This is a genomic window from Mycobacterium kyogaense (assembly GCF_036946525.1).
GTDB classification, from domain to species: domain Bacteria; phylum Actinomycetota; class Actinomycetes; order Mycobacteriales; family Mycobacteriaceae; genus Mycobacterium; species Mycobacterium kyogaense_A.
In genome coordinates this window covers 1-57671 of the sequence record NZ_JAQIIY010000012.1, presented here as the reverse complement: position 1 = coordinate 57671, position 57671 = coordinate 1, and the positions used below count along the sequence as shown (strand labels likewise).

Below are 57671 nucleotides of genomic sequence, written 5' to 3'. Positions count from 1 at the left end.
GCCGACGAGGAGGGAAGCGTGGACGGCCGGTCGACGATCGTGGAACGGGCGCCTCCCACACGGTAGGAGGCACCGCGGTGCTCGGCGGGCAGTCGATCACCGGCCCCGTTGAGTTTGTGGCGCAACGTTCCCGGCGTGTAGGCCGTCTGGTAGGCGCCCCGCGCGGTCAGCTCGGGCACGACGTGGTCGATGAACTGAGAGAACGATCCCGGCGTGACGGCGTAGGCCAGGTTGAACCCGTCGACGTCGGTCTCTTCCACCCACTCCTGCAGCGAGTCCGCCACGTGTGCGCCCGATCCCACGAACCGGGGGCCGATGCCGCCGATCTTTCCCCACTCGGCGATGTCGCGGACAGCCCACTCGCGACCGTCGGGATCGGCGGACTGAAACGCCTTGACCGCGGACAGGATCGCGTTCGAATCGACGTTGCCCACCGGCTCGTCGAGCCCGTAGCGGGCCAGATCCACACCCATCCACCCCGACATGAACACCAGTGCGCCTTCGGGATCGCCGTAGAAGAGGTACTCGGCGTGGCGGGCGTGCGCCTCCTCGTCCGTGTCGGCGGTGACGATCGTCGACAAATTGAAGATCTTCACCGCATACGGGTCACGACCGGCGATCTCGAGTTCGCGGCGGATGGTCGACACCGTCTCACGCAGAATCGCCTTGGTGGGTGCTGCGGTGAAGATCGCTTCGGCGTTCTCGGCGGCGAACCGCACTCCGCGCGGAGACGACCCGGCCTGATAGATGACCGGTGTGCGCTGCGGTGACGGTTCGCTCAGATGGATGCCGGGCACCCGGAAATGCGTTCCGTCATGGCCGATGTGGTGCACCTTCTCCGGATCGGTGAACACTCCGCGCGCGGCGTCGCGCACCACGGCGTCGTCCTCCCACGAGCCCTCCCACAGCTTGTAGAGCACTTCGAGGTATTCGTCGGCGTGGTCGTAGCGGGCGTCGTGTGCGGGTTGATCGGTCTGGCCCATGTTTCGGGCGGCTGCGGGCAGATAACCCGTCACCACGTTCCAGCCGACGCGGCCACCGGTGAGGTGGTCGAGGGTGGAGAGGCGGCGGGCGAACGGATACGGGTGCTCGAAGCCGGTGCCCGTGGTGACGCCGAATCCGAGGTGCTCGGTGACATAGGCCATTGCGGACACCAGCAGCAGCGGGTCGTTCACCGGAACCTGAGCGGCCTGGCGGATCGCGGCCTCGTCACTGGCGCCGTACACGTCGTAGGTGCCCAGCACGTCGGCGATGAACAGCCCGTCGAAGCGGCCACGCTCGAGCAGGCGGGCGAGCTCGGTCCAGTAGGTGAGGTCCTTGTACCGCCACGACTGGTCGTCCGGGTGTTTCCACAGGCCAGGGGACTGATGGGCGACACAGTTCATGTCGAAGGCGTTGAAGCGGATCACACGGGTCACCGCGAAAGGGTGCCGGGTTCGCGCGCGGGGAGCACCAGTTTGTCTCACCGCGATTCTGAGGGGGTTCGCCGCGGGGGTTCGGCGTGGGCTCAGATCATGTCGCGGCGGGTGAGCCAGCGCATGATCGGCCAGCCGATGAACACCGGCAGCCAGCACGTCAGGATGCGATAGAGCAGCACCGAGGGCACCGCGACCGCGGCCGGCACGCCGAAGGCGGCGAGGCCACCGATCAGGGCCGCCTCGACCGCGCCGACGCCACCGGGGGTGGGCGCCGCCGACGCCAGCGTGCCGCCGACCATCGTGACGATCGTGACGGTGACGAAGCTGGCGTCACCGCCGAACGCCTCGATACTCGCCCACAGCGCCAGCGCGGCCCCCAAAGTCGTTGCAGCACAACCCACGATGATGAGTGCGAGCCGTTTGGGTTCGCGTGCCAACTCGAGGAGATCGTCGACGACCTCCTTGAGCCGCGGCCGGACCGCGGTGGCCAGCCAGTGCCGGAGCTTCGGCACGAACAGGAACACGCCCACCACGCCGAGCGCCGCCCCCGCGATGAGATAGAGCACCGTGGCGCCCGGCACGAACCGGGACAGATTCGCCGACGCTCCCGCCGCCGCGCTGAACACGATCAGCAGAGACACATGGGTCAGCACCTGCACCGACTGCTGCAGCGCCACCGCCGTCGTCGCCCGCAGCGCGCCCAGACCGCCCTTCTGCAGGAACCGGGTGCTCAGCGCCAGCCCACCCACGCCGGCCGGAGTCGTCGTCGCCGCGAACGTGTTCGCGACTTGCATGACGGCGAGATTGCGGAAGCTGACCAGACCGTCTGCGCACGCCCACAGCGCCGCACCCGCCCCGAGGTACTTCAGTGCCGAGACCGCCAGCCCGACCACCGCCCACCACCAGTTGGCCGAACTGAGTTCGGCGAAGAACGCAGGCACCGAGCTGATGAACGGGTAGGCGACGTAGACCAGGGCGACCAGCAGCACGGTCTGGATCAGTTGGCTACGGGTGAACCGGGTGATCGTCGCCGTCGTGATCTGATCCGCTCCGGTCTGACGCTTCACCTCGTCGCGCGCAGTCGCCATCGCCTGCCCTGGATCGCGCACCGACTGCCGAACACGTTGATGCATGGCGGCTTTGGTGAGCCGGCGGGAAGCAGCCAGGACGGCGTCGTTGCCGAAGACGGTGATCGCCGCGGCCACCGCTTTGTCGGCGCCGTAGAGATCGGTGGTGGTGACCAGGAGTTGAGCGATGTCGTTGTGCAGGTGGGCTTCTGACGCGCCGTACTCGGCGAGGCTGAACCCGCCGAACAGGGGCGCGCCGTCGGCGACGGTGATCTCCTTGCTACGGAGGTCGCCATGCGAGATCTGCTGACTGTGCAGCACCGCCAACGCATCCCACAACCGGGCGACCGGCGTCCGGTCGGCGCAGTCGTCGAGCGGCGTGCCCTGCGCCGGCCGATGCGCATACAGCGTCCAACCCCGCTCGAGCGCCGACACCGCGATAGGCGCGGTGTTGGCGAGCCCCACATCGCCGACCGCGATGGCCATCAACGCCCGATGCTCGATGGCGCGGCGCATCGACGTTTGCAACGGCGCGGTCTCGCTGTCGCGCAGCCGCAGCTTGCGCCAGAACTGCCGCAGGAAGCCGCCGCCGCGCTGATGCGGTCCGTAGAGCTCGACGATCGCCATGCCTTCGACAGGGTCGGCGTGGTCGGTGCCACGGTCCTGCGTCGCATGCAGCAGCATCGGCCCGCGGCCGGCGGGCCGCACCACGCGCAGCGCGGAGACCCGGAAACCGCGCCGCGCCATCGCCCGTGCCGCTCCGTCGAGCGGAACCTCGAGCGCCGGTGTGCCGACCACCAGAACGACCAGAGCACCGACGAACCAGCCGACCGACAGACCGAGGAGCGACCGGGCCGGCACGACGGCACTGACCACGAGGTGGATCGGGACGAACGCCAGCAGCAGCGTCCACCACCAGCGTCGCCACCGGGCCGGCAACCACGGACCCGACACCGTCAGCACGGCGGCCAGCATCGCGATCCACCGTGGGTCGTCGAGGAACTGCGACGCCACGGTGTCGAGACGCTCAGTAAGGTCGAAATGCCAACGCGGCGCGGCGATGCCGTTGCCGGTGATCGACAGCGACAGGATCGCGATGATGCCGGCCGCGGCGTATGCGCCGAGCATCTTCCACTGACGCGCCAGGACGAGACCGATCAGGATCATGAACGGCAGTGCCACGATCGCGATGCCGTAGACCAGGTAGACGGTGTTGGACTGGGTGGGACTCAGGACGCCCACGATCTCGGAGATCGAGCGTTCCAGCGCTTCCCATTCGTAACGGGTGATCAGCGAACTGGTCACCACGATCACGAGGAAGAGACCGGCCGAGAGGAGCCGCAGAATGTCGTTGGTACGCCGGGTCAGTGGTTGGAGCAGATCTCCCGAGACGACGATGTCCCGCCCGTCAACGCGCATGGCCCACCGATCATAGCGGCTGGCCTCTCACCTGACGGTGACGTAGACGGTCTGGTTGGCGATCGAGCGGACGTTGTCGCCCTGCGACGTCGCGAACGGAACGCTGTGGCGGACGACGGGACCGTGGGTGATCGACACGATCGACGCTTCGTCGAGGGGCGCGTCCGACAGGCGGGTGACCACCACCCGGTTGCCCTGGTCCTCGAGTGCCGTGATCGCCGTGTCGGCGTGGCCTGCTCCGGTCGGTGCGGCGGTGGCAGGGGCGGCGAGGCTCACTGCTGCCGCGAGGGCGGCGGTGCCGGTGGCGAGAAGGAAACGTCGGTTCATACCCCGTACACGAGAAAGGGGCGCCTCCGGTTCGAGAGGCGCCCCTTCTTCGTCCGAACTACTTGACCGTGACGTAGACGGTCTGGCTGCGGACCGTGCGGTTGTTGTCGCCCTGCGACGTGGCGAACGGCACGCTCTGCGGGGTGGAGGGACCACGGGTGACGGACACGACCGACGCCTTGTCCAGCGGTGTGCTGGATTGGCGGGTCACGACGACGCGGAGTCCCTGAGCCTCCAACGAGCTGATGGTGTCGGCGGCGCTGCCACCGGTCGGAGCGGCCTGCGCGGGTGCGGCCAGTCCGACGATCCCGGCAGTGAGCGCGGCTGCGGCGGCTGTGGTGACGGTGAACTTCTTCATTTCCGGCCTTCTTCGTTGTGGTGATCTTGGTGATCTGCCCTGTCAAACTGCTGTGAGCCGGGGTTCATTTCACCTGGCAGAAATTGACCGGTCCGTGGCAGAAAGCGCGCTTTCGAGGGCCGCGAGCGTGCGCGGATGCACGGGTGTGGCGGCGCGTCGGCGTGCAGACACTCCCCCGCAAGCGGGAGGTGCCCCCAGCGCTCGCCGAACGTCAGGCGAGGCGGCGGGCCAGGCCCGAGGCGCGCGCAGCGCGTCGGCCGACCGCGGCACGCACCGACGCCTCGGTTCCCACCACCCGCACCCGCTTCTTGGCCCGCGTCACGGCGGTGTAGAACAGCTCGCGGGTCAGCAGCCGCGACTCCTGCGGCGGTAGCAGCACCGTGACCTCGTCGGCCTGACTGCCCTGGCTCTTGTGGATGGTCATCGCATGCATGGTGTCGACCTCGGCCAGCCGGCCGGCGGCGAACTCCTGCTCACCGATCACCACCCGCAGGCCCTCGCCGCGCATGATCGCGACACCGGTGTCGCCGTTGTAGAGCTTGCGGCCGTAGTCGTTGGCCGTCACCAACACCGGCCGCCCGGCATACCAATCCGCCCAGATCGGCTCACCGGTCGCGTCGGTCAGCCACCGCTCGACCTGACGGTTCCAGTGCGCGATGCCGAACGGTCCGCGACGGTGAGCGCACAGCAGGCGATGCTCGTCGAGCGTGTCGAGCGCAGCCCGCGCGTCACCCAGGATCGCCGCCTCGCGCAGCCGCAACGCCGGCGGGAGCAGGACCTCCCGCAGCCGCTCGCCGGGCGCCTCGTCGTCGATCCACTCCACGTGCTCACCGCCGGCGCGCAGCACCACAAGCACGCCGTCGGCGTCGCCGTCGCGGATCGCCGCCGCCAGTTCTCCGATGCGCGCACCGAAGCGGTGCGAGGTGTGCAGCGCCGCGATCCGTACGTCGGTGCGTGCACCGAGGCCGTCGACCAGGTCGGCGAGCACCGCGCCCGCCTCCACCGAGGCCAGCTGATCCGGGTCGCCCGCGAGTATCAGGCGGCTATCGGGACGCACCGCCTCCACCAGGCGCGCCATCAGCGTCAACGACACCATCGACGTCTCGTCGACGACGGTCACGTCGTGGGGCAGCCGGTTCTCCCGGTGATGCCGAAACCGTGAGGCGCTGTCAGGGCGCGGCCGCAGCAGTCGGTGCAGCGTCGAGGCCGTCAGCGCCGGCAGCCGGTCACGGTCGGATGCATCCAGTGCCGCGAGCTCCGAACGCACCGCCTCGAGCAGACGCGCCGCCGCCTTGCCCGTCGGCGCCGCGAGGGCGATACGCAGCTGCGGGCGCCCCTCGACTGCGGCCTGCTCGGCCAACAGTGCCAGCAACCGGGCCACCGTCGTCGTCTTGCCGGTTCCCGGCCCACCGGTCAGCACCGTGAGCGATTGCGCGAGAGCCACTTCCGCGGCCCGCCGCTGCTCCTCCCAGCCGGACGGAAACAGCCGCTCGAGTCCCGGTGCGGCGGCCGACTGCGGTGCGGCCAGCAGTGTAAGCACGTCATCGCGGACCTGTTGCTCCTCGCGCCAGTACCGATCGAGGTAGAGCAGGTCGGCTCGGGAATCGGACAGCACGCGCACCACCTGCTTGTCCACCAGCGGACTCGCCTGCACGGCCCGTAGCCATTCCGACGTCGTGGGCCAGGGGAGTTCGGGTCGGCCCGTCTGCTCTGCGACCGATCTCAGATCGACACACACCGACCCCGCCCGGACGGCCCGCACGGTGAACGCCACGGCCAGGCCGACCGCCGGATCCGACTCGCCGGTCAGCGCGGAGAGCCGTTGCGCCACATGGACATCGGCAGGTTCGAGCAGTTCGGCGAACGCGTCGAACGTGGGCGCGGTCACGGTGACTCCCCGCGCAGCCGGACCCGACGGGCCGTCGAACTCTCGTCGAGCTCCACCAGATCGTCGTGCGAGCGCAGGAACTCGCTGAACGACTTGTAGCCGAGCGACTTCTCGGAGAACGATGGGTCCATCCGCTTCATCTGGGCCTTGACCGCCGAGTTGTACAACCAGTCCACGTCGTCCTTCTCCAGCCCGATGCGCAACGCCCGGGTGAGCAACGCCGTCGCCGAGTCCAATGGATCGGGCTCGTCCTCGGTGTCGTCCGGGTCGGCATCCTGGGCGGTGTCCTGCGCCTTGGTGCGGCGGCCGCGCTTCTTCGGTGTCGCGCCGGCCTGCGACTCGTCGCGGGACTCGTCGGGTGTGAACACCGGAACTCCGGGCAATGCGTCGTAGGTGACGAACTCGTCGCACGCTGCGGCCAGCGAGCGGCTGGACGAGCCGGCGACCCCGATGCCGACGACGTAGCGGCCGAGCCGCTTGCAGCGTTGGGCCAGTGCGATGTAGTCGGAGTCGCCGCCGACGATCACGACGTGGGTCAGATCGGGCAGCCGGAACATGTCCTCGACCGCGTCGACGGCGAGCCGGATGTCGGCGCCGTTCTTGCCGTACGCCGCCGCGGGAAACAGCTGCACCAGATCGACGGCGCGACCAACCAATTGGCCGCGGTAGTTCGCGTTGACGTCGGCCGACCAGTCGGCGTAGGCGCGGGTGAGCACGAGCGTGCCGAACGACGACGCGAAGTCGACGATGGCGCCGACGTCCACGGTGGCGCGCGTCAGCTTCTCGGCGAACTCACCGGTGTCCCGCGCACGATCGCGCTGATACGAATTGCGGCCGTTGACCTGGTCGTAGCGGCTGATCACGATGTTGTCGAAGTCGAAATAGACCGCGACGCGGGAATCCTGGGAGTCCGTCATCGCACCAGTGTCCCCGCTCCGGCCAGCAGATCCGACACCGCCACGATCAGATCCGCGGGCGGCTGCCAGCTGAACACCCCGGCCGGATGTCCGTCCACCACTGGCGTGTCCGGTCCACACATTCCGCGCACGAACAGGTACAGCACCCCGCCGAGGTGGCGCTCCGGTGTGTAATCCGGCAGCCTCCATCGCAGGAACCTGTGCAGCACAACGCAGTACAGCAACGCCTGCAGTGGGTAGTCGGAATGCAGCATCGCCTCGACCAGCCGAGGTCGGCCGTAGTCGGCGGCGCTCAGCTCGCCTCCCGGTTCACCCAGCCAGTTCGTCTTGTAGTCCACCACCAGGTAGCGATCGCCGAGCCGCAGCACCGCATCCACCGACCCGGTGAGGTAGCCCTTGAGTGACTGGGCGCCCAGCGCACCGTCGGAGAGCCGACGGGCATACCCGGCCAGCGGATCGTCAGGCGCCAGGTGCGTGCGCAGCAGCGCGCCGACGTCGGCAAGTGTCAGGGCCGGCGCGGTCGCGCGGACATCGCCCCCGGCGAGGGGGAATTCGAAATCCATCTCGCGCAATCGATCCCGCAGACCAATCGTCCGCAGGGTGGCGCCACGGGCCAACGGCCCCAGCGGGGTGTCATGCATCGGGATCAGCGCCGCGGCGAGATCGGCAGGTGCCACGTCGACCGGCCACCACAGGGCGTGGCGGCGGATCTGGGTCTCGAGCTCGGCCGCCAAGTCGGCCGCGAACGGATCCGCCGACTCCAGCACCGCGTGCACCAGCGTGCCGAACGTGGCGCCGGTCGGCAGATCCGCCATCGGCGAGCGCATGTCCGCACGCGCGGTGAGGGGCTCGGACACCGGAATATCGGCCACCTCGTCGTCGAGCTCGATCACCTCCGGCTCGCTGGAGACCCCGGGCGCCTCCTCGGCTGCGCGGATCAGCCCCGAGTAGGACGTCCGGCGCCACGACGTGTCGATGCGTCGGTGAAAGTGCCGGACATCCAAACCGACCGGTGCAGGGAGGGTTTCGACGGGAACCGGTGCGGCGACGACGGAGTCCTCGAGAACCGGTCCGCCGGCGTCGGCCCAGGCGCGCAGCGCGGCCATGGCGTCGGGGTCGTCGATCCGGGGCGGGTCGCAGCGGTCGGGCACCACGGCATCGCCGGGCCTGCGCCCACGCAGCAGGCGCGACAGCCCGCCATTGGGTTCATCGGCCGACGGCGCCCACCACGCGACGACCTGGCACTGCGCGCGCGTCATCGCGACGTAGGTGAGCCGGACGTCGTCACCCGCCGCCTCCCGGCGGCCCTGACGTTGCACCGCGTCGTGGTCGGGACTGAGCTCGCCACCGATGTGCAGGCAGCGCGTGTCACCCTCGTGATAGAGCACCACGTCGCGGGTCTGGATGTTGCGATTGAACGCGAACGGCAGATACACGACGGGGAACTGCAGACCCTTGCTCACCCACACGGTCATGATCTGCACGGCGGCGGCGTCACTGTCCAGACGGCGGCTGCGTTCGACGGCGCCGCCGCGCTCGTCACGCTGTGCGCGCAGCCAATCCCGCAGCGCCGGAAGACTGTAGTGCTCCCTGTGTGCGGTCTCCTGCAGCAGCTGCGTCAGGTGGGCCAGATCCGTCATGTGCCGTTCACCGTCGACCCACGACAGCACCCGCGTGCCCATGCCGGCGCGCTGAGCCGCCTCGAACACCGCTGCCACGCCCCGCTCCCGCGCGTGATCGGCCCAGCCGCGCAGCGTCTCGGTGATCCTGTCGGTCAGTCGGTCACCCTCGGCGACAAGGCTTTCGGCGGTCTCCCCGAAGAACATCGTGGTGGCGGCTGCCCGCACCAGACCCGAGCGGTGGGGCTGATCGAACGCTTCCAGCAGACACAGCCAGTCGTCGGCCGCGGGTGAGGCGAACACGTCGGAGTCACCGGTGTAGACCGCGGGAATGTTCGCGGCGCCCAGCGCCTCGAAGCAGGCGCGGCCGTCGCGGTGGCTCTCGACGATCACCGCGATGTGCCCGGGTTGCAGGGGGTCTCCGGCATAGGTCGCGCCCGCGGCGAGCAGCGCTGCGATGTCGGCGGCCATGTCCTTGGGGATGTGCTCGCGCAGCCGGTCTATCGGGATCGTCTTGTCGGGCCGCACCCGCAGCTGATCGCGGGTGACGACCCGCAGCCGGAACGGCGCATCGTGGGGTGCTCCGGCGAGGCGACGCTCGGGGTACGCGGCGTCCACCGGCCGCACCACGATGCGTGGATCCCCGAGTTGGGCGTCGCGCATCACGGCCTGCAGGCTCGCCACCAGGGGGCCGTCGCTGCGAAAGTTGGTGTCCAGCGTGCGTTGTCGGCCCGCGCTGGACGCGGCGTGCAGATACGTGACGATGTCGCCACCGCGGAAGGCGTAGATCGCCTGCTTCGGATCGCCGATCAGGATCACCGTGGAGTGCCCGCTGAACGCCCGGTCGATGACCTGCCACTGCACGGGATCGGTGTCCTGGAACTCGTCGACCATGACGATCGACCAGCGCCGCCGCATCCGGGCGCGCGCGGGGGAGCCGTCGTCCTCCAGCGCGTCGGCGAGCCGCGACAGGAGGTCGTCGTAGTGCAGGATGCCCAGCCGGCGTTTGCGCGTCTCCAACTCCGCGCAGACCGCGGTCGCGAAGTCGACCCGCACCGCCGCGTCCGTGCCGGGCACCGGATCGACAGGGCGCAATTCGGTGTGCGCGCCCGCGACGACCTCGCGAGCCAGGCGTAGCGCAGCGTCGTAGGACAGCAGCGGTTCGTCGCGTTCCTGCCCGAAGTGCGCGAGGTACAGATCGTCGACGATGTCACCCACCACGTCCTCGAGGCTCTCCACCAGCTCAACCCCGGAATCGGTGTCGCCTGCCACCCCCAGGCTCTTCAACACCAGCTGGCAGAACTGGTGAGTGGTCGCGATCGTGGCGGCGTCGAAGCCCGCCAACGCATCCCGCAGGCGCTGCCGGCGCAGGTCGAGTTCTTCGGTCGGGCCCGACACCAGATGGGTCAGCAGCGCGTTGTCCGCGGCGCGGGCCGGGTCGCTCAACGCGAGCAGGGCGTCGAGGATCTGGGCTCGCACCCGCTCCCTCAGCTCCTGGCTGGCCGCGCGCCCGAACGTGATCAGCAGCATCTGATCAAGCGTCGCGACACCCTCGGCAACGTAACGGGTCACCAAACCGGCAAGAGTGAACGTCTTTCCGGTACCCGCGCTGGCTTCCAGCACCGTCGTGGTGCTCGGCTCGGGCAGCGGACCGAGCAGATCGAAAGACTCCATCTAGTCCGGCATCCTCTCCGCACGCAGCATCGGGGACCACAGCCGAGTCGCATACTGCGGGAGGCCGGCGGCCACGAGATCGACCAGCGGACGGCCCGCACCCCAGACCATCACGTGCGCAGGCTCGGCGTCCTCGCCGGGATACTTGCTCGACTTCCATTTCCACCCGGCCTCCCGCGACGGCGAGCCGCGATGGTGCTCGGTCTCGGCCCACGCGTAGGACGTCTTCGGCGGCAACGGAATCGGTCGACGCCGGCCGTCGTCGTACATCTCCACGAGGTCGGCCAACACGCCCACGGCGTCCTCTGGCGGCCCGAGCAGCCGTTGCCGTGGGGTGTCGCCGCGTTTGGCGCGGCCGATGCACACCGCAGACCACTCCCGGCCGGGGTGGCGAGCGGCCAACGCCACCAGCCGAATCCACGATTCCAGCAGGTGTCTGCCGTCGAGCTTGGAGTAGGTGACCCACACCAGACGCTCGCCGTAGACGCGCGGCACGGTGCCGGTGACACGGCGGCCGGCGCTGACCGCTGTGTCGATGGCGACGTCGACGTCGAACGCCCGCGGGGCCGACGTGCGGTGCTGCTGGGCGGCGGCGGCCAGTGCCGCGGCGCGCTGCGCGAGTTCCTGGGCTTGCCGCCAGCCGAGCCGGCCGGGCGGTAGGGAGCCACGGCGCCATTCGGCCTGCTGCGCCTGCGCCGGTGTCATCCCGCGCTGCATGTCCTCGAGCATGCGAGCCCCGATCTTCCACTCCGCGAGCGCATCGATCTCGACGGGCATCCCGTCCTCGACAGTGTCGACATCCCACGGCAGCGTGAAGTCCAGAGCCCGGAAGAAGCCCTTCACCGGATCCTTGAAGAAAGCGACCAGATCATCGAGCCCGACATCGTCGAGCGGTGGTGCGGGTAGCGGCGCGCCGACCAGCGGCGGCCTGACTGTCCGCTGTCCTGTCGTGGCCCGTGCCGCGGTCAGCGCCGAGGTGTCGAACGTGAACGGCTCTCCGGGCCGCGTACCCAGCGCGCCGGGAGTGACGTTGTCGATGTCGAACGGCTGCAAGGGATGTCGGATGTGGACCCGCTCGCGAACGGGATGGGGTGTGGTGACGTCGAGCGCGTCGAGGAGCTCGACGAGAGGAACCGCCGGCGGCTTGCGCTGGCCCGAGTACTCGTTGGCGCCGGTGTAGGTGATCACCAACCGCTCCGTGGCCGCGCCGATCGCGTCGAGCAGCAGCTGGCGATCCTCGGAGCGGCTGTCCCGTTCCCCGGTCGCCGGGTCGCGCGCCAGCACGTCGTCGCCGTCGGTCACGCCCTGTCGGGGGAAGACGCCGTCGTCGAGGCCGACCAGGCACACCACCCGGTGCGGCACCGAGCGCATCGGCACCATCGTGCACACGGTCAGCGTGCCGGTGCGGAAGTTGGCGCGGGTCGGCCGACCGGCGAGGTGACGGTCCAGCAGCGCACTGACATCAGCGAGGCGCAACAGTGTTCCGGCGTGCGTCCCGGCGTCGGCGAGGATGTCGGCGAACTCCCGGTCCACCTGCGCGCCCTGCCACGCATCGGCATCCGAGGCGGCGGTGAGCTGGTCGAGACCGCTGCGCAGCGCCGTCAGCCATTCACGTACTGTCTTTGTGCCGCTGAGACTTTCGACGGTACCGCGGAGCAGCTCGACGTAGCTGGCCAGCCGGCCCGCGAGCTCGACGCGGTTGCTGCCGACGTCGTCGAGGGGGAGCGTGGTGTCCAACCAGGCGTGCGAGTCCTCCGACATCGCGACGCCGACCAGCACCCGGTCGATACCGAACCGCCAGGTGTTCTGCACGAAGTCGACACCGTAGGGGTGGCGGTGCCGGCGGTCGAAGCCCCAGCGAATGTTGGCTTCCCGCACCCACTCTCCGATCGTGTCGAGATCGTCGTCGGTGAAGCCGAATCGACGGCGCACCGGCCCGGCCTCGGCGAGGTTGAGTACCTCGCTGGCGGTGGCCCGACCGCCGGCCAGGGCGAGCAACTGACTCGCAACCCCCAGCAGCGGGTTGGTCTGGGTCAGTGCGCGGTCGGCCAACTTGACGCGCAGCCGGTGGGCCGGGTGCGTGTCCGACACCACCTCACCGAGACCGAAACCCGCGACGATCAGGGGTGCGTAGGTTTCGATGTCGGGGCACATGACGAGGATGTCGCGCGGCTCCAGCGTGGGATCGTCGGCCAGTACGCCCAGCAGCACCTCCCGCAGCACGTCGATCTGGCGCGCCGGGCCGTGGCAGCTGTGCACCTGAACCGACCGATCGGCGTCATCGATCCAACGTCCCTGCGGCCGAACGCTGTTCGCGGCAATATCTGCCTGCAGCCACCCGAGCAGAGTCTGTGGGCGCTCAGCCGAACCGAGGAACTCGTCGACCGCGGGGTCGGCGGGCAGGGTGCGCTGCAATTCGCGGATGTCGCGGCCCAGTGTCGCGAGCAGCGGGTGTGCCACGGTGCGGTGCGACGTGTCGGTGCGCCGCGGCACCGGACCGTGACTGCCCTTCAGTGCCGTCCACAGTTCGTCGCTCGGATGGGGCAGCCACAGGTGCAGGTCGTGATGGGCGCTCAGGGCATACAGCAGTTCGACCTCGGTTCGCGGCAGGCGGGTGTGGCCGAACAGCGACAGCCGCTGCGGGAGGTCCGTCGCGCAATGACGAAGGCTCGCAATGGCTTCGGCATGCCGAACCGGTGGGGGATCGGCATCGACGCGGGAGAGGAGGGCGCGATAGAGCTCGGGCTGCCAGCTGAGGTCGGAGTCGAGGGCGTCGGTGCGGCCCTCGGCCCAGTCGATCAGCAGGTCCGGGCGCTGCCGTGCGTAGGAGGCGAACAGACCGGCGAGGCGGCGGGCGACGGCGTAGCGACGGCCCTGGCGCAGCTCCCGTTCCTCGCCCTGCTCGTGATGGCCGAGGTGGCTGGCCAGCGTGGCGCACCACGGTTGGTCCAGGGATTCGTCGATGACGGCGAGCAGCGGCCAGACCATGGCGTCGGGCGCCCACGGGTCGTCGTCGGTGGTGCCGGTCAGTTCGGCGACGAGCGAGCGCGGGTGGCGGAAGATGATTCCGGCGCACACGCCGTCCTGGCCGGTTCCGCGGCCGAGAATGTGGGAGAGCCGCTGGCTGAGCCAGCGTTCGGTACCGCGCGCCGACACCAGCACCAGGTCCTCGGCGAAGGGGTCGGGGGGCGGGGTCGCGAGCATCGCACCCAGGCCGTCGGCGAGCAGGTCGGTGCGATCAGCCCGATGGAGGTGTAGCGCCATCGCGACTCAGACTACGGGCGTGCACTGACCGGACGAAGTCAGCCGCGTGCGATGACGTTGCCGGAGCCCGACTGGGATGTCTTCGGGTCGCCGCTGCGATAGGTCACCGTGTTGTCGAAACCCGACACGGTGATGCTGCCGGCCGCCTCCACGGTCAGCTTGTTCTCCATGCCCGACACCGACACCTCGGCGCACGACCCCTGCACCTCGATCGTGTTGTTCATCCCGCTGATGCTCACCGTCCCCTGATTGCAGATCACCGTCTGCGTGCGGTCGACGCCGCCGATGGACAGCGCCCCGCCCGCCTCGACCGTGAGCACCTGGTCGCCGCCCCCGATGCCGGGATTTGCCGGAATGCCGGGGAAGGACGGGATCGAGGGGATCGTGGGTGCGGTGAGCGTGCCGCCACCACCGGACACACTCGGACGGCCAGAAATCGCGTTGTTCCCGACGAAGTAGACGACGACACCTATGACCCCGCCGATGACCAGCAGGCCCGCGATCAACGGGATGAGCCACGTCGCCGGATTCGCACGCTTGCGGACGACCTGCTGCGGCATGCCGTAGTAGGGGTTCGGGGTCGGGTAGTCGTACGGGTGCGGAGGAGGCACCGGCACCGTCGAACTGCCCAACTCGCTGGCGCCGGCCTGCCCGGCGAGCGGGCGCTCCAGGTCCCGGATGCGGGCCTCGGGATCCCCAGTTGGCTCCATGGCCAGATGCTCGCACACCCGTCGCCGCTCCTCGCCCGGATCTGACCAAACGCTGACCGGTGCGCCCGCGCACCGGTTGAGTTCGCTGCACGGTGGTACTCCTGCGCCATGGCGGCACCGGGTTTCCTCGCCATCGGCGGCGGTCCGGCAGGCGTTAGTGCCGCCGAGACTTTCCGCGCCCGCCATCGCCACATTCCCGTGCGCATCCTGTCCGCCGATCCCGCGCTGCCGTACGCCAAGCCGCCGCTGAGCAAGCAATTCCTGTGCGGCCAGCCCGCGGAACTCGACCTGCACAGCGCCGGCTGGTTCGAACGCAACGGCATCGAGCTTGTCCTCGGGGTGACGGCCGAGCGCATCGACACCGCCACCCAGGAGGTCGTCACCGCCGGCGGCGCGCGGTACCCCTACTGGCACCTGGTGCTCGCATCGGGCTCACGGGCTGTGCCGCTGACGGTGCCGGGCGCCGACAAAGCGTTGCCGCTGCGGTCGTTCGCCGATGCGGTGGCGCTGCGGATGGCGGCCCGTCACGCGGAATCCGCGGTCGTGGTCGGTGCCGGCCTGATCGGCTGCGAGGCAGCGGCCTGCCTGTCGGCGACCGGCCTGCACACCGTCCTCGTCGCCCCGGAGCCGGTGCCGCTGGCCCGCCGTTTCGGTGAAGACGTCGGTGAGCGCGTGGTGAAGATGCTCTCCGGTGCGGGTGTGCGCTTCACCGGTGCCGCGCCGGTGGCCGAGGTCACCGACAGCGGGGTCCTGCTGGACTCCGGTGAACGGATCGACGGTGACCTGGTGGTCGCCGCGACGGGCGTGCGGCCCGACTCCCGTCTGGCGCAGGAGGCGGGGCTCGAGATGAGCCGCGGGCGCGTCGTCGTCGACGAGCACATGCGCACCTCGGTACACAACGTCTTCGCCGCCGGCGACATCACGCTGGCGCACAACGTGACCGCGGGGCGAGCGGTGGCCGCCGAGCACTGGCGCGACGCCGCCCAACAGGGCCTGGTCGCGGGGCTGACCGCCGCCGGTTACTCAGCCGCCTGGGACATGATGCCCGGCTTTTCCTGCACGATCGGCGCAGTGACGATGCGCTACCGCGGCTGGGGTGACGTCTGGGACTCCTGCCGGATCACCGAGCGGCGGCACGGCTTCACCGCGACCTACACGCGGCTCGGCGACGAGGTCGCGACGCTGTCGGCTACAACCAGTCCCGGCGCTTGAACGCGATGTAGAGGATGACGACCATCACCACGATGAGCGCTGTGCTGGTGATGAATCCGGCGACCGTCTGGATCCCGGGGTACTCCACGTTCTGACCGTAGTAACCGGTGATGGCCGTCGGCACCGCGATGATGGCCGCCCATCCGGTGAGCTTCTTCATCACCACGTTCAGCCGCGCGTCCTGCAGTGAGAGGTTCGTCTCGAACACCGTGGTGACCATGTCGCGCAACGATTCCGTCCACTCCGAGGCCCGCAGCACATGGTCGTACAGATCGGCGTAGACCGCGTCCAGCTCCGGCGCGGTCTTCGCGTCGAGCCGGCGATGCTGGATGGCCGAAACCACCTCCCGCATCGGCAGCACCACCCGACGCAGCGCCACCAGATCCTTGCGGAGCTGAAACGTCTTGCGCTGCAACCCTTTCGTCGGTGTCACATCGGCGAACAGATCGTCTTCGAGTCCTTCGATCGCATCGTCGAGCGCCTGCACCGCGGCGAAGTGGCCGTCGACCACGACGTCGAGTAGACCGTGCACCAGCGAGCCGACCCCGTACTCCTGGCCGCCGAGCTCGTCGAAGCGACGGGACACCTCGTCGATGTCCACGTGCGGCGACAGTCGGACCGTGATCAGACCGCGCGGCAGCACGAACCCCGAGATGCGGTGGACCTCGAGCAGTGAGGCCACCGTGTCGTCCTGCGCAGCGGGTTCTGTCATCGTGACCGCGTACACCGTGAAGAACGTGTGCGTGCGATACACCACCGCTTTGGTGCGTTCGGATTCGGCGAGCGCGTCCTCGACGGCCCAGGAATTCAGATGCAGCTCGGCGGCAAGGTCTTTGAGGATCGCGTGGTCGGGATCGTAGATGTCGCACCAGACGAGGGTGTCGTCGCCACTGAGGCAGTCCGAGATCGCCGAGAAGTCGAAATCGTCCTGAGGTTCACCGTGCCGCCAGATCCGGCCGCGCACGTGGGTCATCGCAGTCGGGGCATGTCTCAGCCGAGCGTGAATTCGGTGGCCAGGCCATCGATTCCGGCTTGGATGGCGTCCAGGGCGGCCTTGCGGGCCTTGAGCTTGGTGGCCAGGTGGGCGCCGGCGTGCAGCGTGGTCGCCGCCTCCTGGGCCACCTGCTGCGCTCGGGACAGGACCTGATCGGCTTCGACGATCTCGTCGAGCCAGCCCGCCGCGATCGCCGCGTCGCCGACGAACGTCGCCGCGAGCGCGGTGCCGCGTTCGAAGGCCGCCGGGGTGAGGCGCATTCGCATGATCTCGATCGCGGAGATCGGGATGGTCATGCCGATCGCGACCTCGATCGCCTGACAGCGTGACTTCGGTGCCCCGACACGATGGTCGGCCGACAACAGCAGGAACGATCCCATCGCGATCGCGGGGCCTGTCGCGGCGATGATCACCGGGACCGGGAACGTCAGGGTGCGCAGCGAGAGCTTGAACCCGCCCGAGAGCATCCCGAGTGCGGCCGCGGGATCGCCGGACTGGAACACCGCGAGGTCGAAGCCGCCGCTGAACACCCGCGAGTTGCCGGCCAGCACGACAGCCTTGGCCTTATCCGACTCGGCGCGGTCGAGTGCCTCGTTGATCGCGGCCTGCATGTCCGGGCCGAGAACGTTGACCTTGCCGTCGTCGAGCGTGATGGTGGCCACGGAATCCGCGAGCTCATAGGACACGGTGCTGGTCATCGGGTCTCCTGGGGCGAGGTGTGGGGGCGCATCGAACCTAGCAGCGGCTGGTGAAACGGAAGCGCGGGACTACTCGGTCGGTGGCGTACACGGTCCCTGTACTCAGGTACTCGACTACGCACGACCCGCCGCGCGTGCGTCCCTAGCGTGATGTCCAAGCGCGGCGATGACGAGGGGTCGCCGCGCTTCCACCGGAGGAGGACCGACGATGCGCGGACACCGCAAGACGACAGATCCCGAACCCGACCGCCGCAGGCATCGGGTGAAGGGCCGAAAAGCCCGACGTGGCAGTGGTATTCCCGCGCTCGGTCTCTGGGAATGCGGGATCGGCACCGGCTGGCGCTGACGGCCGATCTCAGGACGTGCCGACCAGCGCGTGCTGCGCGGCGGGCGTCTCGGTGGACTGTGGGGAGGCCATCAGACGCTCGCCGCGCGCCACCCAGTCGGGGTCGGCCCATTCGACCTGAGCGGGCAGCCGCCGCCAGTACGCCGGGTGCGCGCGCAGGTAGCACTCGACGCTCGCGTGCACCGCGGCATCGGCCGGCAGACGGCGGGGCAACACCGGATGGTGACTCCCGGCCAGCGCGTCGATCGGGTTCGGCGCCCGGCGTCCGGCGGGATCGGCGAGCTCGGCCCCGGCGCTGACCGCTCCGTCGAGCACCCAGTCCAGCGCGATGTCCGACAGCGCCGCGCACGAGTGCGGCGCACCGGTGATGTCGCCGTGGGCACCGCGGAACCACACCTGCTGGTGCGCATCCGCGTCGCTGTCGAGCGGGACTGCCGCCGTGCGCGCGTCGATGGCCACGGCGTGCCGGGCCGCTTCGACGTGCGTCGCGGGATCGACGTATGCACCGCTCGGCACACCCGGGACCGCGCGGGTGTCCCACAACCCGAGGAACGTCACCGTCACCGACGTGTCGTCCCGTCCGCGCAGCTCCTCGGCGATCCGGCGTAGGCGTTGCCAGTCGGCCTGGTCGCGGGCGATGCGCGGGAGCGCATACGTACTCACGAGGTACTCGCGCAGCTCGGCCAGTGAGCCCGTCGCGTCATCGACGGGCAGCACCCCCACCACTCCGACCAGCCGGGCCAGCGCTCGGGCGCAGGCGCCGTCCCTCCCGGCACCCGCGATGAACACGCGATCCCCGGGCTCCCACGCGTCGCTGAGGAAGTCGTAGGCAGCGACGATGTGGCGGCGCGCCGCGTCGAACACATGATGGTGCCGCGGTCGGCCGTTTAGGGGCACGTGCGCAGGGGTCCAGACGAGCTGCCCGGCGGACCTGCGCAGCATCCCGGCCAACGCCGCTGCGTTGCCTGCCGGATTGAAATTGTCGAAACACAGCGCGATGTTCTTCACGAAAGCCCCCGACGGGATGTGTGGATGCGCTGGTAACAGAGTTTGCCAGAACGCGAAGCCGCCGGGGCCGGAATCGGCCGAGAGAGGGGCCGTCAGCCGCCCATCAGCGTGCGCCACTGATCGAGGCTGCTCGCGCGGTAGACGTAGTTGCTGCGCCGGACGGAATCCAGCGGGGCACTCTTGGCGGCCGAGTACCAGTGGCCGGGAAACACGGTCGGATCACCGGGCAGTGCGGCCAGCGCCTGCAGGCTGCGGAACATGTCGTCGACGTTGCCGCCGGGGAAATCCGTGCGGCCGCAGCCCTCCAGGAACAAGGTGTCCCCGGCGACCAGCCGGCCGTCGAGCAGGAAGCACTGGCTGCCGGGCGTGTGACCAGGCGTGTGCAGCAGCTCGATCGCGATCGCGCCGACCTCGACGGTGTCGCCGTGCTGGTGGGCGGTCAGCTCGCTCGGGGCGATCCCGGTGATCCGGGAGACCCAGTCGGCTTCGTGAGTGTTGACGTGCACCGGCACGCTGACCCGTTCCAGCAGCTCGGCCAGGCCCTTGAGTTCGAAGCCCATCATCGAGCCGCCGACGTGATCGGGATGGTGATGGGTGACCAACACTCCAGCAAGCCGCATGCCGTCGGATTCGAGGACGTCGACCAGATCCCCGGCGGCGTATGCCGGGTCGACGATGACGGCGTCGCCGGTCTCCGAATCTCCGATCAGATAGGCGAAATTGCGCATCTGCTCGGCGATCATGTCACCGGCTGCGTAGTCGCGGCCCGACAGGAGCTGTCGGAAGTAGAGACGATCGTCTTCGGCCATGCGGGTCAGCGTAGGCGGTAGGCCTTGATCAGCTGTGGCGTGCCCGGCACGACCAGCGGTTTGGCGCCGCAATCGGTGAGAATGTACCCTTTTCAAGGCTCGTCGCACCGTGACGTGCTGCAGGCCCCCTTAGCTCAGTCGGTAGAGCGTTTCCATGGTAAGGAAAAGGTCAACGGTTCGATTCCGTTAGGGGGCTCGGTGGACCGCTGTGCAGGTCCGTCCGGGGCGGTGTAGCTCAGCTGGTTAGAGCGCACGACTCATAATCGTGAGGTCGGGGGATCGAGTCCCCCCACCGCTACAAGAACTAATGCGACAAAGAAGAAAGAGACGACTGCCGTGGCCTCCAGTACCGACGTACGGCCCAAGATCACCTTGGCCTGCGAGGTGTGCAAGCACCGCAACTACATCACCAAGAAGAACCGCCGCAACGATCCCGACCGGCTCGAGATCAAGAAGTTCTGCCCGAACTGCGGCAAGCACCAGGCTCACAAAGAGTCCCGCTAGGACCACCGCTGCGCCGTGTCTTTCCTGGACGAGTTCGTCGGGCTGCACTACCGCCATCCCGATCACTATGTTGTCGGCCGTGAGAAGATCCGCGAGTACGCGACCGCGGTCAAGAACGACGACGACGCGTTCTTCGACGAGCAGGCCAGCGCGGACCTCGGGTACGACGCTCTGCTCGCTCCGCTGACGTTCATCTCGGTGTTCGGCTACCAGGCGCAGCGGGCGATGTTCGATTCCGCCGACATCGCGATCGCCGACGCCCAGATCGTCCAGGTCGATCAGTCGCTGAAGTTCGTCCGCCCGATCCAGGCCGGCGACACGCTGTACATCGACGTGTGGATCGATTCGGTCCGCACGGCGCACGGCACCGACATCATCGTCACCAAGAACATCGTCAGCAACGGCAACGGCGACGTCGTCCAGGAGTCCTACACCACCCTGGCGGGGCGGAGCGAAGAAGACGGAGAGAGTGGCTTTTCAGATGGCACTGCGTGAGTTCAGTTCGGTCAAGGTGGGCGATCAGCTCCCCGAGAAGGTCATCCCGTTGACGCGGGCTGATCTGGTCAACTACGCCGGCGTCTCCGGCGACCTCAACCCCATCCACTGGGACGACGAGATCGCCAAGCAGGTCGGCCTGGACACCGCGATCGCCCACGGCATGCTGACCATGGGCCTGGGCGGCGGGTACGTCACCTCATGGGTGGGCGACCCGGCCGCTGTCACCGAGTACAACGTGCGCTTCACCGCCGTCGTCCCCGTCCCCAACGACGGTAAGGGCGCCGAGATCGTGTTCAGTGGCCGCGTGAAATCCGTTGATGCGGAATCGAAGTCGGTGTCCATCGCGCTCACGGCCACGGCCGGCGGCAAGAAGATCTTCGGCCGGGCCGTGGCCGTCGCCAAGCTGGCATAGGCAGGTCTGCGCACATGGCACTCAAAACCGACATTCGCGGCATGGTGTGGGAGTATCCCGACACCTTCCTGGTGGGCCGCGAACAGGTCCGCCAGTACGCGAAGTCCGTGAAGGCCACCGATCCGGCCACGCTGGACGAGAAGGCCGCCGCCGAACTCGGGCACGAATCGCTGATCGCATCGCCGACGTTCATGGCGATCTTCGCGGTGATGATCCAGAACCACTTCTTCCAGCACGTCGACGTGGGTCTCGAGACGATGCAGATCGTCCAGGTCGACCAGAAATTCCTGTTCCACCGTCCGATCAAGGCCGGGGACGCGCTCAACGGGACGATGCACATCCAGACCGTCGACGAGCGGTTCGGCGCCGACATCGTCACCACCCGCAACGTGCTGACCGATCCGGACGGCGAGATCGTGATGGAGTCCTTCACCACCCTGATGGGCCACGAAGGGGACAACTCCATCTCGGCGGGGTGGGATCCGCAGACGGGCCAGGTGGTGCGCAAGCCCGTCACGCACGACGCCGAGCCGGCGACGGATTAGTAACTCCGACCCGCGGCGCGCTACACTCGGCACTTGGGTTTTCCCAGTTGAGCGCGCTGTCCGTCGGGGCTTTGTTCACCGCACGGGGAGCGCGCAAATTGTGTGAGCCCTGCAGGGAACCCTCTAGGGGCGTAGCTCAACTGGCAGAGCAGCGGTCTCCAAAACCGCAGGTTGCAGGTTCAAGTCCTGTCGCCCCTGCTCAACTGAATACTCGATGCGTGGGGCCGGCCGGTCTGGATACTGGACACCAGGGCCCACGAACCGGGACCCATGACGACCGATCACGAGGGAGCACGCGGTGAGCGACGAGCGTGACGGTGCCAGCTCGACAGGCACCGACAGCGGCGCGGAGACCGACGGCGGTGACGCACGAGCGCAGACCGCGGTCGTGAACCGTCCGCTGCGACCCACCGGCAAGCGGTCGCGTCGGGCAGCGGATGTCGACGACACCGCGGCCGACGACGCCGATGCCGCGCCCCAGACCGACGGGTCGGGAGGCAAGGACAACGGCAAGGGTCCGAAGGCGAAGAAGAAGACGGCGCGCAAGCCCAAGGACGGGCCGTCTCGCAATCCCATCCTCTTCGTCCTCAACTACCTGAAGGAAGTTGTCGCCGAGCTGCGCAAGGTCATCTGGCCGAACCGCAAGCAGATGGTCAGCTACACCACCGTGGTACTGGTGTTCCTGGTCTTCATGGTGGCGCTGATCGGCGGAGTGGACCTGGGCCTGGCCAAGCTCGTGACGTTGGTGTTCGGCTGACCTACGCGGTCACCCCACCCGACGCAATACATCTGAGAGAGGACTGACACGTGACCAGCTTCGACGGCGAGAGCGCCGCGAACGTGTCCGAGGCACGCATCGCCGATGCGGATCCGGCGGTGGTGATCACCGCCGCGGGGGCCGGCAATCTCGACGAGACCAGCCCGGCCGAGGCCGTGGAAGACGCACCGCTGGTCGACGCACCGGATGACGCCCCGGCCGCCGATGAGGCCACAGCTGAGGACGTTGTCGACGAAGACGAAGACCCCGCCGTCGCGCTCAAGAAGGAGCTGCGTCTCAAGCCGGGCGACTGGTACGTGATCCACTCCTACGCCGGCTACGAGAACAAGGTGAAGGCCAACCTCGAGACCCGCGTGCAGAACCTGGACGTCGGCGACTACATCTTCCAGGTCGAGGTGCCCACCGAAGAGGTCACCGAGATCAAGAACGGCCAGCGCAAGCAGGTCAATCGCAAGGTGCTGCCCGGCTACATCCTGGTGCGCATGGAGCTCAACGACGAGTCGTGGGGCGCCGTGCGGAACACCCCCGGTGTCACCGGCTTCGTCGGCGCGACGTCGCGGCCGTCGCCGCTGTCGCTCGACGACGTGGTGAAGTTCCTGCTGCCCCCGGCGGCGGCGAAGAAGCCCGGCAAGGCTGCGTCGACGTCGGCGGCATCGTCTGAGGCGTCGATGGAGCGTCCCGAGATTCTGGTCGACTTCGAGGTGGGCGAGTCCGTCACCGTCATGGACGGGCCGTTCGCGACGCTGCCGGCGTCGATCAGCGAGGTCAACGCCGAACAGCAGAAGCTCAAGGTGCTGGTGTCGATCTTCGGCCGTGAGACGCCGGTCGAACTGACCTTCAACCAGGTCGCCAAGATTTAAGCCGGGCTCCTCGGCCATGAGGAAGCCCACGAGATAGAAGAAGGACAGCACAACCATGCCCCCGAAGAAGAAGGTCTCCGGGCTGATCAAGCTGCAGATCCAGGCCGGGCAGGCCAACCCCGCCCCGCCGGTCGGTCCCGCGCTCGGCCAGCACGGCGTCAACATCATGGAGTTCTGCAAGGCGTACAACGCGGCGACCGAGTCGCAGCGCGGCAACGTCATCCCCGTGGAGATCACCGTCTACGAGGACCGCACCTTCACGTTCGCGCTGAAGACGCCGCCCGCAGCCAAGCTGCTGCTCAAGGCTGCCGGCGTGCAGAAGGGTTCCGGTGAACCGCACAAGACCAAGGTCGCCAAGGTGACCTGGGATCAGGTGCGCGAGATCGCCGAGACCAAGAAGGAAGATCTCAACGCCAACGACATCGATCAGGCCGCGAAGATCATCGCCGGTACCGCCCGCTCCATGGGAATCACCGTCGAATAAGTGTCGTTGGACACCAAAGTCGTGGGAGGGCCAGCTACGGCCCGCCAACCACAACTCAGCAACTAGGAGACATCAATGAGCAAGAACAGCAAGGCCTACAAGGAAGCCGCCGAGAAGGTCGACAAGACCCGGCTGTACACGCCGCTGGAAGCCACGAAGCTGGCCAAGGAGACGTCGTCGAAGAAGCAGGACGCCACCGTCGAGGTCGCGATCCGCCTGGGCGTCGACCCCCGCAAGGCCGACCAGATGGTGCGCGGCACCGTCAACCTGCCGCACGGCACCGGTAAGACCGCCCGCGTCGCAGTGTTCGCCGTCGGCGACAAGGCCGAGCAGGCGCTGGCCGCCGGCGCCGACGTCGTGGGCAGCGACGACCTGATCGAGAAGATCCAGGGCGGGTTCCTCGACTTCGACGCCGCGATCGCCACCCCCGACCAGATGGCCAAGGTCGGCCGCATCGCGCGCATCCTGGGCCCCCGCGGCCTGATGCCGAACCCGAAGACCGGCACCGTGACCCCCGACGTCACCAAGGCCGTCAACGACATCAAGGGCGGCAAGATCAACTTCCGCGTGGACAAGCAGGCCAACCTGCACTTCATCATCGGCAAGGCCTCGTTCGACGAGACCAAGCTGGTGGAGAACTACGGCGCCGCGCTCGACGAGATCCTGCGCGCCAAGCCGTCCTCGTCGAAGGGCCGCTACCTGAAGAAGGTCGTCGTCTCGACCACCACGGGCCCCGGCATTCCGGTGGACCCGGCGGTGACCCGCAACTTCACGGAGGAGTAAGCCTCTACGGCAAAGTCCCCCACGCTTCGGCGTGGGGGACTTTTTCGTGTTCAGAGGGAATCAAAAAGCTCCTCGACCACCGGCGAGCCCGGCTGAGGCGCAGCCGTCGTCCCCCACGAACGACAGGTGAGCGGTATCAGCCGGAGATCCGAGTTGTCCCCCACATCGAACCCTGATGCGGTGGTCGAGGAGCCCTTGCCAGCAACATAACACCGGCGACGGGCGAGCGCGCCGGCATCGGCGAAACAGTGGGCGGCTCTCAGGCGGCCGCGGCGCCCGGCTTCAGGTAGGTGACCAGGCTGACGTCGAGCGCCTCGTCGACGAAGTAGTACTGGCAGCCGGTCAGGTAACGCATGTAGTCGTTGTACGACTGCTCGCCGGCAGCAGCGATGGCCTCGTCCTTGTGCTGCTCCAGGCGCGCTGCCCAGATGCCCAGAGTTTTGATGTAGTGATTGCGCAGCGACAACGTCTCCGGCACGGAGAAGCCGGCCTTCTCACCGTGCTCGACCATCATCTGCGTCGTCGGGATGCGGCCGCCGGGGAAGATAACCTCGCCGATGAACTTCGCGAACCGGGCCAGCTCGAACGTCAGCTTCTTGCCGCGGGCCTGCAGGTCGTACGGGTGGTAACCGCAGCTGCTCTGGATCGTCATACGGCCGTCGTCAGGCAGGACGTCGTAGCACGTCTTGAAGTAGTCGTCGTAGCGCTCGAACCCGAAGTGCTCGAAGGCCTCGATCGACACGATCCGGTCGACCGGGGAGTGGAACTGCTCCCACCCCTCGAGGCGGACGTCGAACGTGCGCTCGGTGTCCAGCTTCGACAGCAGCTGGCTGCAGTAGGCCTGCTGGTTCTTGCTCAGCGTCAGTCCGATGACGTTGACGTCGTACTTCTCCATGGCGCGCTGCAACGTCAGGCCCCACCCGCAGCCGACCTCGAGCAAGGTCATGCCCGGCTTCAGGTCGAGCCGGTCCAGGTGCTGATCGACGTTGGCGATCTGGGCTTCCGACAGGGTCACGGTGGGACCGGTGAAGTACGCGCAGCTGTACTTGCGCGTGGGGTCCTGGAACACACCGAAGAAGTCGTCCGACAGGTCGTAGTGGGCCTGGATGTCCTCGAAATGAGGCGTCAGATCCTTGGTGCCGGTGGAGTTGTCAGACATGTGTTTCTTGGTCTTCCTGTCGTGGGGCCTCGAGTCGAGGGCCCCCGCCCGATGCGACGTCGCGATGGTGAACCGACCGTACCCAAACAGCGCACGGCCTTGCGGTAAACACGCTCTCTCGGGCGATCAGCCTATCCGGTGGGCATCTCCACAGGCCAATCCGCTCAGGGCTTCTTGACCAACGTGAACTGGTTGACGTCGGTGTAGCCCTTGCGGAACGAGTCGGCACACCCGGTGAGGTAGTGCATGTAGCGGTCGTAGACCTCCTCGGACTGGACGGCGATCGCCTCGTCCTTGTGTGCCTCCAGCGCGGCCGACCAGTGGTCCAGCGTGCGCGCGTAGTGCGGCTGCAGAGACTGCTCACGGGTCAACGTGAAGCCCGCTGTGCCGGCATGCTCGCCGACCAGCTCGATCGTCGGCAGGTACCCGCCCGGGAAGATCTCGGTGAGGATGAACTTGATGAACCGCGCGACCGAGAACGTCAGCGGAAGGCCGCGTTCGATCATCTGCGGGATCGTCAGTGCGGTGATGGTGTGCAGCAGCATCACGCCGTCATCGGGCAGCACCTTGTAGGCGGTGGTGAAGAAGTCGTCCCAGCGGTCCTTGCCGAAGTGTTCGAACGCCCCGATGGAGACGATGCGGTCCACCGGCTGGTCGAAGCTCTCCCAGCCCTCGAGCCGAATTTCCTTGGTGCGCGGGCTGTCCGATGCGGCGAACGTGTGCTCGACGTGTGCTTTCTGGTTCTCGCTGAGGGTCAGGCCGATGACGTTGACGTCGTAGAGCTCGATCGCGCGCATCATCGTGTAACCCCAGCCGCAGCCGACGTCGAGCAGGGTCATCCCGGGCTCGAGGCCCAGCTTGCCGAGCGCCAGATCGACCTTGGCGCGCTGCGCCTCTTCCAGCGTCATGTCGTCGCGCTCGAAGTAGGCGCAGCTGTACATCTGCGACGGATCGAGGAACAGGCGGAAGAACTCGTCGGACAGGTCGTAATGCGCCTGGACGTCGTCGAAGTGGGGAGTCAGATTTTTCTTGTTCGAGGCCATGAGAGTGGCTTCCTGGGCACGCTGCCCGAAGAGGATCTCCTGAAACGGCGGTCACGCATGTCCGACACGCATGTTACGTGGTGTACCCGGCAGTCCCGAATCGGCCGAATTGACGTTCCTGCAGCTTCAGAGCCTCATCGGCGCGCCTGCGCGAACGTCGTCTTCAGCTCACCGACGATGTCGTCCCACAGGGGTTCAGGCAGCTCATGCCCCATGCCGTCGAGCAGGACCAGTCGGGCATCGGGGATCGCGCGGGTGATCGCGCGGCCGCCGGACGGGCGCATCAACTTGTCGGCGGTGCCGTGGATCACGACCGTGGGGACGCGCGTGGCGCGGTTGTAGTGGCGCAGACTGCCGCTGCCCAGGATCGCCGAGAACTGCCGGCCGATCCCTGCCGGATAGTAGGACCGGTCGAAGCCCTCGATGGCCTCAGCGCGAAGCGCACCGTCGGACCGGGGGTATCCGGGGCTGCCGATGATCTTGCTGACCTTGACCGCGTTGTCGACGATGGCGTCGCGACCGGTACCCGACGGCTTGGACAGGATCGCGAGCAGTTGCTGCGGGCCGGGCGGCGGGAGCGCCGGCTGGTTGTTGCTGGAGAAGGTTACGCCCAGCGAGCGCGTGCGATCGGCGTGGCGCGCGGCGAACACCTGCGCGATCATGCCGCCCATCGATGCCCCGACGACGTGCGCGCGCCCTATGCCGAGGTGGTCGGCCACCGCGGCCGTGTCGTCGGCCATGTCCTCGAGCCGGTAGGGCGCCGGGCTCGCGATACCGAGGAACGAGCGCGCCATGCTGAGCGGCAGCGGGGCCCCGGAGCGCCGGCCGCGCAGCTTGCCCGATAGCCCGCAATCGCGATTGTCGAAGCGCACCACGCGCAGCCCCTGGTTGACCAGCTTCTCGCAGAACTCGGTGCGCCAGAAGATCATCTGCGCACCCAGCCCCATGATCAGCAGCACCGCCGGATCACCCGGGTCGCCCATGTCCTCGTAGTGGATGTCGATCTCGCCGGATGGTGCAGTGCCACTGCTCACCTGCATCAGGCGTCCAGCTCCTGGTCGTGCTCCCGGGACACTTCCACCATGAAGTTCGCGAAGTAACCCGTCAGCGACGGGTCGCTCATCATCTGCCAGCTGGGCGCCAGCAGCTTCATGTAGCGCTCGACGTAGAGGAACTGCTTCCCGATGAGCACCAGCTCGCGGGGCAGTTTCACGTCGTAGGCCTCCGCCAGCGTGGAGAGCTGCTTTCCGATCTCGGCGTAGCTCAGGTCACCGAGCGACGTCATGGTCAGCGGGGTGGCGAACTTCTCGAGATCCTTGGCTGCCTGCGCCTCGGGTTTGACCGTGCCGACCGCACCCATCAGAACGACGATCTTGCCCGCCGCGGCGTGGTCCTTCTTGACCAGCAGCGCATACACCAGCTCGCGCAGCAGCCACCGGGTCCTCGGATCGATGCGGCCCATGATGCCGAAGTCGAAGAACACGATCTTGCCGTCGTCGTCGACCGAGAGGTTGCCGGCGTGCAGATCACCGTGGAACAGGCCGTGCCGGAGTCCACCCTCGAACAGGCTGAACAGCAGAGCCTTGACCAATTCGGTGCCGTCGAAGCCCTTCTTCCGGATCGCGGGCACGTCGTCGATGCGAACCCCCGAGACGCTTTCCATGGTCAGCACCCGCTCACTGGTGAGATCCCAGTAGACCTGCGGCACCCGGATGTTCTTGCCCAGCGGAGAGGCGTGCATGTGGGCCACCCAGGCGTCCATCGACTGCGCCTCCAGCCGGAAGTCCAGCTCCTCGGCCAGGTTGTCGGCGAAGTCGGCCACGACGTCCTGCGCGGAGAGCCGCTGCCCGAGCTTCGCGAACTCGACGATGCGGGCACCCCGCTTGAGGATCTGCAGATCGGCGGCTACGCGACGGCGGATGCCCGGCCGCTGGATCTTCACGACGACCTCTTCACCGCTGTGCAGCGTCGCGTAGTGCACCTGCGCGATGGATGCGGAGGCGAACGGCTTCTCGTCGAAGGAGGCGAACAGGTTCGCCGGCTCGTCGCCCAGCTCCTCCCGGAACAGTTTGTGCACAGCCTCGGTGTCGGCAGGCGGGACGCGATCGAGGAGGCTGCGGAATTCTCGGCTCAGGGGCTCACCGAACGCACCCGGGCTGGACGCGATGATCTGGCCGAACTTGACGTAGGTGGGGCCGAGGTCGGCGAAGGCCTGGGGGATCTGCTTGACGATCTTCTGCTGCAGCGAACCGCGGGAGCGCAGATTCGACACCACCCGGGCGCCGGTGCGCGTCACCTGCCAGCCGGTCGCGCCGATGCGCGCGGCCTCGACGGGCAGGGGCACCCGGTCGAGCCTGGCTACCTCGCGGTGCTGTGTGTTCCGCGTTGCATTCATCCCTGCAGTGTCTCAAAAGAGCCTGCACGCTCGAAAATGTGTGTGCCCCGGGTCACACGCTCTCCCGAGTGTGAGCTCGCGGCCGCCCGCGCTTTCGCCTTCGTGAATTCGGGCATCGGGCCGGAGGCGGCGGAGACGCCGTTGATGATCGACCACACGAGGGCGCGCCGGGCGGTGCGCTCGACGATGTTGGGGTTGCTGTGCTGGATCAATCCCTTGGCCCAGGACGGCATGGTGTCGCGCACAGCCCAGTTCAGCGCCGCCTGCGGTAGCGGCAGGTTCGGCCCGGTCGCCATGGCGGTGCCGTAGGTGACCGCGAGCTTGGGCAGGTAGGACTCGAGGCAGTCCAGCGTTTCGGCCTTCGTCGTGGGCAGATCGGTGCCGCCCAGCGCGTGTCCGACGCGCACGAACTCACCGTAATATCGGTCGATCTTCTTGCCGCGCAATGGATTCGGATGGTAGAGCTCGTGTGCGGTGGCAATACCCCAGACGACTGTCGCATAGTTCCAGCGCAGCCACTCGGGGTCGTCGGCGTCATACCGAGCCCCGTCGGGCCTGGTGCCCTTGATCGTGTGGTGCATCGACGCCACCGTGGCCGCCAGGCGTTCGGCGGTCTCTGTCGAGCCGTAGGCCGTGCCGATGAAGAAGGCGACGGAGTGTCCGAGCCGCGTGAGCGCACCCTTGGGGTCGATCTGCGGCATCGGATCGTCGCGGGTGTCGTCGCGGACCAGCCGGGAGTGATGGACGCCCATCCAGTAGATGGACGGGTCGAGGCGCTCGAGGAACGCGGCGCACTGCAGCCCGAAGATCAGCGCGTGGGTGTGCGAGTGCACGTGCCACACGGCGCTGCCGGGGCCGAACCAGCCTGGATCGCCTGCGGGTGCGCTGAACTCCATCCCCTTGAAGAAGTGGCGGCGCACGTCCTGGTCGAAGCGCCGGTCGAGCACCTGGCCGATGAGCTGGTGCGGCAGGAACATCTCATCCTCCTGGTCACGGGTGTGCCCAGTTTAGCTTCTGGATACGGTTGTGACCAGATCTGCGGCGGCCTACCCTTGTCGGGTGTCGACTCCCACGAGATGGGCGGGCGTACCGCTGGTCGACCGCCGCGCCGAGCGACGGGAACTGCTGGTCGACGCTGCCTACCGCATCTTCGGGGAGGGCGGTGAGCAGGCGCTCTCGGTGCGGTCCGTGTGCCGGGAGACCGGCCTGAACTCGCGCTACTTCTACGAGAGCTTCGCTGACGTCGACGTACTGCTCGGCGCCGTCTACGACCGTGTCAGCGCCGAGCTGGCGGCCGCGGTCGACACCGCGATGACCTCGTCGAGTGAATCTCTGTCGGCCCGCACCCGCGCCGGAATGGCCGCGGTGCTCGAGTTCAGCTCGAGTGATCCGCGCCGTGGCCGAGTGTTGTTCACCGACGCCCGGGCCAACCCGGTGCTCGCCGCCCGCCGGGCCGCCACGCAGGATCTGCTGCGAGAGGCGGTGCTGTCGGAGGGGTGGCGACTACACCCGGGTTCCGACCGGGTGGCCGCACAGGTCGCGGCCGCGTTGTACACCGGCGCGATGGCCGAGATGGCGCAGCAGTGGCTGGCTGGGCGCCTCGGCGACGACCTGGACGCCGTCGTCGACCACGCGCTCGCCCTGGTGCTGCGCTGAGGGTCAGCTCGCCGGGCGCCAGCGCTTGACGAAGTCGGTCTCCGGCCATTCCTCGTGGGCGGCCATCAACTCGTACATCGTTGCGCCGTCGCAGGTTTCGCGGATGATGTCGGCGTGTCCGGCGTGCCGGGTCAGCTCCTCGATGAGGTGGAATCCCACCCAGCGCACGGTCCAGGAATCGACGTCGCTGGGGAACCACGGCACCTGATGGGGGACCGGGACGCGAGTGTCGAGGTCCCGCTCGGCGAACGCCACCAGCACGTCGTCGTTGACGGTGCGCAGGTCGTCGAGGAGACCGGTCAACGTCTCGTCGTCACGCATCACGTACTGGTCGGCGAATTCGGCCATCTGCTCCTCGAGGGGCCGCGGGTCCGGCGCGGGGAAGTCGGGAGCTGCGAGAACCCGGTTGAGCCAGCCGCGTTGGACGCCGGCGGCGTGTTTGACCAGGCCGCCGACCGACAGCGCGCTCGCCGACGGGGTCGCGCGGGCCTGCTCGTCGGTGAGCCCGTGGGCCACCGCGAAGAACGCGTTCTGGTTGAACCGCAGGAACTCGATCAGGGTCTGGCGCTCGCCGTCGGCGGGCGGGGGGAGTCCGGGCATCTCTCAGTTCTCCTTTGTGTGTGCGAGAGGGTTTGTGTGTGCGTAAAGGTCACGGATGCAAGCGATTTCGGCTCCGTGGTGGATCATCTCACGAGTGATGTGCAATATCAGCGTGATCATCGGCCGCTCGCCGTAGGGGCCTTCGGCCGGGCCGCACACCTGTGCCAGGGCCTGCGCGTCGAGGCTGCGGACACCGCGGAGCCAGCGCTCGTACTCCTCGTCGAGTTGGGCGAGCGCGGTCGCGGCGTCGGTGGCGTAGGTCCAGGAGTCGTAATCCGCGGGCGGCCCCTGGAAGTGCGAGTGGCTGCGCATCGCCAGCACGCCGACGATCACATGCGCCATCCGCCACGCGATCGTGGTGAAGGGCTCCGGTTGCGGTGGTGGATAGGCGAAGTCGACGCGGCCGTCGTGGTGCACGGTCCAGCAGTCCGGGACCGGCTGCCAGAAGTATTCGTCGTCGGTCAAGCCCTCCAGGCGCGGTCGCAGCTGCGTCCGCCAGTGCAGGTCGAGTTGGTCGATCAGTTCGTCGGTGACGTCCATGGCCTCAGCCTCGCACCAGTTGCGGACAGATACGGTCCTATGAGCTTTCGAAGTCGGTAGTCCGTGACACGTGCTCCCAGGTGCGGATGTCCGCGTCGACCGCCGCGCGGGCGGTCCCGATCAGGGTCAGCGCGTCCGAGCCCAGCACGAGGTGGGCAGGCGGCGAATCGACCTGCAGGATCGACAGGATGGCCTGCGCGGCTTTGGCCGGATCGCCCAGCTGACGACCGCTCTTGGTGCGCCGCGCGGCGCGTATCGGATCGAACAGAGCGTCATAGTCGGAAATGCGGCGCTGGGTACGCGTCATCGATCGGCCCGCCCACTCGGTGCGAAAAGACCCCGGCTCGATTGCCGTGACGTGAATGCCGAACGGGGACACTTCATGCCGCAGACTCTCGAGCATCCCCTCCACGGCGAACTTGCTGGCGCAATAGGCGCTCATCCCGGGCACGGCCATCAGTCCGCCCATCGAGGTGACCGCCATGAGGTGGCCCGCTCGCCGGGCTCGCATCCCGGGCAGCGCGGCCTGCAGCGTGGCTGCCACGCCGTACACATTGGTGGCGAACTGCTCGCGCATGACCGCGAGCGGGGTCTCTTCGAAGACGCCTTCGACGCCGTAGCCGGCATTGGCGATGACGACGTCGATTGCGCCGACCGTCGCCTCGACGTCGGCCACCGTCGCGAACACGGCCTCGTCGTCTGTGACGTCCAGCAATCGGGCGTGGGCGAGGTCCGGGGACAGTGCTTCGAAGGCTCGTCTGTCGTCACTGCTGCGAACCGTGCCCACCACCCGATCGCCGTGTTGCAGGGCAGTCGCCGCGATGGCTCGGCCCAATCCGGAACTCACTCCAGTGACGAAAAGCGTGCGCATGAACCCTCCAGATTCGTTGATTGACGTTGCGTTGATAAATAATCGACGCAATGTCGATTTCATTCCGACCGCCGTGTAGTCGATCGACTACAGTTATGTAGTCAGTCGACTACACATGGAGGAAGCGATGTCAGAGATCACCCGCGAAGAGCGCCGCGCAACAGCAGAAACGGCGTGGCTGCCGGGTTACTACGCCGTACGCGGAGTGTTCTCGCTGACCTGGGTCGCCGCGGCGCTCACCGTGGGGCCGATGTCACCCGTGGTGTCGGCGGTCCTGTTGGCCGGTTACCCGGCGTGGGATGCTCTCGCGAACATCGCCGACGCCCGGCGGGGCGCGGGTGTACGGCGCAGTCCCACCCAGACGGTCAACGCTGTGGTCAGCGTCGTGACCACGCTGGCCGTCGGCGCAGCACTCACGCAGAACATGAACGCCGTTCTTGCGGTGTTCGGCGTCTGGGCTGCACTGGCCGGCGCGCTGCAACTCGCGACCGCACTGCGTCGTCGCACCCGTGCCGGTGGGCAGTGGGTCATGGTGGTCAGCGGAGCGCAATCCGTGGCCGCCGGAGCGATGTTCCTGGTGAAGGCCGGCGGTGCGCAATCGCCGAGTGTGGCCGACATCGCGCCGTACGCCGCGTTCGGCGCTCTCTACTTCGTCGTGTCGGCGGGCTGGCTCGCTGTCTCGGCACGGCGCAGGCGCTGACCGCCCCGGGGATCGGTCAACTGGTCGGTGAGCACCCCACCGCTCGGCGGCCCCGTCGGTACGTGGTCGTCGAGACCCGTCGCTGCTCGCAAGAACGGACCGAAAAGGTGCCACCCCAGTTGGAGCGCCAACGCGTCGGCGGTGGCCACCCGCGCAGCGTCCTCGTCGCCGAGGCGGTCCCGGGCGACACTGACCAAGTGCTCCACGTTCGGGAACCGGTGCTGAAGGCGGCCGACGTCGAAACCGTCGAGCAGTGCGCGGGCGATCACCGTCCAATTGCGGTGCGCCAGGCCTTCCACGTCTTCGGGCGCCGCTGCAGTGGACCGGGCCGCCTCGAGCTGATCGGCGAGATGCTCCAAGACTGCGGCCACGACGGCTTCTTTGTTGCCGATGTGGCGAAAGATGAGTCCCGCGTTGACTTTTGAGCGATCGGCGATATCTCGCAGGCTGGTGGCTGCCGGCCCCCGTTCGGCGAACAGATCGGCGGCATGGGACAGCACGACGGGCCGGATCCGGGCGCCCGCGTCGCTCGACTTGCCGCGCTCGCTCGCCATGTGGCTACGGTAGCGTTCGGCCATGTCCGTGGGTCCGGCCGTATGAGCAAGCCGTGGCAGTCCAGGCGGGCGGCGCCAACCGTGCGCAAGGGCGATCTGCGCGAGCAGCAGATCCTCGACTCCGCCGAACACCTGCTGTCCACGGTCGGTTACGCCGCCATGACCGTCGGAGACATCGCGCAGGCCGCCGGGCTCACCCGAGCGGCGCTGTACTTCTACTTCGGCTCCAAACACGACGTCCTCGCGGCGCTGGTGGCCCGCACGGCGCAGGTCCTGACCGAGGAGGCCGGTCTGGCCCGCACCGACAGCAGGTCGGTCGACGAGGTGATCGCGGGCGCGGTCGAGCGCACGGCAGCACTGTGGCTCGCCCACGGCCCGGTGATGAGAATGGCCGTCGACCTCGGTACGACCGTGCCCGACATCGGGCAGATGTGGTCCGCGGCGGCCGAGGAATCCATCGACGTGATAGCCCAGGTCCTCCAGCGCTGCGGTGTCCCGTCTCATGACGGTCCGGAAGGCGCCGCGGCACTTGCCCGCGCGCTGTGCTGGATGATCGAACGCAACTTCTACCAGGCGTCGAAGATCTCCGCCGAGGCGATCGGCGACACCAGTCAAACCTGCCAGACCATCTGGCGCGCGGTCGCCGACGGCACTGCGCGATAGGACAAATCCTGTCCTATGGCTGTGTCAGGCTGACGAGGTGTCCGAGACGACGAGCCGCGTGCTGCAGCTTCTCGGTCTGCTGCAGTCACGACGGGTCTGGTCGGGGGAGGAGCTGGCCGCCCGGTTGGGCGTCACCACCCGCAGCGTGCGCCGCGACGTCGAACGGCTGCGCGAGCTCGGCTACCCCGTCGCCGCCAGCCGAGGTCACGGCGGCGGTTATCAGCTGGGCGCCGGCGCCGCTCTGCCGCCGCTGCTCCTCGACCCGGAGGAAGCCGTCGCGATGGCGGTCTGCCTGCGGCTCGCCGCGGGCGGCAGCGTCGCCGGGGTCGGCGAATCGGCGCTGAGGGCGCTCAGCAAGCTCGACCAGGTGATGCCGCGGCGGCTGCGCTCCCAGGTCTCCGCCGTCCACGAGGCCACGGTCACGTTGACCTCGGGCGCCCCCGAATCCGTCGTCGAGCCCGAGGTGCTGATGACACTCGCGCGGGCCAGCCGGGACCGGGAACACGTCACCGCCGGCTACGTGGACCGGGGCGGCACCGCGACGCGACGCCGCTTGGAGCCCTACCAGCTGGTGACGACGGGACGCCGGTGGTACCTGCTGGCCTACGACCGCGACCGGGAGGACTGGCGAAGCCTGCGGCTGGACCGGATGTCCGACGTCGCGGCCGTCGGCACCACTTTCACCGCCCGCGACGCTCCCGACGCGGCCGCCTACGTACGCCGATCCATCAGCACGTCGCCCTACCGGTATGTGGCCCGGGTTCGGTACCACGCCCCCATCGAGACCGTCGCCCCGTACTTCCCGCCCGGAGCGGTGGATGTCGAAGCCGACGGCCCCGACGCCACCATCGTCACCGCCGGCGCCGACGATCCCCGGCAGATGGTTCCCTGGCTGTCGATGGTCGACGCAGACTTCGAGATCCTGGAGTCCGCCGAACTGGCCGATGCGATGGCCGTGATGGGCGAGCGGCTGCGGCGCGCCACCCACACGCGAGAATGACGTGATGGTCACGCTCGCCCTCGACGTCGGCGGTACCAAGCTGGCGGTCGGACTGGTCGACGACGCCGGTGCGCTGCGCTACCGCGCCGAACTGCCCACCCCGCGCGCCGACGCCGAGGCGGTGTGGGCCGTGGCCGACACTCTGCTCGTCGACGCTCTGGCCGCCGCCGGTGGCGGTGTGGATGCCGTCGGCATCGCGTCCGCCGGACCCATCGACGTCCCCGCGGGAACCGTCAGTCCGATCAATATCGTTGGCTGGCAACGCTTTCCACTCGTGGAGCGAGTGGCCGAACGCGCGGGCTCCGCCGTGCGGCTGGGCGGCGACGGGTTGTGCATGGCGTTGGGGGAGCAGTGGCTCGGCGCGGCCGTCGGAGCCCGGTTCCTGCTCGGGATGGTGGTCTCGACCGGTGTCGGCGGTGGCCTCGTTCTCGACGGCGCGCCGTGTCACGGACGGACGGGTAACGCCGGCCACGTCGGTCACGTGGTGGTGGAACCCGGCGGTGCGCCGTGCACGTGCGGCGGGCACGGCTGCGTGGAGACAGTGGCTGCCGGTCCGTGGCTTGCGCGATGGGCGCGCGAGCACGGATGGCAGGCCCCGCTCGAGGCCGGCGCCAAGGAGTTGGCCGCGGACGCGCGCCTGGGCGACCCGGTGGCGTTGCAGGCATTCGGCCGCGCCGCCGACGCGCTGGCTCGGATGATCGCCTCCGTCGGCGCGGTCTGCGACCTGGACCGCGTGGTCATCGGCGGCGGTGTTTCCCGCGCGGGGGAGCTGCTGTTCGACCCGCTGCGGACCGCGCTGCACCGGTACGCGGGGCTGAGTTTCCTGCGCGGCCTGCAGGTCGTGCCGGCCCGCCTGGGAGGTGACGCCGGACTGATCGGCGCCGCCGCCCTCGGCCGTTTTGGCTGATCGGGGCGCAGCAGGCTATTCTTGCTGGCGTTCCACCGAAGACCGTCGGTCACCAGTCACATGGTTGAAGGTCCGGGTTTCACCCGGCGGCCCACGCAGGAGGACGAGGCACGTACCTCACATGTGTGCGCCCCGACCTGTCTGCGTCGGGGCGTTCGTCGTTTCACGACATGTAAGACCTTCTCTCCTGCGTCTGGCCGGCGCTCCTCGACGGGACATCCGTACACCCACCACGAGGAGGCATGCATGGCCAAGGCTGACAAGGCCACCGCGGTCGCCGACATCGCCGAACAGTTCAAGGAGGCGACGGCGACGCTAGTCACCGAATACCGCGGACTGACGGTCGCCAACCTCGCGCAGCTGCGCCGTTCGCTCGGCGACTCCGCCACCTACACCGTTGCCAAGAACACCTTGGTCAAGCGTGCGGCGGCGGAGGCAGGCATCGAAGGTCTCGACGAACTGTTCGCCGGTCCCACCGCGATCGCGTTCGTCAAGGGAGAGGCCGTCGACGCCGCCAAAGCGATCAAGACCTTCGCCAAGGACAACAAGGCGCTGGTCATCAAGGGCGGCTACATGGACGGCCGCGCGCTGTCCGTCGACGAGGTCAACCGCATCGCGGACCTCGAGTCGCGCGAGGTGCTGCTGGCCAAGCTGGCCGGCGCGATGAAGGGCAATCTGACCAAGGCTGCCGGCCTGTTCAACGCTCCGGCGTCGCAGGTCGCACGTCTGGCTGCCGCGCTGCAAGAGAAGAAGGCCGCTGAGGAAGCCGCATAGCGGCTCCCGCACGTTCTGCACACCACTTACAGACATCCACGAAGTAACGAAGGAAGGACCATCATGGCCAAGCTGTCCACTGAAGAGCTGCTCGACGCGTTCAAGGAGCTCACCCTGCTCGAGCTGAGCGAGTTCGTGAAGGCGTTCGAGGAGACCTTCGAGGTCACCGCTGCGGCTCCGGTCGCCGTCGCCGCTGCCGGCCCCGCCGGCGGTGCCCCCGCCGAGGCCGCCGAGGAGCAGTCGGAGTTCGACGTCATCCTCGAAGGCGCCGGCGAGAAGAAGATCGGCGTCATCAAGGTCGTCCGCGAGATCGTCTCCGGCCTGGGCCTCAAGGAAGCCAAGGATCTGGTCGACAGCGCCCCCAAGCCGCTGCTCGAGAAGGTCACCAAGGAGGCTGCCGAGGACGCCAAGGCCAAGCTCGAGGCCGCCGGCGCATCGGTGTCGGTCAAGTAGTAGTCGCGTAGCCGTCGATCTGACGGCAGCGTCAGTCGTGGGGCTGGTCTGGCAAACAGACCAGCCCCACGCTACGTTCAGGTCCGGTCCGGCCCCGGCGGCGTGATCGGGTAGGTTACAGTGACTCAAACCACAGGCGGGGACCCGTGGTGAGCAGATGCTGGATTGGCGAGAGGAATTCGCGTGGGTATTGGTATCCAGGTCGAGGGGTTGACGAAGTCCTTCGGCTCGCAGCGAATCTGGGAAGACGTCACGTTCGATCTGCCCGCCGGTGAGGTGAGCGTTCTGCTGGGCCCGTCGGGTACCGGTAAGTCGGTGTTCCTCAAGTCGCTGATCGGTCTGTTGCGTCCGGAGCGCGGCAAGATCATCGTCGACGGCACCAACATCATCGAGTGCTCGGCCAAGGAGCTCTACGAGATCCGCACGCTGTTCGGCGTGATGTTCCAGGACGGCGCGCTGTTCGGCTCGATGAGCCTGTACGACAACACGGCGTTCCCGCTTCGTGAGCACACGAAGAAGAAGGAATCCGAGATCCGTCAGATCGTGATGGAGAAGCTCGACCTGGTGGGTCTGGGCGGCGACGAGGACAAGTTCCCCGGTGAGATCTCCGGTGGTATGCGCAAGCGCGCCGGGCTGGCCCGGTCGCTGGTGCTGGACCCGCAGATCATCCTCTGCGACGAGCCCGACTCGGGTCTGGACCCGGTGCGTACGGCCTACCTGTCGCAGCTGCTGATCGACATCAACGCCCAGATCGACTGCACGATCCTGATCGTGACGCACAACATCAACATCGCCCGCACCGTCCCCGACAACATGGGCATGCTGTTCCGCAAGCACCTGGTGATGTTCGGTCCCCGCGAGGTGCTGCTGACCAGCGACGAGCCGGTGGTCAAGCAGTTCCTCAACGGCCGCCGGATCGGGCCGATCGGTATGTCGGAGGAGAAGGACGAGTCGACGATGGCCGAAGAGCAGGCCATGGTCGACGCGGGTCACCACGACGGTGGCACCGAGGAGATCGAGGGCGTGCCGCCGCAGGTCATGGCGACTCCCGGTATGCCGGAGCGCAAGGCCGTGGGTCGTCGTCAGGCCCGTGTGCGCGAGATCATGCACACGCTGCCCCCGGCCGCGCAAGAAGCCATCCGGGCCGATCTGGATGGCTCGAACAACGGCTCTGCCCGCGATTACGACGCGGAGTCGTCCTCGCGTCGTGACGAGGATGACGCGCCCACCGGGCGCATCCCCGTCGGCGGCGACCGCTGATTTACCGCCCGCTCCGCGGGCGCACCCTCATCCTGATATGAGTCGCTTTCGCGTGCTCTGAAAAGGCCTGTTCAGCGCCCCTTTGTGGCGCCCGTCAAGTTTTCACCGTTCGTTCTCTTGCGGGCCCGCCTCGGTGGCTATACAGTTTGCCAGAATCGCGTTGCCGTGCGGAAAAGCGCACTTAGGGCATGGAAATGCGGTTTCTCTAGGCTTTCTGAAACAGGAGAATAATGGTCGACCGCTATCGGGTCTGGGTTGGGGCAGGCGTACTAGCGGGGGGAATGTCAGCTGCGATGCTGACGAGTGCAGGTGTCGCAGCAGCTGACGACGGATCGTCGTCCGGTGCGGACACCCAGGCGTCGTCGACCGCCCGTGGTGGCAACGACGATGCGACGACGTCGAAGACCGAGACGTCGAAAGCGGAGACCTCGAAGACCGAGACCTCGAAGACCGAGACCTCCGAAGCGGAGACCCCGAAAACAGCGACCAAGCGGGATCGCCCGTTCGGGCTGAAGCCGCACCGGTCGAACACACCGGACCAGGACGAGTCCGGGTCGGACACACCCGAGCCCGAGGTGTCGCAGCCAGAGGTGACCCCGCCCGACACGACGGAGTCCGTGACCGACAAGCCGGTGCGCACACCGCTGCGGGACCTGTTCGGCGGCGGTAAGCACCGTGCGCCGGAGCCCGACGCACACTCCGAGGCCGAGGACACGGCAGAACAAGCCGCCGAGCCCATCGAGACGCCCACCGAGACGGCTGTAGCCGAGACGCCCGTCGTGGCACCGTCGTCGTCGTCCGAGACCGTCGCGCAGCCCCGTCGCCTCGTGCGTCCGAGCACCTTCGCCACCGGCATCGAGACCGATCTCGGAGCGCCGGACGGGGCCATGGTCATGCGGCTGGCCGCGGCCGAGGCGCCGCCGGCGCAGACGACGACCCTGCTCGACGTCCTCAACACCATCGGCAAGAAGTTCTACGACTTCTACACCGACACCATGCAGTTCTTCGCGGGCCCGGTGCGTGTGCCGTTCGGAAGCACCGTGCGGGTCGAGTCGTCGACGCTGACCATCGGCGGCCACAAGGACGTCCCTGCCGACTGGTACTTCCCCGACACCGACACCCCCGCCGGGTTGATCTACCTGCAGCACGGCTTCCTGGCCAACGCCTCGTTCTACAGCGCGACCGCGGCGTACCTGGCCGAGAAGACCGACAGCATCGTCGTGGTGCCGTCGCTGACGTGGAATCCGTTCGACGTCGAGAATTACCCGCTCGAGTGGCCGAGCACCGGCCGGGCGATCGCGGCGCTGTTCGCCGGTGACCGTGCGGCTCTGACGGCCAGCGCGCGCGCCGCCGGATACGACGGGGTGCTGCCCGAACGGGTCGTGCTGGCCGGGCACTCGGCCGGCGGCGGCCTGGTGGCCATGGTCGGCAGATACATGGTCGAGACCGGTAACGCTGACGATCTCGCTGGACTGATCATGTTCGACGGGGTCGGCACGCTCAGCTTCATGAGTCAGGACATCGCGGCAATCCCGACGTCGATCCCGGTGTACAACATTGCGGCGGGGCCGAGCTCCTGGAACTGGTACGGCGACACCAACCGCAAGCTCAGCTCCGTCCGGCCGGGCATGTTCACCGGCGTCACCTTCCGGGACGGATCCCACGCCGACGGCATGCAGACGACGGCGCCGATCGTGCAGTACTTCGCCTACATGGCGATGGGGCACTCGTCGCCGCTGGATGTGATGGCGAACAAGGTGCTGGCCGCGGGCTGGATCAACGACATGCTCGACGGCACGCACACCGACCGGCTCTACGACAGCGACGCCTCGGCCTGGAGCGTCGTCACCGGCTGGTGGTGGGATCAGCTGACCTCGTCATCGCCTCGGCGCGTGCGCACCGTGACTCTCTGACGCGCGTCTGAGCCGACCTGATGTTCCAATTACTCCCAAACACCGCGTTGTCTCTTGACGGAACAGCGAAACCGGGCCAATCTATTGGCCAGCATGTTTGCACGGGATGAGGACGCCAGCCAGCGACCAAGCCTTCACAGCATGCGATCTGTGCCTGGATGTTGAGGAATAGCCCGTCCTGCGCTATCGTTGGACGTTGCGCTGGCTGCATCCTGCCCACCTCATCCGCACCGCCCACGTAGTCGAAGCCTGAGTTCTGCTCAGCGATCTCGACGCGTGCCGTGCGCCGGGGGCGGCTCGTGGAGCCAGCCGAACCGACGCAGAATCGCGGCACGATGGTCCGGTCTCCTCCGGTTTCCACGGTCGCATGAGGTGCTGGAAGGATGCATCTTGGCAGGGTCCCGCCAGATCGAGTCAGTAACCAACAACTCCGTTCCCGGAGCACCAAACAGGATTTCTTTCGCGAAACTCCATGAGCCCCTCGAGGTTCCCGGACTCCTCGACGTCCAAACCGAATCGTTCGAGTGGTTGGTCGGCGCGCAGGACTGGTTCCAGCGGGCCGTCGACCGCGGCGACGTGGACCCCAAGGGTGGTCTGCAGGAGGTTCTCGAGGAGCTGTCCCCGATCGAGGACTTCTCGGGGTCGATGTCGCTGTCCTTCTCCGACCCGCGCTTCGACGAGGTCAAGGCGCCCGTCGACGAGTGCAAAGACAAGGACATGACGTACGCGGCTCCGCTGTTCGTCACGGCCGAGTTCATCAACAACAACACCGGCGAGATCAAGAGTCAGACGGTGTTCATGGGTGACTTCCCGATGATGACGGAGAAGGGCACCTTCATCATCAACGGCACCGAGCGTGTCGTGGTGAGCCAGCTGGTCCGCTCGCCGGGCGTGTACTTCGACGAGACGATCGACAAGTCCACCGAGAAGACGCTGCACAGCGTCAAGGTGATCCCCGGCCGCGGTGCGTGGCTGGAGTTCGATGTCGACAAGCGCGACACCGTCGGTGTGCGTATCGACCGCAAGCGCCGCCAGCCCGTCACCGTGCTGCTGAAGGCGCTGGGCTGGACCAACGAGCAGATCACCGAGCGCTTCGGCTTCTCCGAGATCATGATGGGCACGCTGGAGAAGGACAACACCGCCGGTACCGATGAGGCGCTGCTCGACATCTACCGCAAGCTGCGGCCGGGCGAGCCCCCGACCAAGGAGTCCGCGCAGACCCTGCTGGAGAACCTGTTCTTCAAGGAGAAGCGCTACGACCTGGCCCGCGTGGGCCGCTACAAGGTCAACAAGAAGCTGGGCCTCAACGCCGGCCAGCCGATCACCAGTTCGACGCTGACCGAAGAGGACGTCGTCGCGACCATCGAGTACCTGGTCCGTCTGCACGACGGCCAGACCGCGATGACGGTGCCCGGCGGTGTCGAGGTGCCGGTCGAGGTGGACGACATCGACCACTTCGGCAACCGCCGCCTGCGCACCGTCGGTGAGCTGATCCAGAACCAGATCCGGGTCGGCCTGTCGCGTATGGAGCGCGTCGTGCGTGAGCGCATGACGACCCAGGACGTCGAGGCGATCACGCCGCAGACCCTGATCAACATCCGTCCCGTCGTGGCGGCGATCAAGGAGTTCTTCGGCACGTCGCAGCTGAGCCAGTTCATGGACCAGAACAACCCGCTGTCGGGTCTGACCCACAAGCGCCGCCTGTCGGCGCTGGGCCCCGGCGGTCTGTCCCGTGAGCGCGCCGGCCTCGAGGTCCGCGACGTGCACTCCAGCCACTACGGCCGCATGTGCCCGATCGAGACCCCGGAAGGCCCGAACATCGGCCTGATCGGTTCGCTGTCGGTGTACGCGCGGGTCAACCCGTTCGGCTTCATCGAGACGCCGTACCGCAAGGTCATCGACGGCCAGGTTTCCGACCAGATCGATTACCTGACCGCCGACGAGGAGGACCGCCACGTCGTGGCGCAGGCCAACTCGCCGCTCGACGAGGACGGTCGCTTCACCGAGGCGAAGATCCTGGTCCGACGCAAAGGCGGCGAGGTCGAGTTCGTCTCGGCGGCCGAGGTCGACTACATGGACGTCTCGCCGCGCCAGATGGTGTCGGTCGCGACGGCGATGATCCCGTTCCTCGAGCACGACGACGCCAACCGTGCCCTGATGGGTGCCAACATGCAGCGCCAGGCTGTTCCGCTGGTCCGCAGCGAGGCCCCGCTGGTCGGCACCGGTATGGAGTTGCGTGCCGCCATCGACGCCGGTGACGTCATCGTCGCGGAGAAGGCGGGCGTCATCGAAGAGGTGTCGGCCGACTACATCACCGTGATGGCCGACGACGGTTCCCGGCACACCTATCGGATGCGCAAGTTCGCCCGCTCCAACCACGGCACGTGCGCCAACCAGCGCCCGATCGTGGACGCCGGGCAGCGCGTCGAGTCCGGCCAGGTGCTGGCTGACGGTCCGTGCACCGAGAACGGTGAGATGGCGCTGGGCAAGAACCTGCTCGTCGCCGTCATGCCGTGGGAAGGGCACAACTACGAAGACGCGATCATCCTCTCCAACCGTCTGGTCGAAGAGGACGTGCTGACCTCGATCCACATCGAGGAGCACGAGATCGATGCCCGCGACACCAAGCTGGGCGCCGAGGAGATCACCCGGGACATCCCGAACGTCTCCGATGAGGTGCTGGCCGATCTCGACGAGCGCGGCATCATCCGCATCGGCGCCGAGGTCCGCGACGGCGACATCCTGGTCGGCAAGGTCACCCCGAAGGGCGAGACCGAGCTGACCCCGGAAGAGCGCCTGCTGCGTGCGATCTTCGGTGAGAAGGCCCGCGAGGTTCGCGACACGTCGCTCAAGGTGCCCCACGGTGAGTCCGGCAAGGTCATCGGCATCCGCGTGTTCTCCCGTGAGGACGACGACGAGCTGCCGGCCGGTGTCAACGAGCTGGTCCGCGTCTACGTGGCCCAGAAGCGCAAGATCTCCGACGGCGACAAGCTCGCCGGACGCCACGGCAACAAGGGCGTCATCGGCAAGATCCTGCCTGTCGAGGACATGCCGTTCATGCCTGATGGCACCCCGGTGGACATCATTCTGAACACCCACGGTGTGCCGCGTCGTATGAACATCGGCCAGATCCTGGAGACCCACCTCGGGTGGGTCGCCAAGGCCGGCTGGAACATCGAGGGTGCACCCGAGTGGGCGGCGAAGCTGCCCGAGGGCATGCAGTCGGCTCCGGCCGATTCCATCGTGGCCACCCCGGTGTTCGACGGTGCGCAGGAGAAGGAGCTCGAAGGCCTGCTCGGCTCGACGCTGCCCAACCGCGATGGCGATGTCATGGTCAACGCCGAAGGCAAGGCCGAGCTGTTCGACGGCCGCAGTGGTGAACCGTTCCCGTACCCGGTGACGGTCGGCTACATGTACATCTTGAAGCTGCACCACCTCGTCGACGACAAGATCCACGCCCGCTCGACCGGTCCGTACTCGATGATCACCCAGCAGCCGCTCGGTGGTAAGGCGCAGTTCGGTGGTCAGCGCTTCGGTGAGATGGAGTGCTGGGCCATGCAGGCCTACGGCGCGGCGTACACGCTGCAGGAGCTCCTGACGATCAAGTCCGACGACACAGTCGGTCGCGTCAAGGTCTACGAGGCGATCGTCAAGGGCGAGAACATCCCCGAGCCGGGCATTCCGGAGTCGTTCAAGGTGCTTCTCAAGGAGCTGCAGTCGCTCTGCCTGAACGTCGAGGTGCTGTCTTCGGACGGCGCGGCGATCGAAATGCGTGACGGCGACGACGAGGACCTGGAGCGCGCTGCTGCCAACCTCGGAATCAACCTGTCGCGCAACGAATCCGCCTCTGTCGAAGATCTTGCTTAAGATTTCTAGTCCCGAAAGGGGAAAGGGAGTTACGTGTTAGACGTCAACTTCTTCGATGAACTCCGCATCGGTCTCGCGACCGCGGACGACATCCGTAACTGGTCGTTCGGTGAGGTCAAGAAGCCGGAGACCATCAACTACCGCACGCTCAAGCCCGAGAAGGACGGCCTGTTCTGCGAGAAGATCTTCGGACCGACTCGCGACTGGGAGTGCTACTGCGGCAAGTACAAGCGCGTGCGCTTCAAGGGCATCATCTGCGAGCGCTGCGGCGTCGAGGTGACCCGCGCCAAGGTGCGCCGTGAGCGGATGGGCCACATCGAGCTGGCCGCGCCCGTCACGCACATCTGGTACTTCAAGGGTGTGCCGTCGCGGTTGGGCTACCTGCTCGACCTCGCCCCGAAGGATCTCGAGAAGATCATCTACTTCGCGGCGTACGTCATCACCGCGGTCGACGACGAGATGCGGCACAACGAGCTGTCCACGCTCGAGGCCGAGATGGCCGTCGAGCGCAAGGCGCTCGAGGATCAGCGCGACGCCGACCTGGAGGCCCGGGCGCAGAAGCTCGAAGCCGACATGAAGGAGCTCGAGGACGAGGGCGCCAAGAGCGACGTCAAGCGCAAGGTCCGTGACGGCGGCGAGCGCGAGATGCGTCAGCTGCGCGACCGGGCCCAGCGCGAGCTGGACCGGCTCGAGGAGATCTGGACGACGTTCACCAAGCTGGCTCCCAAGCAGCTGATCGTCGACGAGCAGCTCTACCGCGAGCTGCAGGACCGCTACGGCGAGTACTTCGAGGGCGCCATGGGTGCCGAGTCGATCAAGAAGCTCATCGAGACCTTCGACATCGACGCCGAGGCCGAGTCGCTGCGCGACACGATCAAGAACGGCAAGGGCCAGAAGAAGCTGCGTGCGCTCAAGCGGCTCAAGGTCGTCGCGGCGTTCCAGACGAACCGGAACTCGCCGATGGGCATGGTCCTCGACGCGGTGCCGGTGATCCCGCCGGAGCTGCGCCCGATGGTGCAGCTCGACGGTGGCCGCTTCGCGACCTCGGATCTCAACGATCTGTACCGCCGCGTCATCAACCGCAACAACCGGCTCAAGAGGCTGATCGACCTCGGCGCACCCGAGATCATCGTCAACAACGAGAAGCGCATGCTTCAGGAGTCGGTGGACGCGCTGTTCGACAACGGCCGCCGCGGCCGTCCGGTCACCGGACCGGGCAACCGTCCGCTCAAGTCGCTGTCCGATCTGCTGAAGGGCAAGCAGGGCCGGTTCCGCCAGAACCTGCTCGGCAAGCGTGTCGACTACTCGGGCCGTTCGGTCATCGTGGTCGGTCCGCAGCTCAAGCTGCACCAGTGCGGTCTGCCGAAGCTGATGGCTCTCGAGCTGTTCAAGCCGTTCGTGATGAAGCGTCTCGTCGACCTGAACCACGCGCAGAACATCAAGAGCGCCAAGCGGATGGTGGAGCGTCAGCGTCCGCAGGTGTGGGACGTCCTCGAAGAGGTCATCGGCGAGCACCCCGTGCTGCTGAACCGTGCACCCACGCTGCACCGCCTGGGCATCCAGGCATTCGAGCCGCAGCTGGTCGAGGGTAAGGCCATCCAGCTACACCCGCTGGTGTGTGAGGCCTTCAACGCCGACTTCGACGGTGACCAGATGGCCGTGCACCTCCCGCTGAGTGCGGAGGCGCAGGCTGAGGCGCGCATCCTGATGCTGTCGTCGAACAACATCCTGTCTCCCGCGTCGGGCCGCCCGCTGGCCATGCCGCGTCTGGACATGGTGACCGGCCTGTACTTCCTGACCACCGAGATCGAGGGCGACACCGGCGAGTACACGCCGGCCGCCAAGGATCAGCCGGAGTCCGGTGTGTACAGCAGCCCGGCCGAGGCCATCATGGCGCTCGACCGCGGTGCGCTGTCGGTGCGCGCGAAGATCCGCGTCCGGTTGACGCAGCAGCGTCCGCCGGCCGATCTGGAGGCGCAGCTGTTCGAGAACGGCTGGACCCCGGGTGATGCCTGGACCGCCGACACGACGCTGGGCCGCGTGCTGTTCAACGAGCTGCTGCCCAAGGGCTATCCGTTCATCAACGAGCAGATGCACAAGAAGGTGCAGGCCCGGATCATCAACGATCTGGCCGAGCGCTACCCCGATGATCGTGGTCGCGCAGACCGTCGACAAGCTCAAGGACGCCGGCTTCTACTGGGCCACGCGTTCCGGGGTGACGGTCTCGATGGCCGACGTGCTGGTGCCGCCGCAGAAGGCGGCCATCCTCGATCGCTACGAAGGCGAAGCCGACGGGATCGAGAAGAAGTACCAGCGCGGCGCGCTCAACCGCGACGAGCGCAACGAGGCCCTGGTCAAGATCTGGCAGGACGCGACCGAAGAGGTCGGTAAGGCGCTGGAGGACTACTACCCCGAGGACAACCCGATCATCACGATCGTGAAGTCCGGCGCGACGGGTAACCTCACGCAGACCCGCACTCTGGCCGGCATGAAGGGCCTGGTGACGAACCCCAAGGGTGAGTTCATCCCGCGTCCGATCAAGTCCTCGTTCCGCGAGGGCCTGACGGTGCTGGAGTACTTCATCAACACCCACGGTGCTCGTAAGGGTCTGGCCGACACCGCGCTGCGTACCGCCGACTCGGGGTACCTGACCCGCCGTCTGGTGGACGTGTCGCAGGACGTCATCGTTCGCGAGAACGACTGCGAAACCGAGCGCGGCATCAACGTCACGCTGGCCGAGAAGCAGGACGACGGCACCTTGGTGCGCGATCAGCACATCGAGACGTCGGCCTACGCCCGCACCCTGGCGACCGACGCGGTCGACGCCGATGGCAACGTCGTCGTCGAGCGTGGTCACGACCTGGGTGACCCGGCGATCGACGCTCTGCTGGCCGCGGGCATCACCGAGGTCAAGGTGCGGTCGGTGCTGACGTGCACGACGGGCACCGGCGTGTGCGCGATGTGCTACGGCCGTTCGATGGCGACCGGCAAGCTGGTCGACATCGGCGAGGCCGTCGGTATCGTGGCCGCGCAGTCGATCGGTGAGCCCGGCACGCAGCTGACGATGCGTACCTTCCACCAGGGTGGTGTCACCGGTGGGCAGGACATCGTCGGTGGTCTGCCCCGCGTGCAGGAGCTGTTCGAGGCCCGCGTGCCCCGCAACCGCGCCCCGATCGCCGACGTCACCGGGCGGATTCGCCTGGAGGAGAGCGACAAGTTCTACAAGATCACCATCGTTCCCGATGACGGGGGCGAGGAGGTCGTGTACGACAAGCTCTCGCGGCGTCAGCGCCTGAAGGTGTTCAAGCACGACGACGGCTCCGAGCGTCTGCTGACCGATGGCGACCACGTCGAGGTCGGCCAGCAGCTGATGGAAGGCTCGGCCGACCCGCACGAGGTGCTGCGCGTCCAGGGTCCCCGCGAGGTGCAGATCCACCTCGTCAAGGAGGTCCAGGAGGTGTACCGCGCGCAGGGTGTGTCGATCCACGACAAGCACATCGAGGTCATTGTCCGGCAGATGCTGCGTCGCGTCACGATCATCGATTCGGGTGCGACGGAGTTCCTGCCCGGCTCGCTGACCGAGCGTGGCGAGTTCGAGACGGAGAACCGTCGGGTGGTCGCCGAGGGCAACGAGCCCGCGGCGGGCCGTCCGGTGCTGATGGGCATCACGAAGGCATCGCTGGCCACGGATTCGTGGCTGTCGGCGGCGTCGTTCCAGGAGACCACGCGCGTGCTGACCGATGCGGCGATCAACTGCCGCAGCGACAAGCTGCAGGGTCTGAAGGAGAACGTGATCATCGGCAAGCTGATCCCGGCCGGTACCGGCATCAACCGGTACCGCAACATCCAGGTTCAGCCGACCGAAGAGGCCCGCGCTGCGGCGTACACGATCCCGTCCTACGAGGATCAGTACTACAGCCCGGACTTCGGCCAGGCCACCGGTGCCGCGGTGCCGCTGGACGATTACGGCTACTCGGATTACCGGTAACGCTGACCGTTAGTCAGACAGAGAAGAACCCCCACTCTCGACAGAGGGTGGGGGTTCTTTCTATTTCTGGAACTCCTCGACGGCGCGCAGCTTGTTGGTGACGTCGAGCGCGGCGATCTTGTAGGCCTCGGAGAACGTCGGATAGTTCAGGACCGCGTCGACGAGGTAGTCGACCGTGCCGCCGCACCCCATCACGGCCTGCCCGATGTGAATCAATTCGGTGGCATTGCTGCCGAAGATGTGGATTCCCAACAGCTTTCGGTCCTCGGTGGAGACCAGCAGCTTGAGCATGCCGTGGGAGTCTCCGGCGATCTGACCGCGGGCCAGCTCGCGGTAGCGGGCCACCCCGAACTCGTACGGCACGGCTTCCTCGGTCAGCTCGGCCTCGGTGGCGCCGACGAACGACACCTCCGGGATCGTGTAGATCCCGATCGGCTGCAAGGCGGTCATGTCATTGGCCGGCTCGTCGAACGCGTGGTAGGCCGCCAGCCGCCCCTGGTCCATCGAGGTGGCGGCCAGGGCGGGGAAGCCGATGACATCGCCGACGGCGAAGATGTGCTCGACCGACGTGCGGAAGTCGTCGTCGACCTGCAGACGTCCCCGCTTGTCGGCCTCCAGGCCCGCCGATTTCAGGTCCAGACCCTCGGTGAGCCCTTGCCGGCCGGCGGAGTACATGACGGTGTCGGCGGCGATGCGCTTGCCCGAGGCCAGCGTCGTCAGCGTGGTGTCCTCGCCGATCTCGACCCCGGTGACCTCCTCGCCGAACCGGAACGTCACCGCGAGGTCGCGCAGATGGAAGGTGAGTGCTTCGACGATCTCGGAGTCGACGAACTCCAGCATCGAGGGCCGCTTCTCGATGACGGTCACCTTGGTGCCCAGCGCAGCGAAGATCGAGGCGTACTCGATGCCGATGACACCGGCGCCGACCACCACCATGGACAGCGGCACCTTCTTCAGCCCGAGGATCCCGTCGGAGTCCAGCACCTTCTCGTCGTCGAACTCGATGTCGTCGGGCCGGGCCGGCTTGGTGCCGGTCGCGATCACGATGTTCTCGCCGGTGACGGTGATGTGCTCGCTGTCGTTGTCGTTCTCCACGATGACGGTGTGCGGGTCGACGAATCGACCGTGCCCGGTGAACAGGTCGATGCGGTTGCGGATCAGTTGCGAGCGGACCACGTCGATCTCGCGGGTGATGACGTGGGAGGTGCGCATGTGCAGGTCTTCGGTCGTGATGTGGTCTTTGACGCGGTAGCTGGTGCCGTACAGCTCGCGCTGGTTCATGCCGGTCAGGTAGATGACGGCCTCGCGCAGTGTCTTCGACGGGATCGTGCCCGTGTTGACACACACCCCGCCCAGCATCCAGCCCCGCTCGATGACGGCGACGGACTTGCCGAGCTTGGACGCGGCCACCGCGGCCTTCTGCCCTCCCGGGCCCGAGCCGATGACCACCAGGTCGTATTCCGTCTGCGACGCCATGCCCCTACCTTTCCCCATTTCGTCGCTTCGCACCCCTGTCTGACGCCGCGTTTAGACTCGGCGGCGTGCTGATCGGATCCCACGTTCACGGTGACGACCCCCTGGCCGCGGCGGCCGCTGACGGTGCCGACGTCGTCCAGTTCTTCCTCGGCAATCCGCAGAGCTGGAAGAAGCCGAAACCGCGCGAGGACGCCGCGGTGCTGCGGGCCGCGAGCACACCCATCTACGTGCACGCGCCGTACCTGATCAACGTGGCGTCGGCCAACAACCGGGTGCGCATCCCGTCGCGCAAGATCCTGCAGGACACCTGCGACGCGGCCGCCGACGTCGGTGCCACCGCGGTGATCGTGCACGGCGGGCACGCCGACGACAACGACATGGACGCCGGCTTCGAGCGGTGGGTGAAGGCCCTGGACTATCTCGAGACCGAGGTGCCCGTCTATCTGGAGAACACCGCCGGCGGCGACCATGCGATGGCCCGCCACTTCGACACCATCGGCCGGTTGTGGGACCGCATCGGGGACACGGGCATCGGCTTCTGCCTGGACACCTGCCACGCCTGGGCGGCCGGCGAGGCGCTGGTCGATGCCGTGGAGCGGATCAAATCCATCACCGGCCGCATCGACCTGGTGCACTGCAACGACTCCCGCGATGCCGCCGGTTCCGGCGCGGACCGGCATGCGAATTTCGGCACGGGGCAGATCGACCCGCAGCTGCTGGTCGCGGTCGTGTCCGCGGCCGGCGCGCCGGTGATCTGCGAGACCGCCGACGAGGGCCGCAAGGACGACATCGCGTTCCTGCGTGACAACCTGCCCGACAACCTCTGACACGGTCACAACTTCGTAGCCGAACGCATGTTGAACGGCAGCTGGCCGCGAGGTTAATTAGTCTGACGCCGGGAATCCTTGCCCTTCCCGTGTCGAAAGGCTCATGTGTCCGCAATCGAACAGTCGTCGATTGCGGTCGCGCCCGCGCCCGATGTCCCGCCGCGGCGCCGAATCAGCCGGCTCCGCATTTTGCGGTGGATCGCCGTCGCCGTCTGGGCCGCCGTCGTGGCCTACCGGACGGTGACCGACGGTCTGGCGTTCAACCGCGAACTGCTGCTGGTCTACATCTGCACCGGACTGCTGGCGGCGAGCATCGGTCAGGGCCGGCGGATGATCGCGGTGATCCGCGACTGGTTGCCGTTCGCGCTGGTGCTCATCGCCTACGACCTGAGCCGGGGGGCGGCCACGCTGATCGGCCGGCCCACACTGTGGCATTGGCAGGCTGACGCCGACCGTGCGATGTTCGACGGTGCGATGCCGACGGTGTGGCTGCAGGAACGCCTCAAGATGCCTACCCCGCCCTGGTGGGAGGTCGTGATCAGCGGCGTCTACATGTCGTTCTTCATCCTCCCGTACGTGATCGCGGCGGTGTTGTGGCTGCGTGACCGACAGGAGTGGAAGGCGTTCGTCCGGCTGTTCGTCGGCTTGAACCTGGTCGCGCTGCTGATCTATGCGCTCCTGCCTGCCGCCCCACCCTGGGCTGCGGCGCGGTGCACGCCAGGTGATGTGTCCGGCGGGCCGTCAGGGCCGGGGTGCATGTTCCGGCCGGCCCGCGGGGTGCCCGACGGCGGTCTGCTCGGCTCGATGCAGTTCACCCAGGACGGCGCCAACGACTGGGTGGAGCGCATCGTCGGGCGGGGCTGGGGCAAGCTGAACCTCCACTCGGCGACCGCGCTGCTGGACCAGGGGCAGGCCAGCGTGAACCTGGTGGCCGCGATCCCGTCGCTGCATGCGGGGATGTCGGCGGCACTCGCCGCGTTCCTGTGGACCCGGGTGCAGCGGCGTTGGCGTCCCTTGTTGGTGGCGTATCCGCTGGTCATGGCGTTCACGCTGGTGTACAGCGCCGAGCACTACGTGGTCGACCTCCTGCTGGGGTGGGCGCTGGCCGCGGTGGTGATGGTCGCGTTGCATCGCTACGACGCGTGGCGGCGCCACCGCGCTGTTACAGATCTTGTATGACCGTCGAAAAGATGTAACAGTGTGGGGATGGACACGCACGTCGTCACCAATCAGGTCCCGCCCCTGACGGACTTCAATCCCGCCGCGTCGCCCGTCCTCGCCGAAGCGCTGATCCGGGAGGGCGGACAGTGGGGCATCGACGAGGTGCACGAGCTGGGCGCTCTCAGCGGCTCCGCGCAGGCGCAGCGCTGGGGCGAGCTCGCCGACCGCAACCGGCCGGTGCTGCACACCCATGATCGGGTGGGCCATCGCGTCGACGAGATCGAGTTCGACCCCGCCTATCACCAGCTGATGACCGTGGCCGTCGGCCACGGCCTGCACGCCGCCCCGTGGGCCGACGACCGGCCCGGCGCCCACGTGGTGCGTGCCGCCAAGACGTCGGTGTGGGCCCCCGAGCCCGGCCACATCTGTCCGATCTCGATGACCTACGCCGTCGTGCCCGCGCTGCGGCACAATCCCGAGCTGGCGGCGATCTACGAGCCGCTGCTCACCAGCCGCACCTACGACCCCGAGCTGAAGGTCCCGACCACCAAGGCCGGCATCACCGCCGGCATGTCGATGACGGAGAAGCAGGGCGGCTCCGATGTCCGCGCCGGCACCACTGAAGCGACGCCGAACGGCGACGGCAGCTACTCGCTGCGCGGGCACAAGTGGTTCACTTCGGCGCCGATGTGCGACGTCTTCCTGGTGCTCGCCCAGGCTCCGGCCGGCTTGAGCTGCTTCCTGCTGCCGCGCGTGCTGCCCGACGGCACCCGCAACCGGATGTTCCTGCAGCGGCTCAAGGACAAGCTCGGCAATCACGCCAACGCCTCCAGTGAGGTCGAGTACGACGGTGCGACGGCGTGGCTGGTCGGCGAGGAGGGGCGCGGCGTGCCGACCATCATCGAGATGGTCAACCTCACCCGGCTGGACTGCACGCTGGGCAGCGCCACGAGCATGCGGACCGGGCTGATGCGGGCCATCCACCACGCCCAGCACCGTTCGGCATTCGGCGACTACCTGATCGACCAGCCCCTGATGCGCAACGTGCTGGCCGACCTGGCCGTGGAGGCCGAGGCGGCGACGATGCTGGCGATGCGGATGGCCGGTGCCACCGATCACGCCGTGCGGGGCGACGGGCGCGAGACGCTGCTACGCCGAATCGGGCTGGCCGCCGCCAAGTACTGGGTGTGCAAGCGGGCGACACCGCACGCCGCCGAGGCGATGGAGTGCCTGGGCGGCAACGGCTATGTCGAGGATTCCGGCATGCCGCGGCTCTACCGCGAGGCGCCGCTGATGGGCATCTGGGAGGGCTCGGGCAATGTCAGCGCGCTGGACACGTTGCGCGCAATGGTGACCCGGCCGGAGTGCATCGACGTGCTGTTCGACGAGCTGGGCGCGACGGCAGGGCACGATCCGCGGTTGGACGCGCACGTGAACGCGTTGCGGCCGCAGCTCGGCGACCTGGACAGCATCCAGTACCGGGCGCGGCAGGTCGCGGAGAACATCGCGCTCGCACTCCAGGGCGCGCTGCTGGTCCGCCACGGCCACCCCGCGGTCGCCGAGGCGTTCCTCGCCACGCGGATGGGCGGGCAGTGGGGCGGCGCGTTCGGCACGTTGCCCACCGGGCTCGATCTCTCGCCGATCCTCGAGCGCGCGATGGTCAAGGCATGACCCATTCGATCAGGCCGGTGGACTTCGACGACCTGAAGACGATGACCTATGAGGTCACCGACCGCGTCGCGCGCATCACGTTCAACCGCCCCGAGAAGGGCAATGCGATCGTCGCCGACACCCCGCTGGAGTTGTCGGCACTCGTCGAACGCGCCGACCTGGACCCGAATGTCCACGTCATCCTGGTCTCGGGCCGCGGTGAGGGATTCTGCGCTGGCTTCGACCTCTCGGCCTACGCCGAGGGCTCGTCGTCGGCCGGTGGCGGCAGCCCGTACCGCGACACGGTGCTGTCGGGTAAGACGCAGGCGATCAACCATCTCCCGGATCAGCCGTGGGATCCGATGATCGACTACCAGATGATGAGCCGGTTCGTGCGCGGCTTCGCCTCCCTGATGCACGCCGACAAGCCGACCGTGGTGAAGATCCACGGCTACTGCGTGGCGGGCGGCACCGACATCGCGCTGCACGCCGACCAGGTGATCGCCGCGGCGGACGCGAAGATCGGCTATCCGCCCACCCGGGTCTGGGGTGTACCGGCGGCGGGCCTGTGGGCGCACCGCCTCGGTGACCAGCGCGCGAAAAGGCTTCTGCTGACCGGGGATTGCATCACCGGCGCGCAGGCCGCGGAGTGGGGACTCGCGGTGGAGGCACCCGCGCCCGAGGACCTCGACGAGCGCACCGAACGCCTGGTCGAGCGGATCGCCGCGATGCCGGTCAACCAGCTCATCATGATCAAGCTTGCGATGAACAGCGCGCTGATCAACCAGGGCGTCGCCACCAGTGCGATGGTCTCGACGGTGTTCGACGGCATCGCTCGGCACACCCCGGAGGGTCATGCCTTCGTGGCCGAGGCCCGCGAGCACGGGTTCCGGGAGGCGGTACGTCGCCGCGACGAACCGTTCGGCGACTACGGGCGCGCCACCTCGGGGGTGTGAATGCCGCAGCCGGTGAGGCGGATGACGGCCCGCTCGGTGGTGCTGAGCGTGCTGCTGGGCGCGCATCCGGCCTGGGCCACCGCGAGTGAATTGCTGCGTCTGACAGCGGATTTCGACCTCAAGGAGCCCACGGTTCGAGTCGCGTTGACGAGGATGGTGAGTGCGGGTGACCTGGTGCGTTCCCGCGACGGCTACCGTCTGTCCGACCGACTGCTGGCGCGGCAGCGCCGCCAGGACGACGCGATCGACCCCCGCACCGTGCCGTGGGACGGTTCCTGGATCGGGGTTGCGGTGACCAGCGTCGGCAACGACGCCCGCACTCGATCGACGATGCGAACAGCGTTGCACGACAGCAGGTTCGGTGAACTCCGCGAGGGTTTGTGGTTGCGGCCGGCCAATCTCGACATCACGCTGCCGGATGACGTGCGCCCGCACACCCGGGTGCTACGGGTACACGACAACGATCCAGCCGGGCTCGCAGCAGCGCTGTGGGATCTCCCGGGCTGGGTGGCCGCTGGCGAGAATCTGCTCGCCGAGATGACCGGAGCCCCTGATGTTCCCGGCCGTTTCGCCGCGGCTGCGGGTATCGTGCGGCACCTGCGCGCCGACCCCGTGCTGCCCGGGGAGCTGCTGCCGGCGGGCTGGCCCGGTGCGGCGCTGCGGGCGGTCTACCAGGACTTCGCCGCGGAACTGGCGGCGCGGCGTGACGACGAGATCATGGAGGCACGGTGAGCGAGCACGGAGTTCGGGTCGAGAAGAGCGGCCCGGTGACCACGGTGATCATGAACCGCCCGCAGGCCCGCAACGCGGTCAACGGGCCGGCGGCGGCCGCGCTGCACGCCGCCTTCGACGAGTTCGACCGCGACGACGACGCGGCGGTGGCTGTGCTGTGGGGCGACAACGGAACCTTCTGTGCCGGAGCTGATCTCAAGGCTTTCGGCACCCCGGAGGCCAACGCGGTGCACCGAAGCGGGCCCGGGCCGATGGGCCCGAGCCGGATGGTGTTGTCCAAGCCGGTGATCGCCGCCGTGAGCGGTTACGCGGTGGCCGGGGGACTGGAGCTGGCGCTGTGGTGCGATCTGCGGGTCGTCGAACAGGACGCGGTGATGGGCGTGTTCTGCCGTCGCTGGGGGGTGCCGCTCATCGACGGCGGCACGGTGCGGCTGCCCCGGCTGATCGGCCAGAGCCGGGCGATGGATCTGATCCTGACCGGGCGGGCAGTCGATGCCGATGAGGCGCTGGCGATCGGGTTGGCCAACCGCGTGGTGCCGACCGGACAGGCCCGCGCCGCGGCGGAGGAGCTGGCCGTCGAGCTCGCCCGCCTCCCGCAGCAGTGCATGCGCAGCGACCGGCTCTCGGCGCTGCACCAGTGGGGGCTGTCCGAGGCCGACGCGATGGACGTGGAGTTCGGCAGCATGTCCCGGGTCGCCGCTGAATCCCTCGACGGCGCGGCACGTTTCGCTGCCGGCGCCGGCAGGCACGGAGCCAGCGCGACGTGAGCCCGGCGTCAGCCCTTGCTGATGGTGTTGTTGCTGCCGGTGTCGTTGACCTTCGGGTCGCCGTCGCGGTAAGTGACGGTGTTGTTGATCCCGACCACCGACAGTTCCTTGTCGACCTTGTCGAAGGTGATCTTGTTGTCGGCCCCGCCGATGTTCACGTTCGCGCAGGTTCCTGCGATCGTGAGGGTGTTGTTCGACCCTCCGACGTTCAGCGACTTGCCGTCCGCGCAATCCAAATCGGCCGTGGTACCCAGTGAGCCGTAGTTGATCGTGTTGCCGATCTCGATCTGTGCGCCCGACGAGCCGGCCGTCGCTGTGGGCTGATCGGTGTCGGAGCTGTTTGAGCCGCATGCCGAGATTCCGAGCGCGGCCGCGCACAGCGCCGCACCGCCGAGGAGAAGTCGATTCACGGCTAGGCGGGTACCCGATCGACGCGATTTGTCATCCCCAGTTCGCGTCCGCGATCCCACACCACCGGCGATCCGTTCTTGTAGAAGACCGCCTGGTCGTATCCGTACACCGTGATGTCGTTGATGACGTTGTCGGCGACGATCGTGTTGCTCGATCCCTGGACGGTCACCGCCCAGCAGGTTCCGAGCGCGTTGATCTGATTCCCGGTGCCCACCACGATCAGCGTCGCGTTGTTGCAGTCGATGGTCCTGCTCACGCCCTGCCCGGTGATGTGGGTGTCACCGTTCTTGGCCTGCGCGGTCGGCGCGACCATCAACACGGCGGACACCGTGAGAACGCCCGCGGCCAGCACTCGTGGTGAAGAGGTCACCTCGGCAGCGTACGACGTCGAGCGAGTCGCCACAGCGAGTTGCGCTGGGTACCGTGAGCTGCGATGCGCCAGCCCGTGAGCCACCGTGCGATGGATGCCCTCGCCATCGCTGTCGCCGGTGTCCTCGCGACGGCGACGGCAGCGGGTTGCGCGCACACGGTGGGCGGTACCGCCCAGCGCGCGGAGGGGTCGGTTCCCGACCCCGACCGGTCGTACGGGTACGTCGACGATCGGTGCGGTCTGCTCGACGACGGCACGGTGCAGGCGACGCTCGACGCCGACGACGTGATCCGGCCCTACAGCGGCGCGGTGTGCCAGTACATCCTGGCCCGGCCCGGGGCGGTCACCGTCGACGTGACGTTCTCCTGGTTCGACACCGGCTCTCT

General features: G+C 67.8%; 51 protein-coding genes, 3 tRNA genes and 1 pseudogene (1 of these 55 running past the window's edge). 30 read left to right on the top strand and 25 right to left on the bottom strand.

All coding sequences use genetic code 11. The features are described 5' to 3' along the window. From PGN37_RS10775 to PGN37_RS10735, 9 genes are all read right to left on the bottom strand, one after another. A protein-coding gene (locus PGN37_RS10775; protein ID WP_335331022.1) for an LLM class flavin-dependent oxidoreductase crosses the window boundary here: on the bottom strand, window positions 1–1418 show its 5' portion. The gene continues 34 nt to the left of window position 1, outside the view; only the first 1418 of its 1452 coding nucleotides appear in the window; its start codon is at window positions 1416–1418; its stop codon lies beyond the left edge, outside the window. 89 nt (window positions 1419–1507) lie between these two features. After that, window positions 1508–3904, bottom strand: coding sequence for a lysylphosphatidylglycerol synthase transmembrane domain-containing protein (locus PGN37_RS10770; protein ID WP_335331021.1), 2397 nt, complete (start codon window positions 3902–3904; stop codon window positions 1508–1510). Window positions 3905–3931: 27 nt separating this feature from the next. After that, window positions 3932–4231, bottom strand: coding sequence for a hypothetical protein (locus tag PGN37_RS10765; RefSeq protein WP_335331020.1), 300 nt, complete (start codon window positions 4229–4231; stop codon window positions 3932–3934). Window positions 4232–4289: 58 nt separating this feature from the next. Then, window positions 4290–4589: a hypothetical protein gene (locus PGN37_RS10760; protein WP_335331019.1), complete on the bottom strand. Its 300-nt coding sequence runs from the start codon at window positions 4587–4589 to the stop codon at window positions 4290–4292. A gap of 211 nt (window positions 4590–4800) precedes the next feature. Continuing rightward, a complete protein-coding gene (recD, locus tag PGN37_RS10755; protein ID WP_335331018.1) occupies window positions 4801–6477 on the bottom strand; it encodes an exodeoxyribonuclease V subunit alpha in 1677 nt (558 codons plus the stop codon). After that, window positions 6474–7394 carry an NYN domain-containing protein gene (locus PGN37_RS10750; protein ID WP_335331017.1) on the bottom strand — a complete coding sequence of 307 codons (921 nt, stop codon included), beginning with the start codon at window positions 7392–7394 and terminating at the stop codon, window positions 6474–6476. The genes recD and PGN37_RS10750 overlap by 4 nt, the downstream gene beginning before the upstream one ends. Continuing rightward, a complete protein-coding gene (gene recB, locus PGN37_RS10745) occupies window positions 7391–10687 on the bottom strand; it encodes an exodeoxyribonuclease V subunit beta (protein ID WP_335331016.1) in 3297 nt (1098 codons plus the stop codon). The genes PGN37_RS10750 and recB overlap by 4 nt, the downstream gene beginning before the upstream one ends. Beyond that, window positions 10688–13951 carry an exodeoxyribonuclease V subunit gamma gene (recC, locus tag PGN37_RS10740; protein ID WP_335331015.1) on the bottom strand — a complete coding sequence of 1088 codons (3264 nt, stop codon included), beginning with the start codon at window positions 13949–13951 and terminating at the stop codon, window positions 10688–10690. It lies immediately after the preceding gene. 38 nt (window positions 13952–13989) lie between these two features. Further along, window positions 13990–14661, bottom strand: a complete 672-nt coding sequence (locus PGN37_RS10735; protein ID WP_335331014.1) for a DUF3060 domain-containing protein — start codon at window positions 14659–14661, stop codon at window positions 13990–13992. A 108-nt stretch (window positions 14662–14769) separates the two neighbouring features. On the opposite strand from PGN37_RS10735, the gene PGN37_RS10730 reads away from it, so the two are divergent. Then, window positions 14770–15873 (top strand): NAD(P)/FAD-dependent oxidoreductase, encoded by a 1104-nt coding sequence (locus tag PGN37_RS10730; RefSeq protein WP_335331013.1) that lies wholly within the window; start codon window positions 14770–14772, stop codon window positions 15871–15873. Here the strand turns inward: PGN37_RS10730 and PGN37_RS10725 are convergent. From PGN37_RS10725 to PGN37_RS10710, 4 genes are all read right to left on the bottom strand, one after another. After that, window positions 15851–16846, bottom strand: a complete 996-nt coding sequence (locus tag PGN37_RS10725; RefSeq protein ID WP_335331012.1) for a magnesium transporter CorA family protein — start codon at window positions 16844–16846, stop codon at window positions 15851–15853. The genes PGN37_RS10730 and PGN37_RS10725 overlap by 23 nt on opposite strands. 17 nt (window positions 16847–16863) lie before the next feature. Further along, window positions 16864–17565: a crotonase/enoyl-CoA hydratase family protein gene (locus tag PGN37_RS10720; protein ID WP_335331011.1), complete on the bottom strand. Its 702-nt coding sequence runs from the start codon at window positions 17563–17565 to the stop codon at window positions 16864–16866. Between the two features lie 355 nt (window positions 17566–17920). Beyond that, window positions 17921–18919, bottom strand: a complete 999-nt coding sequence (locus PGN37_RS10715; protein WP_335331010.1) for a DUF2235 domain-containing protein — start codon at window positions 18917–18919, stop codon at window positions 17921–17923. A gap of 92 nt (window positions 18920–19011) precedes the next feature. Next, entirely contained in the window at window positions 19012–19728 is a 717-nt protein-coding gene (locus PGN37_RS10710) for an MBL fold metallo-hydrolase (protein WP_335331009.1), read from the bottom strand. A 123-nt stretch (window positions 19729–19851) separates the two neighbouring features. Here PGN37_RS10710 and PGN37_RS10705 point away from each other — a divergent pair. The 11 genes from PGN37_RS10705 (at window position 19852) to rplA (ending at window position 24592) form a co-directional block, all read left to right on the top strand. Next, window positions 19852–19924, top strand: a tRNA-Thr gene (locus tag PGN37_RS10705). 28 nt (window positions 19925–19952) lie between these two features. After that, a tRNA-Met gene (locus PGN37_RS10700) sits at window positions 19953–20026 on the top strand. A 38-nt stretch (window positions 20027–20064) separates the two neighbouring features. Next, window positions 20065–20232, top strand: coding sequence for a 50S ribosomal protein L33 (gene rpmG / locus PGN37_RS10695; RefSeq protein WP_003929651.1), 168 nt, complete (start codon window positions 20065–20067; stop codon window positions 20230–20232). 15 nt (window positions 20233–20247) lie between these two features. Next, a complete protein-coding gene (gene hadA / locus PGN37_RS10690) occupies window positions 20248–20727 on the top strand; it encodes a (3R)-hydroxyacyl-ACP dehydratase subunit HadA (protein WP_335331008.1) in 480 nt (159 codons plus the stop codon). Then, the gene (gene hadB, locus PGN37_RS10685) at window positions 20714–21142 is read left to right on the top strand and encodes a (3R)-hydroxyacyl-ACP dehydratase subunit HadB (RefSeq protein WP_335331007.1); all 429 of its coding nucleotides are present in this window, start codon (window positions 20714–20716) and stop codon (window positions 21140–21142) included. The genes hadA and hadB overlap by 14 nt, the downstream gene beginning before the upstream one ends. Window positions 21143–21156: 14 nt before the next feature. Further along, window positions 21157–21687: a (3R)-hydroxyacyl-ACP dehydratase subunit HadC gene (gene hadC, locus PGN37_RS10680; RefSeq protein WP_335331006.1), complete on the top strand. Its 531-nt coding sequence runs from the start codon at window positions 21157–21159 to the stop codon at window positions 21685–21687. Between the two features lie 125 nt (window positions 21688–21812). After that, window positions 21813–21885 (top strand) — tRNA-Trp (locus tag PGN37_RS10675). Between the two features lie 100 nt (window positions 21886–21985). Beyond that, window positions 21986–22444 carry a preprotein translocase subunit SecE gene (gene secE, locus PGN37_RS10670; protein ID WP_335331005.1) on the top strand — a complete coding sequence of 153 codons (459 nt, stop codon included), beginning with the start codon at window positions 21986–21988 and terminating at the stop codon, window positions 22442–22444. A gap of 125 nt (window positions 22445–22569) precedes the next feature. Then, complete coding sequence (gene nusG / locus PGN37_RS10665) at window positions 22570–23325, top strand: transcription termination/antitermination protein NusG (protein WP_442932907.1); 756 nt, start codon at window positions 22570–22572, stop codon at window positions 23323–23325. Window positions 23326–23380: 55 nt separating this feature from the next. After that, complete coding sequence (gene rplK / locus PGN37_RS10660; protein ID WP_046361080.1) at window positions 23381–23809, top strand: 50S ribosomal protein L11; 429 nt, start codon at window positions 23381–23383, stop codon at window positions 23807–23809. A 75-nt stretch (window positions 23810–23884) separates the two neighbouring features. Next, on the top strand, window positions 23885–24592 hold the full coding sequence (rplA, locus tag PGN37_RS10655; RefSeq protein WP_241205088.1) for a 50S ribosomal protein L1: 708 nt from the start codon (window positions 23885–23887) through the stop codon (window positions 24590–24592). Between the two features lie 259 nt (window positions 24593–24851). Here the strand turns inward: rplA and PGN37_RS10650 are convergent, their stop codons facing one another. From PGN37_RS10650 to PGN37_RS10630, 5 genes are all read right to left on the bottom strand, one after another. Further along, window positions 24852–25751 carry a cyclopropane mycolic acid synthase family methyltransferase gene (locus PGN37_RS10650; RefSeq protein ID WP_335331003.1) on the bottom strand — a complete coding sequence of 300 codons (900 nt, stop codon included), beginning with the start codon at window positions 25749–25751 and terminating at the stop codon, window positions 24852–24854. A 164-nt stretch (window positions 25752–25915) separates the two neighbouring features. After that, window positions 25916–26794, bottom strand: coding sequence for a cyclopropane mycolic acid synthase family methyltransferase (locus PGN37_RS10645; protein ID WP_335331002.1), 879 nt, complete (start codon window positions 26792–26794; stop codon window positions 25916–25918). Window positions 26795–26928: 134 nt separating this feature from the next. Beyond that, entirely contained in the window at window positions 26929–27834 is a 906-nt protein-coding gene (locus tag PGN37_RS10640) for an alpha/beta fold hydrolase (protein WP_335331001.1), read from the bottom strand. Continuing rightward, window positions 27834–29189, bottom strand: a complete 1356-nt coding sequence (locus tag PGN37_RS10635; RefSeq protein ID WP_335331000.1) for an ABC1 kinase family protein — start codon at window positions 29187–29189, stop codon at window positions 27834–27836. Before PGN37_RS10635 ends, PGN37_RS10640 begins: the two co-directional genes overlap by 1 nt. Then, window positions 29186–30166 carry an oxygenase MpaB family protein gene (locus PGN37_RS10630; RefSeq protein ID WP_335330999.1) on the bottom strand — a complete coding sequence of 327 codons (981 nt, stop codon included), beginning with the start codon at window positions 30164–30166 and terminating at the stop codon, window positions 29186–29188. The genes PGN37_RS10635 and PGN37_RS10630 overlap by 4 nt, the downstream gene beginning before the upstream one ends. 82 nt (window positions 30167–30248) lie before the next feature. On the opposite strand from PGN37_RS10630, the gene PGN37_RS10625 reads away from it, so the two are divergent. Continuing rightward, window positions 30249–30845 carry a TetR/AcrR family transcriptional regulator gene (locus PGN37_RS10625; RefSeq protein ID WP_335330998.1) on the top strand — a complete coding sequence of 199 codons (597 nt, stop codon included), beginning with the start codon at window positions 30249–30251 and terminating at the stop codon, window positions 30843–30845. 3 nt (window positions 30846–30848) lie between these two features. Here PGN37_RS10625 and PGN37_RS10620 read toward each other — a convergent pair whose 3' ends face one another. Genes PGN37_RS10620 through PGN37_RS10610 form a run of 3 tightly spaced genes read right to left on the bottom strand, consistent with a single transcriptional unit; the run spans window position 30849 to window position 32856 of the window. Then, a complete protein-coding gene (locus tag PGN37_RS10620) occupies window positions 30849–31445 on the bottom strand; it encodes a DinB family protein (protein WP_335330997.1) in 597 nt (198 codons plus the stop codon). Between the two features lie 3 nt (window positions 31446–31448). Continuing rightward, the gene (locus PGN37_RS10615; protein WP_335330996.1) at window positions 31449–31985 is read right to left on the bottom strand and encodes a DinB family protein; all 537 of its coding nucleotides are present in this window, start codon (window positions 31983–31985) and stop codon (window positions 31449–31451) included. Between the two features lie 37 nt (window positions 31986–32022). Further along, window positions 32023–32856 carry an oxidoreductase gene (locus PGN37_RS10610; protein WP_335330995.1) on the bottom strand — a complete coding sequence of 278 codons (834 nt, stop codon included), beginning with the start codon at window positions 32854–32856 and terminating at the stop codon, window positions 32023–32025. A 127-nt stretch (window positions 32857–32983) separates the two neighbouring features. Here PGN37_RS10610 and PGN37_RS10605 point away from each other — a divergent pair, with 127 nt between their 5' ends. Beyond that, window positions 32984–33556: a DUF308 domain-containing protein gene (locus tag PGN37_RS10605; RefSeq protein WP_335330994.1), complete on the top strand. Its 573-nt coding sequence runs from the start codon at window positions 32984–32986 to the stop codon at window positions 33554–33556. On the opposite strand, the gene PGN37_RS10600 is transcribed toward PGN37_RS10605, so the two are convergent. After that, window positions 33502–34110 carry a TetR/AcrR family transcriptional regulator gene (locus PGN37_RS10600; RefSeq protein WP_335330993.1) on the bottom strand — a complete coding sequence of 203 codons (609 nt, stop codon included), beginning with the start codon at window positions 34108–34110 and terminating at the stop codon, window positions 33502–33504. The genes PGN37_RS10605 and PGN37_RS10600 overlap by 55 nt on opposite strands. A 42-nt stretch (window positions 34111–34152) precedes the next feature. On the opposite strand from PGN37_RS10600, the gene PGN37_RS10595 reads away from it, so the two are divergent. The 9 genes and pseudogenes from PGN37_RS10595 to PGN37_RS10555 all read left to right on the top strand — a co-directional run bounded on the left by PGN37_RS10595 (window position 34153) and on the right by PGN37_RS10555 (window position 48935). Beyond that, entirely contained in the window at window positions 34153–34773 is a 621-nt protein-coding gene (locus tag PGN37_RS10595; protein WP_335330992.1) for a TetR/AcrR family transcriptional regulator, read from the top strand. A 37-nt stretch (window positions 34774–34810) separates the two neighbouring features. Then, window positions 34811–35773 carry a helix-turn-helix transcriptional regulator gene (locus tag PGN37_RS10590; protein ID WP_335330991.1) on the top strand — a complete coding sequence of 321 codons (963 nt, stop codon included), beginning with the start codon at window positions 34811–34813 and terminating at the stop codon, window positions 35771–35773. 4 nt (window positions 35774–35777) lie between these two features. After that, window positions 35778–36680, top strand: a complete 903-nt coding sequence (locus tag PGN37_RS10585) for an ROK family protein (protein ID WP_335330990.1) — start codon at window positions 35778–35780, stop codon at window positions 36678–36680. A 246-nt stretch (window positions 36681–36926) separates the two neighbouring features. Continuing rightward, entirely contained in the window at window positions 36927–37454 is a 528-nt protein-coding gene (gene rplJ / locus PGN37_RS10580; RefSeq protein ID WP_335330989.1) for a 50S ribosomal protein L10, read from the top strand. Window positions 37455–37517: 63 nt separating this feature from the next. Then, the gene (gene rplL / locus PGN37_RS10575) at window positions 37518–37907 is read left to right on the top strand and encodes a 50S ribosomal protein L7/L12 (RefSeq protein ID WP_046361092.1); all 390 of its coding nucleotides are present in this window, start codon (window positions 37518–37520) and stop codon (window positions 37905–37907) included. A gap of 183 nt (window positions 37908–38090) precedes the next feature. Continuing rightward, a complete protein-coding gene (locus tag PGN37_RS10570) occupies window positions 38091–39167 on the top strand; it encodes an ABC transporter ATP-binding protein (RefSeq protein WP_335330988.1) in 1077 nt (358 codons plus the stop codon). A 293-nt stretch (window positions 39168–39460) separates the two neighbouring features. Beyond that, entirely contained in the window at window positions 39461–41080 is a 1620-nt protein-coding gene (locus PGN37_RS10565) for an alpha/beta hydrolase (protein ID WP_335330987.1), read from the top strand. Window positions 41081–41452: 372 nt separating this feature from the next. Then, window positions 41453–44947, top strand: coding sequence for a DNA-directed RNA polymerase subunit beta (gene rpoB, locus PGN37_RS10560; RefSeq protein WP_335330986.1), 3495 nt, complete (start codon window positions 41453–41455; stop codon window positions 44945–44947). A 33-nt stretch (window positions 44948–44980) separates the two neighbouring features. Continuing rightward, a pseudogene (locus PGN37_RS10555) lies at window positions 44981–48935 on the top strand (DNA-directed RNA polymerase subunit beta'). A gap of 60 nt (window positions 48936–48995) precedes the next feature. On the opposite strand, the gene sthA reads toward PGN37_RS10555, so the two are convergent. Then, window positions 48996–50411, bottom strand: coding sequence for a Si-specific NAD(P)(+) transhydrogenase (gene sthA / locus PGN37_RS10550; protein WP_335330985.1), 1416 nt, complete (start codon window positions 50409–50411; stop codon window positions 48996–48998). Between the two features lie 65 nt (window positions 50412–50476). On the opposite strand from sthA, the gene PGN37_RS10545 reads away from it, so the two are divergent. The 6 genes from PGN37_RS10545 (at window position 50477) to PGN37_RS10520 (ending at window position 56504) form a co-directional block, all read left to right on the top strand. Beyond that, complete coding sequence (locus PGN37_RS10545; protein WP_335330984.1) at window positions 50477–51238, top strand: deoxyribonuclease IV; 762 nt, start codon at window positions 50477–50479, stop codon at window positions 51236–51238. Between the two features lie 105 nt (window positions 51239–51343). Then, window positions 51344–52417 (top strand): phosphatase PAP2 family protein, encoded by a 1074-nt coding sequence (locus PGN37_RS10540; RefSeq protein WP_335330983.1) that lies wholly within the window; start codon window positions 51344–51346, stop codon window positions 52415–52417. A gap of 27 nt (window positions 52418–52444) precedes the next feature. After that, window positions 52445–54070, top strand: coding sequence for an acyl-CoA dehydrogenase family protein (locus PGN37_RS10535; protein WP_335330982.1), 1626 nt, complete (start codon window positions 52445–52447; stop codon window positions 54068–54070). Continuing rightward, complete coding sequence (locus PGN37_RS10530) at window positions 54067–55005, top strand: crotonase/enoyl-CoA hydratase family protein (RefSeq protein ID WP_335330981.1); 939 nt, start codon at window positions 54067–54069, stop codon at window positions 55003–55005. Before PGN37_RS10535 ends, PGN37_RS10530 begins: the two co-directional genes overlap by 4 nt. A 21-nt stretch (window positions 55006–55026) precedes the next feature. Next, window positions 55027–55737, top strand: a complete 711-nt coding sequence (locus PGN37_RS10525) for a PaaX family transcriptional regulator C-terminal domain-containing protein (RefSeq protein WP_335330980.1) — start codon at window positions 55027–55029, stop codon at window positions 55735–55737. After that, on the top strand, window positions 55734–56504 hold the full coding sequence (locus tag PGN37_RS10520) for a crotonase/enoyl-CoA hydratase family protein (RefSeq protein WP_335330979.1): 771 nt from the start codon (window positions 55734–55736) through the stop codon (window positions 56502–56504). Before PGN37_RS10525 ends, PGN37_RS10520 begins: the two co-directional genes overlap by 4 nt. Window positions 56505–56512: 8 nt before the next feature. On the opposite strand, the gene PGN37_RS10515 is transcribed toward PGN37_RS10520, so the two are convergent. Together PGN37_RS10515 and PGN37_RS10510 are read right to left on the bottom strand one after the other, a co-directional pair. Further along, window positions 56513–56914 carry a DUF3060 domain-containing protein gene (locus PGN37_RS10515; RefSeq protein WP_335330978.1) on the bottom strand — a complete coding sequence of 134 codons (402 nt, stop codon included), beginning with the start codon at window positions 56912–56914 and terminating at the stop codon, window positions 56513–56515. A gap of 2 nt (window positions 56915–56916) precedes the next feature. Further along, on the bottom strand, window positions 56917–57228 hold the full coding sequence (locus PGN37_RS10510; RefSeq protein WP_335331176.1) for a DUF3060 domain-containing protein: 312 nt from the start codon (window positions 57226–57228) through the stop codon (window positions 56917–56919). Window positions 57229–57348: 120 nt separating this feature from the next. Here PGN37_RS10510 and PGN37_RS10505 point away from each other — a divergent pair. Continuing rightward, the coding region (locus PGN37_RS10505) for a DUF3558 family protein (protein ID WP_442932905.1) at window positions 57349–57671 on the top strand (323 nt) is incomplete at its 3' end.

Coding starts and splice junctions, on each gene's coding strand:
- PGN37_RS10770 (WP_335331021.1), bottom strand. CDS start 3,904: ATGCGCGTTGACGGGCGGGACATCGTCGTCTCGGGAGATCTGCTCCAA.
- PGN37_RS10765 (WP_335331020.1), bottom strand. CDS start 4,231: ATGAACCGACGTTTCCTTCTCGCCACCGGCACCGCCGCCCTCGCGGCA.
- PGN37_RS10760 (WP_335331019.1), bottom strand. CDS start 4,589: ATGAAGAAGTTCACCGTCACCACAGCCGCCGCAGCCGCGCTCACTGCC.
- PGN37_RS10750 (WP_335331017.1), bottom strand. CDS start 7,394: ATGACGGACTCCCAGGATTCCCGCGTCGCGGTCTATTTCGACTTCGAC.
- recB (WP_335331016.1), bottom strand. CDS start 10,687: ATGGAGTCTTTCGATCTGCTCGGTCCGCTGCCCGAGCCGAGCACCACG.
- recC (WP_335331015.1), bottom strand. CDS start 13,951: ATGGCGCTACACCTCCATCGGGCTGATCGCACCGACCTGCTCGCCGAC.
- PGN37_RS10735 (WP_335331014.1), bottom strand. CDS start 14,661: ATGGAGCCAACTGGGGATCCCGAGGCCCGCATCCGGGACCTGGAGCGC.
- PGN37_RS10730 (WP_335331013.1), top strand. CDS start 14,770: ATGGCGGCACCGGGTTTCCTCGCCATCGGCGGCGGTCCGGCAGGCGTT.
- PGN37_RS10725 (WP_335331012.1), bottom strand. CDS start 16,846: ATGACCCACGTGCGCGGCCGGATCTGGCGGCACGGTGAACCTCAGGAC.
- PGN37_RS10720 (WP_335331011.1), bottom strand. CDS start 17,565: ATGACCAGCACCGTGTCCTATGAGCTCGCGGATTCCGTGGCCACCATC.
- PGN37_RS10710 (WP_335331009.1), bottom strand. CDS start 19,728: ATGGCCGAAGACGATCGTCTCTACTTCCGACAGCTCCTGTCGGGCCGC.
- hadB (WP_335331007.1), top strand. CDS start 20,714: ATGGCACTGCGTGAGTTCAGTTCGGTCAAGGTGGGCGATCAGCTCCCC.
- hadC (WP_335331006.1), top strand. CDS start 21,157: ATGGCACTCAAAACCGACATTCGCGGCATGGTGTGGGAGTATCCCGAC.
- rplK (WP_046361080.1), top strand. CDS start 23,381: ATGCCCCCGAAGAAGAAGGTCTCCGGGCTGATCAAGCTGCAGATCCAG.
- rplA (WP_241205088.1), top strand. CDS start 23,885: ATGAGCAAGAACAGCAAGGCCTACAAGGAAGCCGCCGAGAAGGTCGAC.
- PGN37_RS10650 (WP_335331003.1), bottom strand. CDS start 25,751: ATGTCTGACAACTCCACCGGCACCAAGGATCTGACGCCTCATTTCGAG.
- PGN37_RS10645 (WP_335331002.1), bottom strand. CDS start 26,794: ATGGCCTCGAACAAGAAAAATCTGACTCCCCACTTCGACGACGTCCAG.
- PGN37_RS10640 (WP_335331001.1), bottom strand. CDS start 27,834: ATGCAGGTGAGCAGTGGCACTGCACCATCCGGCGAGATCGACATCCAC.
- PGN37_RS10635 (WP_335331000.1), bottom strand. CDS start 29,189: ATGAATGCAACGCGGAACACACAGCACCGCGAGGTAGCCAGGCTCGAC.
- PGN37_RS10630 (WP_335330999.1), bottom strand. CDS start 30,166: ATGTTCCTGCCGCACCAGCTCATCGGCCAGGTGCTCGACCGGCGCTTC.
- PGN37_RS10620 (WP_335330997.1), bottom strand. CDS start 31,445: ATGCCCGGACTCCCCCCGCCCGCCGACGGCGAGCGCCAGACCCTGATC.
- PGN37_RS10615 (WP_335330996.1), bottom strand. CDS start 31,985: ATGGACGTCACCGACGAACTGATCGACCAACTCGACCTGCACTGGCGG.
- PGN37_RS10610 (WP_335330995.1), bottom strand. CDS start 32,856: ATGCGCACGCTTTTCGTCACTGGAGTGAGTTCCGGATTGGGCCGAGCC.
- PGN37_RS10605 (WP_335330994.1), top strand. CDS start 32,984: ATGTCAGAGATCACCCGCGAAGAGCGCCGCGCAACAGCAGAAACGGCG.
- PGN37_RS10600 (WP_335330993.1), bottom strand. CDS start 34,110: ATGGCGAGCGAGCGCGGCAAGTCGAGCGACGCGGGCGCCCGGATCCGG.
- PGN37_RS10595 (WP_335330992.1), top strand. CDS start 34,153: ATGAGCAAGCCGTGGCAGTCCAGGCGGGCGGCGCCAACCGTGCGCAAG.
- PGN37_RS10585 (WP_335330990.1), top strand. CDS start 35,778: ATGGTCACGCTCGCCCTCGACGTCGGCGGTACCAAGCTGGCGGTCGGA.
- rplJ (WP_335330989.1), top strand. CDS start 36,927: ATGGCCAAGGCTGACAAGGCCACCGCGGTCGCCGACATCGCCGAACAG.
- rplL (WP_046361092.1), top strand. CDS start 37,518: ATGGCCAAGCTGTCCACTGAAGAGCTGCTCGACGCGTTCAAGGAGCTC.
- PGN37_RS10565 (WP_335330987.1), top strand. CDS start 39,461: ATGCTGACGAGTGCAGGTGTCGCAGCAGCTGACGACGGATCGTCGTCC.
- sthA (WP_335330985.1), bottom strand. CDS start 50,411: ATGGCGTCGCAGACGGAATACGACCTGGTGGTCATCGGCTCGGGCCCG.
- PGN37_RS10535 (WP_335330982.1), top strand. CDS start 52,445: ATGGACACGCACGTCGTCACCAATCAGGTCCCGCCCCTGACGGACTTC.
- PGN37_RS10530 (WP_335330981.1), top strand. CDS start 54,067: ATGACCCATTCGATCAGGCCGGTGGACTTCGACGACCTGAAGACGATG.
- PGN37_RS10525 (WP_335330980.1), top strand. CDS start 55,027: ATGACGGCCCGCTCGGTGGTGCTGAGCGTGCTGCTGGGCGCGCATCCG.
- PGN37_RS10510 (WP_335331176.1), bottom strand. CDS start 57,228: ATGGTCGCGCCGACCGCGCAGGCCAAGAACGGTGACACCCACATCACC.